The sequence below is a fragment of the Lentzea nigeriaca genome (genome assembly GCF_016907955.1).
Classification (GTDB): Bacteria; Actinomycetota; Actinomycetes; order Mycobacteriales; family Pseudonocardiaceae; genus Lentzea; species Lentzea nigeriaca.
In genome coordinates this window covers 115344-171141 of the sequence record NZ_JAFBCX010000012.1, presented here as the reverse complement: position 1 = coordinate 171141, position 55798 = coordinate 115344, and the positions used below count along the sequence as shown (strand labels likewise).

At 68.0% G+C, this 55798-nt stretch carries 56 protein-coding genes; 22 read left to right on the top strand and 34 right to left on the bottom strand.

The genetic code is table 11. The features are described from left to right. Positions 1-50: 50 nt before the first annotated feature. On the top strand, positions 51-500 hold the full coding sequence (locus tag JOD27_RS33400; protein ID WP_204766293.1) for a hypothetical protein: 450 nt from the start codon (positions 51-53) through the stop codon (positions 498-500). Here JOD27_RS33400 and JOD27_RS33395 read toward each other — a convergent pair. From JOD27_RS33395 to JOD27_RS33350, 10 genes are all read right to left on the bottom strand, one after another. After that, positions 454-1017, bottom strand: coding sequence for a Rossmann-fold NAD(P)-binding domain-containing protein (locus tag JOD27_RS33395; RefSeq protein WP_307830476.1), 564 nt, complete (start codon positions 1015-1017; stop codon positions 454-456). The genes JOD27_RS33400 and JOD27_RS33395 overlap by 47 nt on opposite strands. Next, positions 1014-1586 (bottom strand): P-loop NTPase family protein, encoded by a 573-nt coding sequence (locus JOD27_RS33390; RefSeq protein ID WP_204766292.1) that lies wholly within the window; start codon positions 1584-1586, stop codon positions 1014-1016. Before JOD27_RS33390 ends, JOD27_RS33395 begins: the two co-directional genes overlap by 4 nt. Positions 1587-1671: 85 nt before the next feature. Beyond that, entirely contained in the window at positions 1672-1875 is a 204-nt protein-coding gene (locus JOD27_RS33385; RefSeq protein WP_086665400.1) for a cold-shock protein, read from the bottom strand. A gap of 172 nt (positions 1876-2047) precedes the next feature. Then, positions 2048-2563 (bottom strand): hypothetical protein, encoded by a 516-nt coding sequence (locus JOD27_RS33380; RefSeq protein ID WP_204766291.1) that lies wholly within the window; start codon positions 2561-2563, stop codon positions 2048-2050. A gap of 37 nt (positions 2564-2600) precedes the next feature. Next, positions 2601-3647, bottom strand: coding sequence for a Gfo/Idh/MocA family protein (locus JOD27_RS33375; RefSeq protein ID WP_204766290.1), 1047 nt, complete (start codon positions 3645-3647; stop codon positions 2601-2603). Positions 3648-3652: 5 nt separating this feature from the next. Next, entirely contained in the window at positions 3653-4129 is a 477-nt protein-coding gene (locus JOD27_RS33370; protein WP_204766289.1) for a hypothetical protein, read from the bottom strand. Beyond that, positions 4126-4953, bottom strand: a complete 828-nt coding sequence (locus tag JOD27_RS33365) for a carbohydrate ABC transporter permease (protein WP_204766288.1) — start codon at positions 4951-4953, stop codon at positions 4126-4128. Before JOD27_RS33365 ends, JOD27_RS33370 begins: the two co-directional genes overlap by 4 nt. Then, positions 4950-5840, bottom strand: a complete 891-nt coding sequence (locus JOD27_RS33360) for a carbohydrate ABC transporter permease (protein WP_372441775.1) — start codon at positions 5838-5840, stop codon at positions 4950-4952. The genes JOD27_RS33365 and JOD27_RS33360 overlap by 4 nt, the downstream gene beginning before the upstream one ends. A gap of 2 nt (positions 5841-5842) precedes the next feature. Beyond that, a complete protein-coding gene (locus tag JOD27_RS33355; RefSeq protein WP_204766287.1) occupies positions 5843-7108 on the bottom strand; it encodes an ABC transporter substrate-binding protein in 1266 nt (421 codons plus the stop codon). Positions 7109-7118: 10 nt separating this feature from the next. Then, positions 7119-8384, bottom strand: coding sequence for a Gfo/Idh/MocA family oxidoreductase (locus tag JOD27_RS33350; RefSeq protein WP_204766286.1), 1266 nt, complete (start codon positions 8382-8384; stop codon positions 7119-7121). 115 nt (positions 8385-8499) lie between these two features. Between JOD27_RS33350 and JOD27_RS33345 the strand changes: the two genes are divergently transcribed. Next, complete coding sequence (locus tag JOD27_RS33345) at positions 8500-9405, top strand: nucleoside hydrolase (RefSeq protein ID WP_204766285.1); 906 nt, start codon at positions 8500-8502, stop codon at positions 9403-9405. 57 nt (positions 9406-9462) lie between these two features. After that, complete coding sequence (locus JOD27_RS33340; protein ID WP_204766284.1) at positions 9463-9975, top strand: hypothetical protein; 513 nt, start codon at positions 9463-9465, stop codon at positions 9973-9975. A gap of 57 nt (positions 9976-10032) precedes the next feature. Here the strand turns inward: JOD27_RS33340 and JOD27_RS33335 are convergent, their stop codons facing one another. The 4 genes from JOD27_RS33335 to JOD27_RS33320 all read right to left on the bottom strand — a co-directional run bounded on the left by JOD27_RS33335 (position 10033) and on the right by JOD27_RS33320 (position 12923). Continuing rightward, positions 10033-11499, bottom strand: coding sequence for a DUF8189 domain-containing protein (locus JOD27_RS33335; RefSeq protein ID WP_204766283.1), 1467 nt, complete (start codon positions 11497-11499; stop codon positions 10033-10035). Between the two features lie 109 nt (positions 11500-11608). After that, complete coding sequence (locus JOD27_RS33330) at positions 11609-11791, bottom strand: hypothetical protein (protein ID WP_204766282.1); 183 nt, start codon at positions 11789-11791, stop codon at positions 11609-11611. A gap of 130 nt (positions 11792-11921) precedes the next feature. Next, positions 11922-12386 carry an NlpC/P60 family protein gene (locus JOD27_RS33325; RefSeq protein ID WP_204766281.1) on the bottom strand — a complete coding sequence of 155 codons (465 nt, stop codon included), beginning with the start codon at positions 12384-12386 and terminating at the stop codon, positions 11922-11924. Positions 12387-12410: 24 nt separating this feature from the next. Beyond that, positions 12411-12923, bottom strand: coding sequence for a GNAT family N-acetyltransferase (locus JOD27_RS33320; RefSeq protein WP_204766280.1), 513 nt, complete (start codon positions 12921-12923; stop codon positions 12411-12413). A 77-nt stretch (positions 12924-13000) separates the two neighbouring features. Here JOD27_RS33320 and JOD27_RS33315 point away from each other — a divergent pair, with 77 nt between their 5' ends. After that, positions 13001-13447, top strand: coding sequence for a winged helix-turn-helix transcriptional regulator (locus JOD27_RS33315; RefSeq protein ID WP_204766279.1), 447 nt, complete (start codon positions 13001-13003; stop codon positions 13445-13447). Positions 13448-13504: 57 nt separating this feature from the next. On the opposite strand, the gene JOD27_RS33310 is transcribed toward JOD27_RS33315, so the two are convergent. Together JOD27_RS33310 and JOD27_RS33305 are read right to left on the bottom strand one after the other, a co-directional pair. Beyond that, complete coding sequence (locus JOD27_RS33310) at positions 13505-16507, bottom strand: AfsR/SARP family transcriptional regulator (RefSeq protein WP_204766278.1); 3003 nt, start codon at positions 16505-16507, stop codon at positions 13505-13507. Positions 16508-16541: 34 nt separating this feature from the next. After that, complete coding sequence (locus JOD27_RS33305) at positions 16542-17480, bottom strand: Lrp/AsnC family transcriptional regulator (RefSeq protein ID WP_307830475.1); 939 nt, start codon at positions 17478-17480, stop codon at positions 16542-16544. Positions 17481-17564: 84 nt separating this feature from the next. Between JOD27_RS33305 and JOD27_RS33300 the strand changes: the two genes are divergently transcribed. Then, a complete protein-coding gene (locus tag JOD27_RS33300; RefSeq protein WP_204766276.1) occupies positions 17565-18179 on the top strand; it encodes a class I SAM-dependent methyltransferase in 615 nt (204 codons plus the stop codon). Here JOD27_RS33300 and JOD27_RS46930 read toward each other — a convergent pair. Beyond that, positions 18136-18738 (bottom strand): TetR/AcrR family transcriptional regulator, encoded by a 603-nt coding sequence (locus JOD27_RS46930; RefSeq protein WP_307830474.1) that lies wholly within the window; start codon positions 18736-18738, stop codon positions 18136-18138. The genes JOD27_RS33300 and JOD27_RS46930 overlap by 44 nt on opposite strands. A gap of 63 nt (positions 18739-18801) precedes the next feature. Here JOD27_RS46930 and JOD27_RS33290 point away from each other — a divergent pair, with 63 nt between their 5' ends. Both JOD27_RS33290 and JOD27_RS33285 read left to right on the top strand, forming a co-directional pair. Further along, positions 18802-19272, top strand: coding sequence for a DUF1453 domain-containing protein (locus JOD27_RS33290; RefSeq protein ID WP_204766274.1), 471 nt, complete (start codon positions 18802-18804; stop codon positions 19270-19272). Next, a complete protein-coding gene (locus tag JOD27_RS33285) occupies positions 19259-20470 on the top strand; it encodes an aminotransferase class V-fold PLP-dependent enzyme (RefSeq protein WP_204766273.1) in 1212 nt (403 codons plus the stop codon). The genes JOD27_RS33290 and JOD27_RS33285 overlap by 14 nt, the downstream gene beginning before the upstream one ends. Here the strand turns inward: JOD27_RS33285 and JOD27_RS33280 are convergent. The 3 genes from JOD27_RS33280 to polA all read right to left on the bottom strand — a co-directional run bounded on the left by JOD27_RS33280 (position 20467) and on the right by polA (position 25543). After that, positions 20467-21507 carry an Hsp70 family protein gene (locus JOD27_RS33280; protein WP_204766272.1) on the bottom strand — a complete coding sequence of 347 codons (1041 nt, stop codon included), beginning with the start codon at positions 21505-21507 and terminating at the stop codon, positions 20467-20469. The two genes, JOD27_RS33285 and JOD27_RS33280, sit on opposite strands and share 4 nt — an antisense overlap. A 105-nt stretch (positions 21508-21612) precedes the next feature. Next, a complete protein-coding gene (locus JOD27_RS33275) occupies positions 21613-22785 on the bottom strand; it encodes a glycosyltransferase (RefSeq protein WP_204766271.1) in 1173 nt (390 codons plus the stop codon). Positions 22786-22915: 130 nt separating this feature from the next. Continuing rightward, entirely contained in the window at positions 22916-25543 is a 2628-nt protein-coding gene (gene polA / locus JOD27_RS33270) for a DNA polymerase I (RefSeq protein WP_239570100.1), read from the bottom strand. A gap of 154 nt (positions 25544-25697) precedes the next feature. Here polA and JOD27_RS33265 point away from each other — a divergent pair, with 154 nt between their 5' ends. Beyond that, on the top strand, positions 25698-26057 hold the full coding sequence (locus JOD27_RS33265; protein WP_204766335.1) for a hotdog fold thioesterase: 360 nt from the start codon (positions 25698-25700) through the stop codon (positions 26055-26057). Between the two features lie 76 nt (positions 26058-26133). Further along, on the top strand, positions 26134-27306 hold the full coding sequence (locus JOD27_RS33260) for an alpha/beta hydrolase (protein WP_204766270.1): 1173 nt from the start codon (positions 26134-26136) through the stop codon (positions 27304-27306). A 53-nt stretch (positions 27307-27359) separates the two neighbouring features. On the opposite strand, the gene JOD27_RS33255 is transcribed toward JOD27_RS33260, so the two are convergent. The 5 genes from JOD27_RS33255 to JOD27_RS33235 form a co-directional block, all read right to left on the bottom strand. Further along, on the bottom strand, positions 27360-28076 hold the full coding sequence (locus JOD27_RS33255; protein WP_204766269.1) for an ABC transporter ATP-binding protein: 717 nt from the start codon (positions 28074-28076) through the stop codon (positions 27360-27362). Beyond that, positions 28073-28894 (bottom strand): ABC transporter ATP-binding protein, encoded by an 822-nt coding sequence (locus JOD27_RS33250; RefSeq protein ID WP_204766268.1) that lies wholly within the window; start codon positions 28892-28894, stop codon positions 28073-28075. Before JOD27_RS33250 ends, JOD27_RS33255 begins: the two co-directional genes overlap by 4 nt. Further along, positions 28891-30627 carry a branched-chain amino acid ABC transporter permease gene (locus tag JOD27_RS33245; RefSeq protein WP_204766267.1) on the bottom strand — a complete coding sequence of 579 codons (1737 nt, stop codon included), beginning with the start codon at positions 30625-30627 and terminating at the stop codon, positions 28891-28893. The genes JOD27_RS33250 and JOD27_RS33245 overlap by 4 nt, the downstream gene beginning before the upstream one ends. Further along, positions 30624-31538: a branched-chain amino acid ABC transporter permease gene (locus JOD27_RS33240; RefSeq protein WP_204766266.1), complete on the bottom strand. Its 915-nt coding sequence runs from the start codon at positions 31536-31538 to the stop codon at positions 30624-30626. The genes JOD27_RS33245 and JOD27_RS33240 overlap by 4 nt, the downstream gene beginning before the upstream one ends. Positions 31539-31614: 76 nt before the next feature. Further along, positions 31615-32841, bottom strand: coding sequence for a branched-chain amino acid ABC transporter substrate-binding protein (locus JOD27_RS33235; RefSeq protein WP_307830472.1), 1227 nt, complete (start codon positions 32839-32841; stop codon positions 31615-31617). A 444-nt stretch (positions 32842-33285) separates the two neighbouring features. Here JOD27_RS33235 and JOD27_RS33230 point away from each other — a divergent pair, with 444 nt between their 5' ends. After that, on the top strand, positions 33286-34704 hold the full coding sequence (locus JOD27_RS33230; protein ID WP_204766265.1) for a hypothetical protein: 1419 nt from the start codon (positions 33286-33288) through the stop codon (positions 34702-34704). Here JOD27_RS33230 and JOD27_RS33225 read toward each other — a convergent pair. The 4 genes from JOD27_RS33225 to JOD27_RS33210 form a co-directional block, all read right to left on the bottom strand. Then, a complete protein-coding gene (locus JOD27_RS33225) occupies positions 34685-35296 on the bottom strand; it encodes an ANTAR domain-containing response regulator (protein WP_204766264.1) in 612 nt (203 codons plus the stop codon). The genes JOD27_RS33230 and JOD27_RS33225 overlap by 20 nt on opposite strands. Positions 35297-35338: 42 nt before the next feature. Then, entirely contained in the window at positions 35339-36157 is an 819-nt protein-coding gene (locus tag JOD27_RS33220) for a hypothetical protein (RefSeq protein WP_204766263.1), read from the bottom strand. Between the two features lie 486 nt (positions 36158-36643). After that, positions 36644-37186, bottom strand: coding sequence for a hypothetical protein (locus tag JOD27_RS33215; RefSeq protein WP_204766262.1), 543 nt, complete (start codon positions 37184-37186; stop codon positions 36644-36646). Positions 37187-37242: 56 nt separating this feature from the next. Next, entirely contained in the window at positions 37243-37599 is a 357-nt protein-coding gene (locus JOD27_RS33210; protein WP_204766261.1) for a PLDc N-terminal domain-containing protein, read from the bottom strand. 567 nt (positions 37600-38166) lie between these two features. Between JOD27_RS33210 and JOD27_RS33205 the strand changes: the two genes are divergently transcribed. From JOD27_RS33205 to JOD27_RS33195, 3 genes are read left to right on the top strand one after another with little or no spacing between them, the layout of a single operon-like run. Continuing rightward, positions 38167-39753, top strand: coding sequence for a thiamine pyrophosphate-binding protein (locus JOD27_RS33205; protein WP_204766260.1), 1587 nt, complete (start codon positions 38167-38169; stop codon positions 39751-39753). 28 nt (positions 39754-39781) lie between these two features. Then, a complete protein-coding gene (locus JOD27_RS33200; protein WP_204766259.1) occupies positions 39782-41161 on the top strand; it encodes an ArnT family glycosyltransferase in 1380 nt (459 codons plus the stop codon). A 19-nt stretch (positions 41162-41180) separates the two neighbouring features. Next, a complete protein-coding gene (locus JOD27_RS33195; protein ID WP_307830471.1) occupies positions 41181-41666 on the top strand; it encodes a mycothiol transferase in 486 nt (161 codons plus the stop codon). Between the two features lie 9 nt (positions 41667-41675). Here JOD27_RS33195 and JOD27_RS33190 read toward each other — a convergent pair whose 3' ends face one another. Then, the gene (locus JOD27_RS33190; RefSeq protein ID WP_204766258.1) at positions 41676-42404 is read right to left on the bottom strand and encodes a HEAT repeat domain-containing protein; all 729 of its coding nucleotides are present in this window, start codon (positions 42402-42404) and stop codon (positions 41676-41678) included. Between the two features lie 7 nt (positions 42405-42411). Then, a complete protein-coding gene (locus JOD27_RS33185) occupies positions 42412-43329 on the bottom strand; it encodes a LysR family transcriptional regulator (RefSeq protein WP_204766257.1) in 918 nt (305 codons plus the stop codon). A gap of 81 nt (positions 43330-43410) precedes the next feature. On the opposite strand from JOD27_RS33185, the gene JOD27_RS33180 reads away from it, so the two are divergent. The 6 genes from JOD27_RS33180 (at position 43411) to JOD27_RS33155 (ending at position 50146) form a co-directional block, all read left to right on the top strand. After that, positions 43411-44895 (top strand): aldehyde dehydrogenase family protein, encoded by a 1485-nt coding sequence (locus tag JOD27_RS33180; RefSeq protein ID WP_204766256.1) that lies wholly within the window; start codon positions 43411-43413, stop codon positions 44893-44895. Further along, on the top strand, positions 44876-46036 hold the full coding sequence (locus tag JOD27_RS33175) for an NAD(P)/FAD-dependent oxidoreductase (protein ID WP_204766255.1): 1161 nt from the start codon (positions 44876-44878) through the stop codon (positions 46034-46036). Before JOD27_RS33180 ends, JOD27_RS33175 begins: the two co-directional genes overlap by 20 nt. 8 nt (positions 46037-46044) lie before the next feature. Then, entirely contained in the window at positions 46045-47163 is a 1119-nt protein-coding gene (locus JOD27_RS33170) for a Glu/Leu/Phe/Val family dehydrogenase (protein WP_239570012.1), read from the top strand. Then, complete coding sequence (locus JOD27_RS33165) at positions 47160-48332, top strand: CaiB/BaiF CoA transferase family protein (RefSeq protein WP_204766253.1); 1173 nt, start codon at positions 47160-47162, stop codon at positions 48330-48332. Before JOD27_RS33170 ends, JOD27_RS33165 begins: the two co-directional genes overlap by 4 nt. A gap of 1 nt (position 48333) precedes the next feature. Further along, entirely contained in the window at positions 48334-49494 is a 1161-nt protein-coding gene (locus JOD27_RS33160) for an acyl-CoA dehydrogenase family protein (RefSeq protein WP_204766252.1), read from the top strand. 64 nt (positions 49495-49558) lie between these two features. Then, positions 49559-50146, top strand: coding sequence for a TetR/AcrR family transcriptional regulator (locus tag JOD27_RS33155; RefSeq protein WP_204766251.1), 588 nt, complete (start codon positions 49559-49561; stop codon positions 50144-50146). A 3-nt stretch (positions 50147-50149) separates the two neighbouring features. Here JOD27_RS33155 and JOD27_RS33150 read toward each other — a convergent pair whose 3' ends face one another. After that, a complete protein-coding gene (locus JOD27_RS33150) occupies positions 50150-50836 on the bottom strand; it encodes a peptidylprolyl isomerase (RefSeq protein WP_204766250.1) in 687 nt (228 codons plus the stop codon). A gap of 113 nt (positions 50837-50949) precedes the next feature. Beyond that, positions 50950-51138, bottom strand: a complete 189-nt coding sequence (locus JOD27_RS33145; protein WP_372441773.1) for a LuxR C-terminal-related transcriptional regulator — start codon at positions 51136-51138, stop codon at positions 50950-50952. A 265-nt stretch (positions 51139-51403) separates the two neighbouring features. On the opposite strand from JOD27_RS33145, the gene JOD27_RS33140 reads away from it, so the two are divergent. Next, positions 51404-51592: an antitoxin gene (locus tag JOD27_RS33140; protein WP_204766249.1), complete on the top strand. Its 189-nt coding sequence runs from the start codon at positions 51404-51406 to the stop codon at positions 51590-51592. A 309-nt stretch (positions 51593-51901) separates the two neighbouring features. Here JOD27_RS33140 and JOD27_RS47275 read toward each other — a convergent pair whose 3' ends face one another. Continuing rightward, positions 51902-52360 (bottom strand): hypothetical protein, encoded by a 459-nt coding sequence (locus JOD27_RS47275; RefSeq protein ID WP_372441772.1) that lies wholly within the window; start codon positions 52358-52360, stop codon positions 51902-51904. A 138-nt stretch (positions 52361-52498) separates the two neighbouring features. Here JOD27_RS47275 and JOD27_RS47270 point away from each other — a divergent pair, with 138 nt between their 5' ends. Both JOD27_RS47270 and JOD27_RS33130 read left to right on the top strand, forming a co-directional pair. Then, on the top strand, positions 52499-52795 hold the full coding sequence (locus JOD27_RS47270; RefSeq protein ID WP_372441771.1) for a carbohydrate-binding protein: 297 nt from the start codon (positions 52499-52501) through the stop codon (positions 52793-52795). Positions 52796-52870: 75 nt separating this feature from the next. Then, positions 52871-54886, top strand: a complete 2016-nt coding sequence (locus tag JOD27_RS33130) for an NACHT domain-containing protein (RefSeq protein WP_204766248.1) — start codon at positions 52871-52873, stop codon at positions 54884-54886. The last annotated feature ends 912 nt before the right edge of the window (positions 54887-55798 follow it).

The following is a 55798-nucleotide window of genomic DNA, read 5'->3' as shown; positions in this document are numbered from 1 at the left end:
CGACGCCATTGGTCGTGCGGGGCGAAAAGGCCGCCGGTACGAACGAAGTCATGTCGAAACCGCTACGCATCCTCGCCGCGCTCCTCGCCTGCCTCGCGCTCACGACATCCCCAGCACTCGCCGCCACGCCCGCGAAGGCCAGTGCCGACTTCGCGGAGAAGCTGTTCTCCCCCGTCGACGGCGTCCTCGGCTTCGAGGAGACGGCCGACGGCATCAAGGTCACCGGCGCGTTCGAGAAGGGCTTCGCCTCCGCCAAACCCGCCGACTACCAGCTGCTGATCCTCGACGGTGCCGAGACTGTCGTGGACTTCACCAAGGACTTCCAGAAGGTCGCGGAGATCGCACCGCCGAAGGTCGACCAGTTCACGTTCACCACGGCGACCAAGAAGAAGATCAACGACATCCGCAACGAGGACGCGGTGGTCCGCCAGCTGGTGGACGTGGCCGCGGGCATCAAGGTGCTGGCCGAGATCGGCCGCGCCAGGGTCCAGAAGGCCTAGCGGCTTCGTGGGCGTCTTCGTGGTGCAGCGAGGGCGCCCGCCCCTCCAACGCCCGTTCCACCGCCTCCAGCACGGCACGGCTGGTGCGTTGAGCGGCGTCGTGCGCGAAATGACCGAGCAGCACCTGCTGGGTCGGATGAGGCAGCACCGGGTCCGGCACCGGCGCGTGCGTGTGCACCTCCACCACCGGCGCGTCGTCGGCCAGAAGGTGCTGCACGGCCTTCAAGACACCCTCGCGATAGCTGTCGTGCACCCACGCGACGAGCAGGTTCACCGGTCGTCCCGCGAGCTCGTACTCGACCTCCGACGCGAGCTCCTGCGGCCGGGCCCAGTCGGCTTTGATCCACGTCGGACGGTGGCCGCGGGAGATCGTCGCCCGCGCTGCCCTGCCCGGCCCCTCGTCGGCCATCAGCGGCCTGGTCCGCGACGGCAGCACGACCTGCCACCCGCGTTCCACCAGCCGCGCCGCGCAGCCCGCCAACATCCCCGTCCCGCCGAGCACCAGTGCCGTTCTCACCGTGCACGCTCCTGTCCGACCGAGGCCAGCGGCCCTGCCAGCCACCGCTCTACCTGCCCCTGCCCGCGCAACCGCACGACCACGACCTCGTCGACCAGGGCGAGCACCCTGGCCCGGTTGCGCCGGTAGGTCTTCCAGCCCCACCGCAGTATGTGCTCGGAGTCCGTGAACGCCGACCACAGCGACGGTTCCTGGTTACCGTTCCACAGTTCCACGCGGCACGCCCGGCGTCGGACCGTGCGGCCGACCAGCCGTCCCATCACGGTCACGAACGGGTGATCGAGCCACACCATCGTGTCCGCGCGGTCGAGCAGCACCCGCCGCACTTCCTTGTACTGGAACTCGGTGACCCACGTGTCGTCGTCCGCGAAAGCCGCCACCTCGGCGGCGAACTCCGGTCTCGGCGTCCACTGTGGACCCCAGTAGAGGCTGTCGAGCTCGACCCGCCGCAGGTCGCGTCTCTCGGCGATGCGCACGCAGAGCGTCGACTTGCCGGAGCCTGCGTTTCCCGCGACGAGGATGCGCCGGGGCACGTGCGGCAGCGGATCAGCTGGTCCGAGCAACGGCATCAGGCCAGGCTAACGAAAACCGGATGATCGAAAAACGGCCGCAGGGCCCCCGGAACACCGGAGGCCCTGCGGAGGTGAAGCGACGTCAGAGAGCGGTGACGTTCGTCGCCTGCGGGCCCTTCTGGCCCTGCGTGACGTCGAACGAGACCTTCTGGTTCTCCTCGAGGCTGCGGTAGCCGCCGCCGTTGAGGGCCGAGTAGTGGACGAAGACGTCAGCGCCGCCGTCCTCGGGGGCGATGAAGCCGAAGCCCTTTTCGGCGTTGAACCACTTGACGGTGCCGTTTGCCATGTACTGCTGCTCCTTCAATGCTGAAGAACGATCCGCACTGTGCGGCCGCTCCGTGGTTGGTCGAGAGCCGACCCGCCCCAACCGCTAAGAAGGAGAAGCGCTCGCAACTGAAGTTCGGCGAGCGTGAAATGACACGAACACAAAACTGCAACCGAGAACCAGTATAGCGGACCTATCGCCGTTTGCGCGGAGGCACCGCGAACCGCTGCTGCATCGCCGAGATGCGCCAGATCACGAAGCACCCGAGCCCGGCCGCGGCCACCGCGCACACCGTGGACAGCGTCGAGAACACCACGTAGAGGGGCGTGTCGAGGAGCAGCGACTCGAGCACGTCGCCCAGCACCATCGCGAGGAACGCGTACTGCCACGGTTTGATCAACGGGCTGGCCACGCGCTGGTCGAACGGCACGTCGCGCTGCTCGGGATCGCTCGCTTTCCACACCTGCGAGACCATGCGCACGCCGTGCAGGGCGATCGCCTCGGCGTTGTGGGTGGCGTTGCGGAACCACAGGATGAACGCCACGGCCGCGGGGAGGATCAGCACGATGGCGAGGAAGCTCCACGAGGACGAGCCGCCCTGCCAGTCGTTGACCGTGCCCCAGACGGACTCGGCCGCGACCAGCACGATCAGCGCCTGGCTGACGTACCCGGTCAGCCGGACGTCCCTCAAGTCGATGTAGGTGTCCACGCACAACTCCCCGAACACTGACGGACCCGGCGGGAGACTACCTCCCGAAACCGCAGCCCAGCTCGGTGAAAGTCGCGATCTTCTCCGCGGCGCGCACGACGACCTCGTCGATGCCGTCGAGCACCGCCCTGTCACCGACGCGGCGCGCGGGCACCAGCGGCACGTTCGCCTTGCCGCACGCCTCGACGACCGACGTGAACGCCCGCGCGGCGGCCAGCGGTGCGACGAGGGGTTCGCCGGTCTGCCGGTGCCGGATCAGGTTCTCCAGCAGGTCCACGGCGGGTGGCACGGCCATCTTGTGATCGTTGACCGTCAGCCTGTCGTCGTCGTACCACCACACGGCCTGCCCCAGCGATCCGTGCACGAGCACCACCGGTGGCAACGATGCGGACGCGCACAGCGTCGCCGCGACCACGACCGGTGGCGCGCCATCGGCCGTGACACGCACGCACGAGGTGTCGTCTGCGGTGATCGTGTCGCGGCAGCGGAACAGTTCCAGCTCCACGGCGATGTCCGTGCGTTCCTCGACGTCGGCCAGCAGGAGGACGTTCTGCAGGGCGTGCGCGAACGGGTTCACCAGCGTCCCGTCCTCGCCCTGCCGCCCGGCCCACGCGGCACGTTCGTAGTAGGAGTCCGTGCGCACCCAACGCCCGGCGGCGCCGATGCCGGAGATGTCTCCGAGCGCACCCGAGCCGATCAACGAGCAGAGCCGCCGATACGAGCCGGTCCCCTGCGACTGGAACCCGACCTGGCACACCAGCCCGCGGGCGGCGGCTGCCGAGGAGATCTCGTCGAAGTCGGCCACCGACAGCAGCGCCGGCTTCTCCACCAGCACGTCGCAGCCCAGCGCGAACGCGGACAGCACCAGGTCGCGGTGGGTCGACGGCGGCGACGAGATCACCACGATCTCGGGGTGCAGCTCGGCGGCCAGCGACGGCAGGTCGGGGTAGGACGGCACCGGCACGTCGACGTCCGCGACGTCCACCACGCCCACGAAGGTCGCGACCCCGTCGTGGCCGAGCCGGAGCAGGTTCTCCACGTGCCGTGCCCCGTGCCCACGCGCCCCGACCAGCGCAACACGCATCGTCCTCACCCTTCTCGGGTGGACTCCGCAGCCAGCGCCAGGGGTCCGGCGATCACCAGCGCCAGCGGAGGCAGGGCCCACACCAGCACTCCGGCGACCACCAACGCGGCCATCAGCATGGGCCGAGGTGCCTTCAGTTTCAATGCGCCGCGCCAACCGAGACGTGCGTGCTCAAGAAGAAGCGCGCCTGATGCCGCCGAAGCGAGCAGAACCGCGCCCCGAACGGGTAACGGTGCCGGTAACACTGTGACCACGAGGATCACGTCCACCACGAGCACCGTCCCCAGCACGCCGAACACCACGCCGGGCACCCAGCGGACCCGCAGCGTCGTCCAGAACCGCCGCACCGGAAGTCCGCCTCGCAGTACGGCACACCCTGCGCCGAATGCGGCGTGCGCCGTCACGACCGGAAGCGAGGCGACGAAGACGAACACCCCGACCAGCAGGGCGTCGGCGAGCGTCTCCAGCCGTTCGCGGGTCATCCCTTCAGCCCCGTCGTCGCGACACCGGCGACCAGGAACCGCTGGAACGCCAGGAAGAACAGCCCGATCGGCACCAGCGACAGCACCGACATCGCGAACATCGGCCCGTACGAGGACGACGACGTCTGGTCGATGAACAACCGCAACCCCATCGGGATCGTGTAGTTCTCCGTCGACGACAGGTAGATCAGCTGCGAGAAGAAGTCGTTCCACGTCCAGATGAACGTGAAGATCGCCGTTGTGACCATGGCCGGGCGCGACAGCGGCAGCACCACGTACCGGTAGGTGCGGATCGGCCCGCAGCCGTCGATCTTGGCTGCCTCGTCCAGCTCGTGCGGAATCCCGCGCATGAACTGGACCATCAGGAACACGAAGAACGCGTCGGTCGCCAGCAGCTTCGGCAGGATCAGCGGCACGAACGTGTCGATCATCTCCAGCTGCTGGAACACCACGTACTGCGGGATCAGCGTGACGTGCGCGGGCAGCATGATCGTGACCAGCGCGAACGCGAACAGCGGCCCGCTGAGCCGAAAACGCAGCCGTGCGAACGCGTACGCCGCCAGTGAGCACGACACGACGTTGCCGATCACCGCGCCTGACGCGACGATCGTGGAGTTGCCGAGGAACGTCCAGAACGACTCGCCGCCCGCACCCTCCAGCGCGCCCGCGTACCCGTCGGCCGTGATCCTGCCGGGGAACAACGACCGCAGGTTCGCGACGAGGTCCTCGACCGGGGTGAGCGACGCCGAGACCAACCACATGATCGGGTACAGCACCAAACCCAGTCCCGCCACGCACAGCACGAAGACGGCAGTCCGCTTCATCGCTCGTCTCCGTAGAACACCCAGTACCTCGAAGTGCGGAACAGCACCGCGGTGATCAGCGCGATCGCGACCAGCAGCACCCACGCCATCGCCGACGCGTAACCCATGCGGAACTCCGTGAAGCCACGCTCGTACAGGTAGAGCGTGTAGAACAACGTCGAGTCGGCGGGCCCGCCGCGGCCCCCGCTCACCACGAACGCCTGCGTGAACGCCTGGAACGCGTGGATCGTCTCCAGCACGAGGTTGAAGAACAGCACCGGCGAGAGCATCGGCAGCGTGATCGACCACAACCGCCGCCACCAGCCGGCGCCGTCGACGGCCGCCGCGTCGAAGAGGTCGCGCGGAATCTGTTGCAGCCCAGCCAGGAAGATGACCATCGGCGCACCGAACTGCCACGCGGACAACAGCACGATGGTGATCAACGCGTGGTCCGGCGTGTCGACCCAGGTGTCGAAGATCGCCCGCCACGCCAGCGCCAGCCCGACCGAGGCACCGAGCAACGATGGCGCGTAGAAGGCCGAACGGAAGAACGCCTGCCCCTTGCCGCGCAACGAGTTCAGCAGCAAAGCGACGGCCAGCGCCAGCACGAGCTTCATCGGCACCGACCACGCGACGTACCGCAGGGTCACGCCGACCGACTGCAGGTAGCGCGGGTCGTCACCGAAGAGCTTCAGGTAGTTGTCGAGCCCGATCCACCGCGGGGAGTTGAACAGGTCGTAGTCGGTGAACGACAGGTACAGCGACACGACCATGGGCGCGACCGTCAGGCCGATCGCCCCGAGCAGCCACGGACCGAGGAACAAGTACGCGACGTTCCTCGGCCGCCGAGGGGGCGCGCCCTCGGCGACCGGCTTCACCGGTGCGGGATGCACCCGCTCGGCGAGCACCACTACTTCAACGCTTCTTCAGCGTCACGCCAGAACTCCTCCACCGCCTGGTCGATCGTCTTCCTGCCGAAGACGATCTCCTCGTGCTTGCGCTGCATCAGCTTGTAGATCGCGCCGTCACCTTTGGGCGGTGCGGCGGGTGCGTCGCCGAGCTTCGCGTCGACCGACTTCTGGTACTCGAAGACGACTTTGTCGGCACCGCTGAGGTTCTGCGCCACTGCCTCGCGGATCTTCAGGTTCGCCGGCAACCCGCGGTTCGCACCGAGGATCTTGCCCGCGTCCGGGTCGTTGAGCAGGAAGTCGATCAGCTTGACCGCCGCCTCCTTGTTCTTGGTGCGGGCGGAGGCGCTGATCAGCTGCGACGGTTTACGGTAGGAGCCGAGGACCTTGCTGTCGCTGGGATACGGGCCGAGCTTGAGCTCGTCCGGGCGGACCGTGTTGTAGCCGCCGTAGAGGCTGTCGTAGCTGTGTTCGGACGCCGAGAGCTTCTTGCCCATCGGGGTCTGCTCGGCGCCGGCGTTCAACGTGGTCACCAGTTCCGCGGGCGTGGTCGCCTTCGCGTCGCGGAAGTCCTTGGACAGCTGCCAGAACGCCTTCAGGTCGTCCCTGGTGTAACCGGGCTTGCCGTCGTCGGTGTAGAGGGTCTTGCCACGCTGCCGGAGCCAGGTCTCGAAGACGTCCTCGGTGCCGCCGAAGTCCGTGGAGCCCGCGATCTTCCCCCCGGTGCCGGCCTGGATCCTCGCGGCGGTCTCCTTGTAGTCGGCCCAGGTCCAGCCGATCTCCGGCGCCTTGACCCCGGCCGCCTCGAACAGCTTCGGGTCGTAGACGATGGTGGTGGAGTTCTGCGCCAACGGCATGGCGACCTGCTTGCCCCTGAGCTTGCCGCTGCCGATGAACCCCTGGTCCCAGTCGGCCGTGCGGATTTCCTTGCCCACGTACGGGGTGAGGTCGAGCAGCACGTTGCGGCCCGCGTACTCGTTGAGGTAGCGGTAGTCCATCTGGATGACGTCCGGGGCGTTGCCGCCGGCGATCTCGGTGGAGAGCTTCTCGAAGTAGTTCTGGAAGTTCTGGAACGACGTCGAGACCTTGATGTCCGTGTTGCGGCTCTCGAACAGCCGCACCGCCTCGTTGGTCACCTTGGCGCGATTGTCGTTGCCCCACCAGATGAACCGGATCTCGGTCTGACCGCCGCTCGCCGATCCGCCGCCGCAACCGGACGCGAGGAACACCGCGCCCAGCACCAAGCCCACAACCTTGTGCGCTTTCACAGGTTTCCTCTCATCGCAGATCGATGACGTCGACGACGCGGACCGGTTCCCCGGTCTCGAAGCTGCGGTTGGCGGCGAAACCGGTCAGCAGCGAGAGCGTGCCGTCGTAGTGCGTTGCCTTGCGTCCCAACGGGTCGTCCTGTCCAGGTGGGCCGTACAGTGCGTCGACCATGCGTTGGTCGGCGCCACCGTGACCGTCCCGGTCGTACTCCAGCGGGATCTCCTCCCGTTGCTCGAACAGCCGTTGCACGGAGAGCTTCGCCCATCCCTCCTCCGGGTTGGCGTTGACGCCGTGCACCGCCGGGTTCTGGCTCGACACCCAGGAGTTCTCGACGACCTCCAGTTCGAGCCTTCCCTTGCTGCCGTTGACCATCAGCCGATAGCCCTCCCACGGCGAATAGGCCGTGAGGTGGTAGGTCAGGTTCACACCGCCGACGTAGCGGACGATCACCGACATGTCGTCCTCAATGGACACACCGGGGTCGAACGGGTTCTGGTCGCGGCGGTAACCGTCCTCGTGCTGCGCGTCGCGGTAGAGCTTCCTGAGCCAGTCGTTCTGCTCCAGTTTCATCGTGAACCGGTCGTCTGCGGAGTAGCCGTGGCGTTTGCCGTTCTCGTCGCCGTAGAAGAACAACCGGCCATGCGCGTAAACCGTCTCGGGAACGCTGCCGACCCACCAGTTGAGCAGGTCGAAGTGGTGCGTCGCCTTGTGCACCATGAGCCCGCCGGAGTTGGCCTTGTCGCGGTGCCAGCGGCGGAAGTAGTCGGCGCCGTGCCGGGTGTCGAGCAACCACTCGAAGTGCACGGACCCGATCTCGCCGACGGCGCCGTCCGCGAGCAGCTCGCGGACCTTCTCGTGGATGGGGTTGTAGCGGTAGTTGAACGTGACGGTGACGTCGCCGTCGTTGCGCTGCACCGCATCGAGGATCTTGCGTGCCGACGGGACGTCCGTCGTCATCGGCTTCTCCGTCACGACGTCGCGGCCGGCGTCCAGTGCCTCCACGACGTACGTGACGTGGTGCCGGTCGACCGTCGTCACGACGACCACGTCGACCCGCTGTTCGTCAAGCATCGTGAGGAAGTCGCCCGCGTCGTACGTGGGAACCGGCTCGACCCCCTGTGCCACGAGCCGGTCGTTGTGGACGCCCATCCGGGTGTGGTTCACGTCGGCGAACGCGACGAGCTGACAGGTGTCCGCGTGCTCGACCGCGATGGCGTGGACGTGCCGCTCGGCCCGTGCTCCGGTGCCGACGACGGCGTAGCGCCTGCGGACCATGCGAACCTCCCCGGTAAGCGGTTTCCACACGCTAGCCGCACCGGCCCTGACCTCGTCAAGAGTCGGCGTAAACGTTTTCGGTTGTTTCATGCACATGAACACGGATGATGGCCTCATGCCCATCCCCGTAGTGCTCGACTGCGATCCCGGCCACGACGACGCGATCGCGATCCTGCTCGCGGCCGGAGCGCCCGAGATCGACCTGCGTGCGATCACGACCGTCGCCGGCAACCAGACGCTGGACAAGGTCACTCTGAACGCCCAGCGGATCTGCTCGGCCGCCGGAATTTCGGTGCCGATCGCACGCGGCTGCGCACGACCGCTGGTGCGGCCGTTGTACGTGGCGGAGGACATCCACGGTGAGTCCGGAATGGACGGACCGGCGTTCGGCTCGGTTTCCGTTGGTGTGGTCGAGGACCACGCGATCGACGTGATGAGCGCGGCGATGCCGGCGACTTTGGTCGCGACAGGTGCGTTGACGAACGTGGCCCTGTACTTGCAGCGCTACGGAACGGCCGCGGTGCGCGAGATCGTGCTCATGGGCGGGTCGACCGAGCGCGGCAACACGACGCCATACGCGGAGTTCAACATCTACGTCGACCCCGAGGCCGCGGAGATCGTCTTCTCCAGCGGCGTGCCGGTCACCATGATCGGGTTGAACGTGACGCACCAGGCGTTGGTCACGCCCGCGGTTGTGGCGCGGTTGAACGCTTTGGGGCCACTCGGACGGATCTGCGGCGACCTGATGACGTTCTTCGCCGCGACCTACCGCGAGGTGTTCGGGTTCGCGGCACCGCCGTTGCACGACCCGGTGGCGGTCGCGCGGGTGATCGATCCGACGCTGGTGACGTGCGTCGAGGCGTTCGTGGGCATCGAGACCGCCGGGGCGCTCACGCGGGGCGCGACCGTCGTCGACCTGCACGGGCGGCTGGGGCGGGAGCCGAACGCGCGGGTCGCGGTAGAGCTGGACGTGGACCGGTTCTTCGACCGGGTCGTCGACGCGGTGAGGCAGCTCACGTAACGGCTTTGACGGCACGGCGATGATAGCCGCAAGGGGGCCGATTCTTGGGGGGAAGTCATGACCCATCCTGTTTCCGATCCGCAGCAGCCTGCGGACAGCACGGTGCAGCCGGGGATCACGCCGGCCGGGCCGGAGTTCGAGGTGTACACGCCTCCCGCATTCGTGCCGCCGCAGCAGCAGCCCGTCGCGGAGGCTCCGGTCGCACCGAAGCCGAGGAAGACCGGCGTCATCGTGCTGACGGTTCTTCTCGTCCTGCTGTTCGGCGCCACCGGCGCCCTCGGAGTGCTCTTCGCCCAGGAGACCGACCGCACCGCCGATCTGTCCAAGCAGGTCGAGGGCAAGGACCGCGAGATCGCGGACCTCAACCGGAAGGTCAAGGAGAGCAAGGAAGACGCCACGCGTGCCGCCGACCTGCAGAAGCAGGCCGAAGCGGCGCAGAAGAAGGCGGAGAACGATGCGGTGAGCGCGCAGAAGTGCAGGGAAGCTGCCAAGTCGCTGACCGAGTCCCTGGTCGCCAACGACCGGGGCAAGGGCGAGGCGGCCATCGGACAGCTGCTGATCCAGTGCTGACTGCGGAACGAGAAGGGCCGCGACTCGGGTTCGAGTCGCGGCCCTGTCGTCGTCAGGTCAACTGATCGCGCGGTCGCTGAGCAGAGCCCACTGGCTCCAGCCCGCCTTCTCCTTGTAGAAGCGGCGAACCAGCTTGCCGTCGTCGGTGCGGGCGAAGACCTCGATGGTCTTGGTCTGCGCGTGGTACATCGCGTTCGCCTCGGTCACCTTGGTGTTGCCGAGCTTGGCCCACGTGGTGAAGCCGTTGGCGGTGGCGCGGGAGTGCTCGACGATGCCGCCCTCACCGAGCTGCACGACGTCGATCGAGCCGGTGGTCGTGTTGAACACCGCCGACGGCGCGCCGGTGCCCTTGCCGCCCAGCGACTTCCAGACGCCCGCCGCGTACTGCTCGACGCTGCCGGACGCGGTGCGCACGAAGACCTGGTCGACCGCGACGCTCGGGTCGCTCACGACCTTCGTGTCGCCCTGGTCCTGCCACTTCTCGCCGTCCCACTTGACGAGCTTGTCGTCGGCGGAACGGGCGTAGACGTCCTTGTCGGCCACGGCCGGGTTGCCCTGGAGCTTGCGGTCGCCCAGCGGGTTCCACTTGTCCGTGAAGCGCAGCAGCACGCCGTCGGCGCCGCGCGCGAGGACCTCGACAGCCTTGGTCCTGTCGTTCCACTGCAGCACCGGGTCGCCGGCCACGGCCGTGTCGCCGAGCGCGACCCACTTGCCGTCGACGCGGCGGTAGATCTTGTCGTCGGTGCCGCGGGCGAACACCTCGACGATCTTCGTCTGGGGGTTCATCAGCGCGACCGGGTCGCCCGCGAAGAGCTCAGGGCCGAGCTGCTGCCAGCCGTTCCAGCGGCTCGTCTTGTGGAAGTTCGTGATGATCGTGCCGTCCGCGGTGCGCGCGTAGATCTCCAGCTGCTGCTGACCGGTGTTGGAGATCTGCGGGCCGGAGTTGACGACCGGCTTGTCCGTCACCGGCGTCTCGCTGGTGGTCTCGCTGCCGCCGGACTCTACGAGGCCGTTGTAGCGCAACGGCACGTACTGGCGCGCGGTGCCGGCGCTCCAGACCCGCTGGACCGGCCTGCTGCCGTCCGGGCCCGCCTGCTCGCGCACGATCGGCCGGGTCTTGGCCGCGTCGGCCCAGCCGACGAACAGCGCGACGTGGCTCTCGCGGTCGTTCAGCGCGTCGCCGGGACGGAGGTCCTCCCAGTCGATGCGGTGCGCGACCTGCTCGAGGATGTGGGTCGTGTAGGAGATGCGCAGTCCCCAGGCCATCGAGATGAAGCCGGAGCAGTCGGTCCGGTAGGCGCCGTACTTGTTGCCGAAGCAGTCGCTCTGGCTGTAGGGCACGCGGGCGCTGATCCACGTGCGCGAGCGCGCCAGGATCTCGCTCCGGGTGATCTTGGAGTTCGCCGCGTACGTCCCGCAGCTCACCCCGCCCTCGGCAGCGGCGACCGCGACGTCCGGCATGGCCAGCGTCGAGCCGAACGTGATGGCCGCCGCGGCGACCGCCAACATCCCCCACGATCTCATGCCGGTCACCGTAGCAAGGCGATGTGAAGTTTTGGTCCAGTCGAACGGCCCTAGTTCGACCCCGGCGCCCGGTCGGGTGATGATCTTCGACCTGCGGTGAGCAGGCCGGTCAAGGCCTGTGGGCGGCTTCCAGCCGGTCAACCGTGAAAGGCCGGCAGAACCCGCGGGCAGCGAACTCCGCCCGTGCGGCCGCCGCGATCTCGCCCGCGCGGGCGGCGTCGCCTTCCTGCGCGGCCGACGCCACCGTCACCGGTTGCCCAGCGAGCCACGTCAGGTCCTCCTCGTCGCTCACCGCACAAGCTCGTGGTCTCCGGGCACGAGGGTCGGCAGGGCAGGTACAGCCGTCCCCGGCCGCGTGGTCCGAGCTGGCGGACGACAAGGCGTGATCTGGTCGGAGAACGGCAAGACCGGCGACCACTCGTTCACGGTTCGAGCACGCTGACGTAGCGGCGAGGCGTGTACAGCTCGGCCCCGGTCTCGTACGGGTAGACGACTGAGCGCAGGCGGGTGCGTTGACCACCCGCCTGTTCGTACGCCCAGTAGTGGCCGGGTTCCTCCGCCCACGCCGCGAAGATGACGACGTGCCTGGTCCGGTTGGTGCCGTCGGCGCGGATGACCACGTCGCCCGCCTTCAGCTCCTCCGGCCGGATCAGGCCGCTCATGAGGACCAGGCCGCGGGTGTCCAGCCCGCCGTGCCGTTGCTCCGGTTTGCCCGGCAGGCCCCACGCCATCGACACGAACCCCGAGCAGTCGGCGCGGTAGATGCCGTGCTCGTTCTGGTGGAACTTGGTCTGGCTGTACGGAACCGAGTCGCGCAACCACGAACAGGCCCGCTCCACGATCTCGGAACGGCTGATCAGACGGCCGGCGGCACGTGCGATGGTCACGCGGTCATCGTCGGAGCACGACCTCTAAATCTCCTGCAAGCTGTCTATAAGGTCCGCGTCGGTGATCTCGGCGGTCACCCAGGCGAGCGGATAGCTCAGCTGGATCGTGTCGACTTCCCTGGTCAGCCGCACACCGGGCAGCACCTTGCGTACCAGCGCGAGCATCCCCTCGTTGTCGGGGAGCACGTCGCCGTGGAGTTCGGCGACACCCATCCTGGCCGCGATCGAGGTCAGTTCCTCCAGCAGCCGCCTGCCGATGCCGCGGCGTTGCCACAGGTCGACGACGGCGACCGCGATCTCCGCCCCGCACTCGCCGGTTTTGATGACCCTGGCGATGCCGACGGGGTCGCCGCCGATCCGGGCGCAGACGGCCGCGTGCCGCTCGCCGTCCACGTCGACGAGCACCCGCCGGGCGGACGCGGTCAGCCGCGGCGTCGGACTGTGAAACCGCAGGTAGCGGCTTCGCGCGGACAGCCCCGCGAACACCGCGTCGACAGCTTCCGGCGCGGTGTCGCGGTTGAGCTCGGTGACGCGCATGAGGATCGACCCCCTGAGTTCGGAATCCGAACTGTAGCTGAGTCTGGATTCCGAACTCAAGGAGTATTCTGAGAACCATGCCGTACGCGAGTTACGCCAGCATGCCCTGCGCCCTGGGCCGTCCCGCGGCGTTGCTGGGCGAGCGCTGGACGTTGTTGCTGCTCCGCCAGATCTTCCTGGGAACCCGCCGCTTCGAGGACTTCCAGGCGACGATGGAGATCTCGCGCAGCGTGCTGACAGACCGCCTCAACGTGCTGCTGCAGGAGGGCGTGCTCAAGCGCGTGCCCTATCACGAAGACGGCCGCACACGGCACGAGTACCGCCTCACCGAGAAGGGCCGTGACCTCTACCCGGTGCTGATGGCGCTGCGCACGTGGGGCGAGAAGTGGATGGCTCCCGAAGAAGAGGAGTCGTTCCACCTGCACCACCGCGACTGCGGCGGCGGCGTGCGCGCGAAGGTCGAGTGCACGGACTGCGGAGCCGAACTGACCGCGCGCGACGTGCAGGTGACGGCGCGCTCGTGAACTTGTACTGACAAGTGTGCTTGTCAGTACAAGATCCGCTCCTGTCGTGACACCTGATCAGAGGGCTGAGCGCCAAGCTTCCGCGCCCAGCCCTTCCAGTTCTCCTGCCTCACGTGCACCGAGCTGCGCGAACAAGTCCTTGGCCTGCGACCACATCTCGTCGTCACCGGTGGCGGCGGCGAGATCGCGCATCGTGCGGGCCTGCCAGATCGGCAATCCCAGCGCGGCCCACTGCTTCAACGCGTCCTCGAGCAGCACCGCGGCGTCGTCGTCGCGCCGCTGCGCCAGCGCGACCTCGCCCAGCGTCCTGGTCATCAACGCGATGCCGAACCGGTCGCGCTGACGCGTGCAGACCTCCAGGCACTCGGCCAGGAGGTCGTCGACGCCGTCGAGTTCTCCCGCCCGCAGCAACGCTTTCGCGAGCGACTGACCTGCATACGTGGCGCCGAGCTCGTCCCCGGCCTCACGCAGGATCTGCTCCGCGTCCCGACTCAGTGCGACAGCCTCGCCGACCGTTCCCGCGGCCCGATGGCACAGGCTGAGCCCGCGCAACGCCAGCCCTTCACCGCGCTGGTCGTCCTGCTCGCGGTAGAGCTCCACGCAGCGTTCGAACGCCCGCGTCGCCTCGGCCAGATCGCCGTGGTCGCGGTGGATCGCGCCGGCGCCGTAGCTCGCCGCGGCCACAACCCCGTTGTCCCCCAACGCGATCGCCTTGTCGAGCAGCTCCCGCGCCCGTTCGAACTCGGCCAGGTCGCGGTACACCGTGCCCATGCCGACGTACGCGACGGCCAGCGTCTCGGCCTCGTCGATCCCGGCCGCGATCTCCGCCGCCTGCTGGAAGTTCGTCAGCGCCGCCGCGAAGTCGTCCTGCTCGTACCGCAGCTGCCCGAGCCCGGCCAGCAACACCGCCTCGGCACGCCGGTTGCCGCGTTCCCTGGCCGACCGCAGCGCGACCTCGTGGGTGCGCTGCCAGTTGGCGAACTCGTTGCGTGCCGCGAAAGGCGACGACAGCAGGGACGTGATGACGGTCGTGGTCAGCTCGTCGACACCGAGGTCGTGGGCGCGTTCGACGGCTCGCACCACCGCGCCCGTCTCGGAGTGCAGCCACCCGGTCGGATCTTCCTCGACGTCGTCCCGCAGCCTCGGGTCCACCTCGATCTCGGTGTGCAACCGAGGCCTCAGTCCCAGCGTCACGCGAGGCAGTTTCTTCACACCGGTTTCCACCAACGCAAGCCACGTCGAGAGAGTGCGGGTGACGGCCTCGGTGACTTCCTCCCCAGGTTCGTCCGCGGCCTGCTCGGCACCGAAGAGCTGCACCAGATCGTGGAACCGGTAGCGCACCCTGCCGATCTGGTCGACGCCCGCGACATCCACCAGCCGCAGGTCCACGAGGTGCTCGACGACGTCTTCCGCGTCGTACGGCGAGATGTCCAGCAACGGCGCCGCGATCCAGGCGCCGAAGTCCGGCAGGTCGAGCAACGCCAGCAGGTGAAAAGCCTTGCGGGGTTGCGCGTCGAGCTCGGAGTAGTTGAGCTTCAACGACGACCGGATCGCGAGGTCGCCCGTCTCCAGCTCGTCCAGGCGTCTTCGCTCGTCCGACAGCCGCTTGGCGAGCGTCCTCAACGGCCAGTGCGGCCGCGCCAGCAGCTTCGCCCCCGCCGCCCTGAGCGCGAGCGGCACACCGCCGCACAGCTCCGCGATCCGTTGTGCCGCTTCGGGTTCCGAGCCGATCCGGTCGGCACCGACGACCCGGCTGAGCATCTCCTCGCTGACCGCGGAGTCGAAGAACCCCAGCTCGATCGGCTCGGCACCCTCCAGTCCGGTGAGCCTGCTGCGGCTGGTGATGATCACGAAGCAGTTCGCGTTGCCCGGCAGCAGCGGCCGGACCTGGGCCTCGCTGCGAGCGTTGTCGAGCACGATCACCAGCCGCCGATCGGACACCGTGCGCCGGTACAGCTCGACGCGCTCGTCCGGTGCGGCAGGCTGGTCCTGGCCGGGAATGCCGAGTAGGTCGAGAAACCGCCCGATCACCTCCTGCGGCTCCAGATCCCGTCCGGCGCCGCGCAGATCCGCGAACAGCTGCCCGTCCGGGTACGACTTCCGCAGCAGGTGGGCGGCGTGCACGGCCAACGCCGACTTGCCGGCGCCACCGAAGCCCGAGACGACCACGGTCGGCGTCGCGGTGCGGTCGTCGTGCCCCTCGGCGAGGCTCAGAACCTGCTTCAGCGCCTCCTCGCGGCCGATGAAGTCGCTGATGTCGGGCGGCAGGTGGTGCGGGACGACCTGCTGCGTCGTCACGACCGGCGGTGCCGGCGCCACCACCAGCGTCCTGCGCGGGGTGGCCTCCAGCGTGCCGTTGAGAATCGCCGTCTGCAGCTCCCGCAGCTTCTCGCCCGGTTCGATGCCCAGCTCGTCGAGCAGGTACTCGCGGGCGTCGCGGTAGACGTTGAGCGCGTCCGCCTGCCGGCCGGCGCGGTGGAACGCCCGCATGAGCAGCTCACGCGTGTCCTCACGGGCCGGGTGGGCGTTGGCCAACGCCGACAGCCGCGTGATGGCGTCCTCGACCCGGTTCTGCGCGAGCTCGCAGCGGCCGAGCCCCTCCTCGGCGCTCAGCCTGGACTCCTCGAGTCCCAACGCGTGCCCGCGGGCGAACTGCGCGTCGACGCCGTGCAGCGCCGGACCGCGCCACAACGCGAGCCCGTGCTGGTAGTGCGTGATCGCGGTGGCCGGATCTTCGGCGCGTTCCGCCTGCCGAGCCGTGGTCAGATGTTTGTTGAACTGCTCCACGTCGCTGTCGACGTCCAGCAGATATCCCGGCGCCCTGGTGACGAGCGCCTTGCCCACCGCGCGGCGCAACGAGGACACGTACGTGTGGACCAGCGCACCCGCTGTCTGCGGCGGTGACTCGTCCCAGATGAGATCGATCAACCGCTCCACCGATACCACCTGCCGCGGTTGCAGCAGCAACGCGGCGAGCAACGTTCTCGGCTTCGGCCCACCGAGACCCACCTGTCTGTCGCCGACCCACACCTCGACCGGCCCAAGCACGAGCGCTCGCACGCTCACACCCCCATCCCCCAGATCCCCCAAGTGCCTACGAGAATGCCTCATCCGCGCTCGTTGCGACACGCTTCAGTGTGCGCATCACCGGTGCGGACTCCGATTCCCGCACACCTTCCAGACTTCCGACGCCTTCGGTCAGGAACCGGTAGAGATCACCGCTGCTGCGACAGGTGACGCTGGCGACCAGGTTCGCCGGTCCCGTGGTGACGGCCGCGAAGTACACCTCGGGGTGCGTGGCGAGGGCCGCGCCGACCTCGGCCAGATGCCGGGGTTCCACGCGCATCCACAGCCTGGCCTGGGTGTGAAACCCGAACCGCGCCGGGTCCGCGTCCAGCTGCAGCTCCAGAACTCCCGTTGTCCTGAGGTGTTCGACGCGGCGGCGGGCGGTCGACTCGGACGTTCCGGCTTTCGCGGCCAGTTCCGCATATCCCGCGCGGCCGTCGGTTTCCAGGATTTTCAGCAGTGCCTCGTCGAGAGGCGTGAGTTCGGCCGGCGGTTCCGGTTCGAGTTCCGGTTGCAGGGCAACGATTTCCTCGTCGGTGAGGCAGGCAAGGCCGCGCCACGTGCCGGGCGAGACGAAGCCGCGGAGGATGTTGTGCGCGCTCACGTCCACCAGACGCCTGGGGAGGCGGTCGAGCAGCAGTTCGTCCGGGCTCCGCACCTGTTGCAGGCAGGAGATCTCGGTGCCGCCGGACATCAGGTGCACCCAGAAGGTGTCGTCGCGTTTCGCCAGCGCGCGGGCGAGGACGGGTCCGGCGTCCGGGGTGCAGCGGAGCCGGAGCGTCCAGGCGTGGTGGCCGAGGCGGAACCGGTTGAGCGCGCCCCGCACCCTGATGCCGTGTTCCTTGAGCCGTTGGTAGCGGCGCGCGGCGGTGTGTTCGGAGATCTTCAGGACGTCGGCGATCTTCGCGAACGGTGCGCGGCCGTCGATCTGCAGCGCGTGAGCCAGTCTTTGGTCGATGGATTCCACCACGCTGACGCTAGTTGGTGATAGATTCCGCCGCATTTTCGCTTACGGCCGACAGATTGACGCCGTGCTCGCGAAGCTCGCCGCATGGTTGATTTCGAAGGGTTCTACCGGGGCGGCGAGCTGGTCGAAGGGGTGCCTCACGACGGCGTGCCGTGGGACATCGGTGCACCGCAGCCGGTCGTCGTGGCGTGGGAGCGTGCTGGGCGGTTTCGCGGGCACGTACTTGACGCCGGGTGCGGCACGGGTGACAACGCGCTTTTCCTGGCAGAGCGCGGATTCCGGGTGACCGCGGTCGACATCGCGCCGACGGCGATCGAGACGGCGCGCACACGTGGTGATGGCGTCGAGTGGATCGTCGGTGATGCCGCGGCGCTCACCGGTCAGTTCGACACGGTGCTGGCGAGTGCGTTGTTCCACTGCCTGCCACCGGATCAGCGGCCGGGACTGGTGGCCGCGTTGCGAAAGGCGGCCGTGGACGGCGCGTTGCTGAACCTGACGTCGCTCGCGGTCGAGGGCACCCCGTTCGACGTGAGCGAGCCGGAACTGCGGACGGCACTGGACGACGCGGGCTGGGAGGTCACCCGGTTCGCGCGGGACGTCATCGCGGTGGCCGGTGTCGACGGGCTGCCCGAGCTGCCGGTGTGGATCGTGGAAGCTACCGCAGCGAGTCGAGGTGCCTGCGCAGCAACGACACCGTGAGCTCCGGAGTCATCCGGTCGGGGTGCAGCACGCCGTCCACGGTGAGACCGTTCAGCAGCGACGCCAGCCGCTCCGACTCCAGCTCGACGTCGAGTCCGGACGCGACGGTGCCGGACGCGGCCATCACGGTCAGCGCGCGGTGGCAGAGCCGGCGCAGGCCGTCGTAGAGCCGCTCGGCGTGCGGCCGCAATGACGGACGGGTCCTGGCTGCGGTCACGAAGGCCAGCCACAGCACGGCTTCGTCGCGCCGTCGTTCGTCGAGCGGCAGGACCTCCGCCAGCACGCGCTCGGCGGGGCGACGCAGGTCCGTGCGGTCCGCGAGCGACCGCACGTGGCCCATGACGCGCTGGTCGATCGAGTGGATCAGGGCCTCGACGGCGAAGATGATCATGTCGTCGTGGCTGTCGAAGTAGTGCCGGATGGAGCCGATGGCCAAGCCTGCCTCCACCGCCACATTGCGCAGCGAGGCCTGCTCGACACCGTCCCGCACGACCACGCGGAACACCGCCTCGGCGACGGCTTGGCGACGGGCGACGGGATCGACGACTCGCGGTGACACCTCCCTTTTGTAGCATGACCCTGCTAGTTTAAGTAGCAGGGTCATGCTACTAAGGGGGAGAATATGACATATGCACTGATAGCGGCCGGTGTGCTGTACGTGCTCGTGCGCCGGTTCATGGGTGAGCCGCTCAACGCGAGGGACCTGCTGGCACCACCCGCGTTCCTGTTGTTCTTCGGCATCCGCGCGGTGGAGGAGTTCCACCTGATCTACGTGCTCCCACTCGCGGTCGGCTTCGCGTTCGGCGCGCTGCGGGGCATGACGATCAAGCTGTTCGAACGCGACGGGCACCTGTGGCAGCGCTACACCCCGTGGACGTTGCTCGTGTGGGTGACGTCGCTCGGCGCGAGCCTCGGACTCGGCCTGCTCATCGGCGGGCACGCCCCGACGCAGCTGTCCATCGGCGTGGGCATGCTCGGCGAGCTGTGCACGATCGGCGCGAAGGCGCTCAACACCGGAGTTCCCTTCGCTTCTGACCAAAAGGTGCCGAGCCGGGCGCAGGAGCGGTTCCATGGGAGGCATGGAGCGTCGTGACTTCCTCGTGGGCACCGGGCTTCTCGCCGTCGCGCCGACCGCAGCGTCGGCCGCCCCGGCGCTCGACTGGGGCGCAGTGCGCCGCGAGTTCCGGCTCGATCCCACGCTGACCAACCTGGGTCTGTTCTACCTGGCGTCGAACCCACGCGAGGTGCGGACAGCGGTCGAGGACTTCAAGCGAAAACTCGACGCCAACTCGCACGACCTGATGCCCGAGCAGGCGCAGGAGGTCGCCGGCGCGCTCGGGCAGTACGTCGGCGGCGCCGCGGACGACATCGCGCTCGTCCCCAACACGACGGTCGGGCTCTCGATCGTCTACGGCGGCCTGAAACTCCGGCAGGACCAGGAGTTGCTGCTCAACGACCAGGACCACGCGTGGCACCTGCAGGCAGCCCAGCTCGCGGCGAGGCGGGCAGGAGCGAAGGTCAGGATCGGCACGCTGTACGAGAACTCGGCCCGCGTCACCGAGGACGAGGTCGCCACCCGGCTACGGAACTCGATCACGCCGCAGACCCGTGCCGTCGGCATCACGTGGGTCCAGTCGAGCACAGGCGTGAAGATGCCGGTGCGGGCGTGCGCGCAGGTCGTCGCGGAAGCCAACAAGGACCGCAAACAGGAAGACCGCTGCCTCCTCGTCGTCGATGGCGTGCACGGACTCGCGGCCGTCGACGACGACGCGGCACGCCTGGGTGCGGACGTTTTCGTCGCGGGAACGCACAAATGGCTGTTCGGGCCGCGCGGCACCGGCATGGTGTGGGTCAATCCCCAGGTGGGCAACCAGATCGTGCCGCTGCTGCCGAGCCTGACCAGCCGCAGCGAGACGGCGGCGCTCGGTCCCGGCGGCTTCCACGCGTTCGAGCACTTCTACGGGGTGAAGGCGGCAGTGCAGTTCCACCAACGCCTCGGCCGCACCCGCGTGGCGGCCCGGATCGCGGAGCTGGCAACGAGGTTCAAGGACGGCCTCGCGGAAATCCCCGGCGTCGTCATCCACACGCCGCGCGATCCCGCCATGTCCGCGGGCATGGTGTGCTTCGACGTGAACGGCAAGACCGGCGACCAAGTCGTGGCTTTGCTGGAACAGAAGCACATCCAGATCACCACGGCCGCCTACCGCATCCCGTACGCACGGGTCGGCACGGCAATCCTCAACACCCCACAGGAAATCGACCGCACGTTGAAGGAGATCCGCGCGCTCTAGAAGTGCGGCAGCACAGCGGTTCCCGGTGGTGCCAGCTGCACGCTCGTCGTCTCCACCTTCTGCTGGTTCATGGCGTCGTGCGCGGCCCACCCACCACCGATGACGAGCACGAACAGTCCCGCGGCGATGAACGGCGTGGTCGGAGTCCGCCGCTTCGGCTCGGCTTCCTCGCGCGGCACCGGCAACCACACCTCCGGTTCGCCGGCCGGTTCGGGTTCCAGCTGCCGTGCCTCGAGAAACGCCCCCGTCGCGGCCGCGCCGTCGGGAGCCCGTAACGCCGGGATCGACAGCCGTGCCGAGATCTCCTCGACCACCAACGGAATCCGCGCCGATCCGCCCACGAGCAGGATGACGTCCGGCTGGCACAACCCCGCGCTTCTGACGACACGTTCGAGGGCCGCGACGGCCAGCTCGACGGACGGCCGGATGATCGCCTCGAACTCCAACCGGCTCAGCCTGACCTCGCGCACCTCGTTCGACATGACCGGAATCCGCACCTCGGGATAACTCCCGAGCAGCTCCTTCGCCTCGACACAGCTCTGCAGGAGCTCGGGGCCGCGCATCCCGATCTTCGCGACGACGTGCTCCACGACCAGGTCGTCGAGGTCGAACCCGCCGATGTCGACCCGCTCCGGCCGCCCGGCCAACAGGAACACACCTTGCTTGCGCAGCAACGTGATGTCCGCGGCGGTGGCCCCGAAGTCGAACACGGCAACCGTGCTGTGCTCGGGCATCCGCCCGTCAGCGTCGAACGCGATCGCCGCGGCGTGCGGTGCCGGCACGAACAACACGTCCGCACGCCCCTCCTCGATCAGGTCCTGCCGCAGCTGTTCGAGGTACTCGTGCGGTCGGCTCAACGAATGCGTCATCGCCACCCGGCTCGGCGCTTCCCCGTGCCAGGCGGCGAGGTCGTCGAGGACCCGCGCGATCTCCCCGGCCGGGGCGTCCCGGCCACGGCGGTTGATGGTCGTGACGCCCCACTCGGTGGCGACCTTGGTGCCTGCGGATCCGAGATCGAGCCCAACCTGGTACGACATGTGCGGGTCACCCCTTACGCGCGGACACCCACAACACGTACGTCTCAGTTGGCCCGGTTCACCCTTCCACCGATGCGCAACCAAGGCAGCGCCGCGTCCAGAGAATCAGCTCGCCCGGTGCCGCGCAGACTGCAGGCGTTCCGCAGCGACCCTCGCGCCGTCCGTGCGCACCTGCGTGCCCACCTTGGTGGCTTCCTCGTTCAGTTCAAGGGCTTCGGCGAGGACCTCGGTGGTCATTGCGGTCGCCGAACGACCGATGTTCAGCCGCTCGACCTGGCTGCCCCAGTAGTACTGGTCGTACATGTGGGGCAGCACGATCTGCGGCTTGCCCGCCGCCGCGGCCGTCGTGGTGGTACCCGCGCCGCCGTGGTGCACGATCGCGGCGACGCGGCGGAACAGCGCCTGCTGGTTCACCTCACCGATCGCGATGCAGTCCGGGGCGTCGTCGGCGAGCCGCAGACCGGCCCAGCCCTGCTGCAGGACCACCCGCCTGCCCAGTTCGCGGGCGGCCGCGATGGCGTGGTGCGCCGTGTCCTGAGCGCCGCGCATGCTGCCCAGGCCGAAGTAGACCGGCGGTTCGCCGTCGGCCAGGAACGCTTCGAGCTCCGGCGTGAGCGGGCGTTGGTCGTCGGTCAGCCACGCACCGGTCTGCACGAGCTCGCCAGGCCCCGGCCACGGACCGAGCACCGGGTCGGCGGCGAGCCACGGGTCGTCGCCGAAGATGTGGTCGCGGACGTCGTCGATCGGGTCGAGGCCGAGCTTGGCGCGCTCGGCGTTCAGAGTGTCGCGGGAGCTCGCGAACAGCCGGCGGTGCTGCTCCCACTGCGCGAGGTTTTCCTCCGGTGTTCCGTTCACCGGAACGCGGCCCAACATCGCGGGCGGGGCGTGGTGCGGCGACGGCAACGTGTTCGCACAGAAGCTCGCGTACACGTAGTGCGCGTCGACGCTTTCCGCCACCGAACGCGTGGCGTGCTGCAACGCACCGCCCGCCACCAGGACGTCCGCCCCCTGCGCCGCCTCGCTCACGACCCGGAACTGCTCCCGCACCGACTCCTCGGCCAGCCGGCCCAGGTCCTCCGGCTTCAGCTTCACGGCGGTGACGGTGCGCAGGACGGGTCCGACCGGCGTGAAGTCGATTCCGTTGCCCGTCACCAGGTCCTCGAAGTCCGGCGGCGCGACGACCCGCACGTCGTTACCCAGCTCTTTCAGCTGCACAGCCAGTGCGGTGACCGGCTGCGCCTCTCCCCGCGAGCCGATCGTGGACAGCAGAAACCGCATGTGAAATCCCCTCAATCCCCTGGTCAGGCCACGAATTGTGCTGCTGACCCAGGGTCTTGCGGCAAGTCCCTGGGTGCGTTATACGTTCCAATGGGGGACATTCCACGACGGCGATTTCGCCAATGCCGCACTAATGCGCGGCGTCGTCCCACGAGCGGCCCACGCCCACCGAGACCTCCAACGGCACCCGGAGCTGGTAGGCGTTGCCCATCTGGTCGCGGACCAGGGCCTCCACCGCCTCGCGCTCGCCTTCGGCGACCTCCAGCACCAGTTCGTCGTGAACCTGCAGGAGCATGCGCGAGCGCAGGCCCGACTGCTCCAGCGCGCGGAACACGCCCAGCATGGCCACCTTGATGATGTCGGCGGCGCTGCCCTGGATCGGGGCGTTGAGAGCCATGCGTTCGGCCATCTCGCGGCGCTGGCGGTTGTCCGACGTCAGGTCCGGCAGGTAGCGGCGGCGGCCCAGGACGGTTTCGGTGTAGCCGTCCTTGCGGGCCTTCTCGACGATCTCGTTGAGGTAGTCGCGCACGCCGCCGAAGCGGGAGAAGTAGGCCTCCATCTGCTCGCGGGCCTCTTCGGTCGGGATGCGCAGCTGCTGCGAGAGACCGAACACGCTCAGGCCGTACGCGAGACCGTAGGACATCGCCTTGATGCGGCGGCGCATCTCGCCCGTCACCTCGGAGGTGGGGATCGAGAACGCCTGCGACGCCACGTAGGTGTGCAGGTCCTCGCCGCTGTTGAACGCCGCGATCAGGCCCTCGTCGCCGGACAGCGTGGCCATGATGCGCATCTCGATCTGGCTGTAGTCCGCGGTCATCAGCTCCGCGTAGCCGTCGCCGACGACGAAGGCCTGGCGGATGCGGCGGCCCTCGTCGGTGCGGATAGGGATGTTCTGCAGGTTCGGGTCGGTCGACGACAGGCGGCCCGTGGCGGCGATGGTCTGGTGGAACGTCGTGTGGATGCGGCCGTCGTCGGCGACCGACTTCAGCAGACCGTCCACAGTGGACTTCAGGCGCGTGACGTCCCGGTGGGACAACAGGTGCTGCAGGAACGGGTGCTCGGTCTGCTCGAACAGGTTCTGCAGCGCGTCGGCGTCGGTGGTGTAGCCCGTCTTGGTCTTCTTCGTCTTCGGCATGTTCAGCTCGTCGAAGAGGACCGTCTGCAGCTGCTTCGGGCTGCCGAGGTTGATCTCCTTGCCGATCACCGAGTAGGCGTCCTGCGCCGCCTGCTTCACGCCCGCCGCGAAGTGCGCCTCCAGCGACGACAGGTGCTCGACGTCGATCGCGATACCGACGGCCTCGACCTCGTCGAGCACGTTCATCAGCGGCAGTTCGAGATCGGCCAGCAGGCCGGCGCCGCCGATGGTCACGAGCTCGGTGTCGAGCCGGTCGGCGAGCTCGGCCACGGCACGCGCGCGCAGGATCGCGCCGGTGGCGACCTTCTGCGCCTCCTCCGACTCGTCGGCCAGCAGCGACAGCTGGCCGTCGCCCGACTCCTCCGCGCGCAGCTCCCGCTTGAGGTAGCGCAGCGCCAGGTCGTCGAGCGCGAACGAACGCTGGCCGGGACGCACCAGGTACGCGGCCAGGGCCGTGTCCGAGGTCAGGCCGCGCAGCTTCCAGCCGCGGGCGCGGATCTGGCGCAACGGCAGCTTCAGGTCGTGGCCTGCCTTGGCGACGCTCTCGTCCGCCAGCCAGGCGGCGAGCGCGTTCTCGTCGGCGGAGTTCAGCTGCGTGACGTCGACGTAGCCGCCCTCGCCCGAAGCCGCGGACAGCGCGATGCCCTCGATGTCGGTGCCCGCGACGCGCAACGCGATGCCGACGCGGTTCGCGCGGGCGTGCTTGTCGAGCCACTGGGCGAGCGTGCCGGCCGGGATCGCCCCGCCGGAAACCTCGAAGCCCTCCTCCGCCTCGGGCTCCGCGGTCGTGAGCGTCTGGAAGAGACGGTCACGCAGGACGCGGAACTCCAGCTCGTCGAACAGCCGGTGCACGGCGTCGCGGTCCCACTGCCGCACCGCGAGACCGTCCACCTGGTACGGCAGCTCCAGGTCCTTCACCAGCTCCGTGAGCTGGCGGTTCATGATGATGTTCGCCAGGTTGCCGCGCAGCGCCTCGCCGACCTTGCCCGGCACCTCGTCGATACGGTCGACCAGCTCGTTCAGCCCGCCGAACTGGTTGAGCAGCTTGATGATCGTCTTCGGGCCCACGCCCGGCGTGTTCGGCAGGTTGTCGGACGAGTCGCCGCGCACCGCCGCGTAGTCCGCGTACTGCTCGGGCCGCACGCCGTGCTTCTCCTCGACGTACGCCGGGGTGAACCGGCCCATCTCGGACACGCCCTTGACCGGGTACAGCACCGTGACCTTGTCGTTGACCAGCTGGAACGCGTCCCGGTCGCCGGTGACGATCTCGACCTCGAAGCCCTGCTCCACCGCCTGCGTGGTCAGCGTGGCGATGATGTCGTCGGCCTCGTAGCCCTCCTTCTCCATCTTGCAGATCTGGAGCGCGTCGAGGACCTCGCCGATCAGCGAGACCTGGCTGCGGAACTCGTCCGGCGTCTTGGAGCGACCGGCCTTGTACTCCGGGTACTGCTCGGAGCGGAAGGTCTTGCGCGACACGTCGAACGCCACGGCGACGTGCGTCGGCTTCTCGTCCCGCAGGATGTTGATCAGCATGGACGTGAACCCGTACACGGCGTTCGTGACCTGGCCCGTCGCCGTCTGGAAGTTCTCGGCGGGCAGGGCGTAGAACGCTCGGTAGGCCATCGAGTGACCGTCGATGAGCAGGAGCCGCTTCACGTCTGAGGGAGTCACGAGGCCGAGTCTAGGGTGGGGGTCTGACACTTTCGCTTGACCCCTTGGAGCACGTGTGATCCCCGACCTGCCGGTGGACTTCGCCGACGAACAGCTGCACGTCCGCATGGGCATCGAAATCACCCAATGGGATGTCCAGGAGATGACGGGCACCATGCCGGTCAAGGGCAACCGCCAGCCGTTCGGCCTGCTGCACGGCGGCGCGAACGCCGTGCTCGCCGAGCAGCTGGGTTCCCTCGCGTCCGCGATGCACGCGGCACAGTTCGGCTCCATCGCGGTCGGGCTGGAGCTGTCCTGCACCCACCACCGCGCGGCGCTCGACGGCGTCGTCACGGGCGTCGCCCGCCCCATCCACCTCGGCCGGAGCACGACGACGTACGAGATCGTCGTGACGGACGAGGAGGGCAAGCGCACCTGCACCGCCCGCCTCACGTGTCTCCTGCGCCCGAAGCCGCCGGGAGCCTGAACACTGCGGTCAACCCCACCTCGACACTGCGGTCAGCACCACTGACTCCCCAAGATCATCCCGCCATCGTGGTGCCATGACCTTCTCGACTCGACTGACAGCAGCAGTCCTGTGCGGCGCGGTGGTCGCGGCATCCGTCCCGGCCACCGCCTCCGCCCGCACCGGCCGCGGCGAACTCCTCGACGTCGTCCCCGTGTCCACGATGGACACCAACCAGTTGGTCAGCTACCTGGGGGACCACGCCCTGGACGCCACCCGCGTCCGATTCGGTGTGGACACGAAGCGCATCGTGTACCGCACCGTCGACCCGACCGGAAAACCGACAACGGCGAGCGCCCTGATCGCCCTGCCCCGCAACACCGACTCCTCGCCGCGCCAGGTGACCTGGCTGCACGGCACCACCGGCTACCGCGGCTCGGTCGCCTCGGTCTCCGACGGCAACGACAGAGCAGCGGCCCTGCTGTTCGCCTCGGCCGGCTACCTCACCACGGCCCCGGACTACCTGGGTCTCGGCACCGGTCCCGGCTTCCACCCGTACGCGGATGCCCCGTCCACGGTGACGGCCTCGGTGGACGCCTTACGCGCGACCAGGCAGTACGCCGCCATGTCGGGCCTCCACCCCGACCCCCGGATCATGATCACCGGCCACTCGCAGGGTGGCCACGCGGCGATGGCACTGGGCCGAGCCCTGCAGCGCGGCGCCGACCCGCACCTGAAGCTGGGCGGACTCGCCCCGATCAGCGGCCCCTTGAAGCCGAGCGTGCTGGTCGCCAAGGCGATGAACGACGAGATCGCCAACGGCGTCGCGTACATGGCGTACTGGACGGTCGCGTGGAACCGCGTCCACCACCTCTACGACAACCCCGCCGAGGCCTTCAACGATCCGTCGGTCGAAGCGCTCTTCGACGGCGACCACCGCAACGAGGAGATCTTCCAGCACCTGCCCGCGACCATGCGGGAACTGCTGACCGAGCCCTACCTGAACCGCGTCAAGCACCCGGCAGGCGTGCTGCGGGCGAAGTTGCGTGAAGCGGACGGCTACTGCGACTGGCGGCCGCAGGTCCCGGTGACGATCTACTCGTCCGCCGGAGACAAGGACACTCTGCTCGAAACCTCCGCCTACTGCGACCAACGCCTGAAGAAGCACCACGCCCGAAGCACGCTGATCGACCTCGGCGCGGACGTGAACCACGGCAAGGCGGCCAAGCTGGCCCTGCCGCGAGTCCTCGCCGACTTCGACCGCGGGTGAACGAAAGGCGGGGCGGAGGAAACCCTCCGCCCCGCCTCACACGATCACGTGCCTCAGTGCGCCTCACCCAGGTACGCGTCACGCACGCGCTGGTCAGCCAGCAGCGCGTGACCCGTGTCGGACAGGGTGGTGCGGCCGAGGTCGATCACGTAGCCGTAGTCCGACAACGCCAGAGCCGCGAGAGCGTTCTGCTCCACCAGGAGAATGGTGGTGCCGAGCGACTGCAGTTCCTTGATGGTGTCGAAGATCCGCTGCGTCATGATCGGCGAGAGACCCATCGAGGGCTCGTCGAGCATCAGCAGGCGGGGCTTGGACATCATGGCGCGGCCGATGGCGAGCATCTGCTGTTCACCACCGGAGAAGAGCCCGGCCTTGTTGTGCCGCCGCTCGCCGAGGACGGGGAACAGCTCGTAGACCCGGTCCATGTCGGCCTGCACGCCGTCGTCCTTGCGGACGTAGGCGCCGAGCTGGAGGTTCTCCTCCACGGTCATCCGCGGGAAGAGCCGCCTGCCCTCCGGGCAGTGGGCGATGCCCTCACCGAGGATCGCGTGCGCCGGGTCGTTGTGGATCGGCTTGCCCTGGAACAGGATCTCGCCGGACGTCGGGCGCAGCAGACCCGAGATGGTGCGCAGGGTCGTGGTCTTGCCAGCACCGTTCGAGCCGATCAACGACACGATCTGGCCGGCCTCGACGGTGAACGAGATGTCGCGGACGGCCTCGATCGCACCGTAGGAGACCGAGAGGTTGCGGACTTCGAGCAGCGCGGTCATGCCTGCTCCTCCTCAGCAGAAGCAGCGGCGGCCTCGACCTCGTGCTGGACTTCCTCCGGCGGCTTGCCGAGGTAGGCCTCGACGACCCGCGGGTCCGCCCGCACGGTTTCGGGGCTGCCTTCGACGAGCAGCTCGCCCTGCACGAGCACGGAAACCGAGTCGCACAGCCCGAAGATGAACTTGATGTCGTGCTCGATGACGACGACGGACACGCCCGTCTCGCGGATGCGGAAGATCAGCTGCTGCGTAGCTTCCGTCTCCTGCGGGTTCATACCCGCGGTGGGCTCGTCCAGCAGCAGCACCGCTGGATCCGTCGCCAACGCGCGCGCGATCTCCAGACGGCGCTGGTCGCCGTACGGGAGGTTGCGCGACAGCTCGTCGTCCAGGTTCTTCAGGCCGACGAACGCGAGCAGCTCCCGCGACCGTTCGCGGGCAGCCCGCTCACCGCGCTGGTAGGCGGGGCCGTGGAACAGCGAGGCCAGCGGGCCCTGCTTCATCCGGACGTGACGGCCGACCATCACGTTCTCCAGCACGGTCATGCTGGGGAACAGGCGGATGTTCTGGAACGTGCGGGCGACGCCCGCGTCCGTCACGTGCGCCGGGTCGCCTGGCAGCTCCGTGCCCTTGAGCAGCACCTGTCCCGTCGTCGGCGTGTACAGGCCCGTGAGGCAGTTGAAGAACGTCGTCTTCCCCGCGCCGTTCGGGCCGATCAGGCCGACGATCTTGCCTTCGTCGAGCGTCAGGGTGACGCCCTTCAACGCCTTGAGGCCACCGAAGACCATCGAGACGTCACGCGCTTCCAAAACCGGCGTGCTCATGCCTTCTTCGCCTCCACGTGCGCCTCTTCGGCGTTCTCATCGGCGCGCTCGATCATCTCAGCGCGCCTGTGCGCATCGGGGATCAGGCCGACCGGCCGGAACCGCATGATCAGGATCAGCGCGAGGCCGAAGATCATGAGGCGGTAGTCCTCGAAGTCGCGCAGCTTCTCGGGCAGCACGAACAGCAGCGCCGCACCGAGCACGGCGCCCGGGATGGAGCCCATGCCGCCGAGGATGACCGCCGCGAGGAGCGTGACCGACTCGAGGAACTTGAACGACTCGTAGGACACCGTGCCGTTCTTGTGCGCGAACACCGCACCCGCGAGGCCCGCGAGCGTGGCACCGATGAGGAACGCGAGGATCTTCACCTTGCCGGTGCGGATACCCATCGCACGGGCCGCGTCCTCGTCCTCGCGGATCGCGATCCAGGCCCGGCCGATGCGGCTGAACTTGAGGTTCGCGAACACCGTCATGACCGCGGCCACGAGCAGCACGATCAGGACGTAGTAGAGGACACCGGCGGGCAGCTTCACCGCGCCGATCGAGAACGACTTGTTGAACTCCGCGCCGAACAGCGACAGCGGCGGGATGCCGGGGATCGCGTTGGAGCCGTTGGTCAGGCCACCGATGTTGTTCTGCGCGGAACGGGTGAAGATCTCACCGAACGCGAGCGTCACGATCGCGAGGTAGTCACCGCGGACCCGCAGCGTCGGCGAACCGACGATGGCGCCGAAGATGCCGGCCACGACGGCGGACACCACCGCGGCGACCGGGAACGGCAGCGTGATGCCGAAGTTCGCGGCGGCGGCACCGGAGAAGTTCGCCGCCATCACGGCACCGATGCCCATGAACGCCACGTACCCGAGGTCGAGCAGACCCGCGAGACCGACGACGATGTTCAGGCCGATCGCGGTGGCGGCGTAGATGCCGATGTTCGCCGCGACCGTCATCCAGTACTCGTTGCCGGCGTCGGTGAACGGCAGCGCCAGCGCGCAGACCAGCAGCACGATCACGCTGAAGACGCGGTGCTGTTCGGACAGCGCCGAGATCCAGCGCACGTACCCGACACCGCTCAGCGCGGCCAGGACGCCACCCGCGAACCCGAGGAACGACAGGAAGATCGCGCCCGCATAGGGGTTCGAGGAACCGACACCACCGGTGGTGAGCATCGCGGCGACGGCGTACAGCACCGCCGCGAACGACACCAGCAGCACCAGGTAGGCGACCGGCGTGGACACCTTGGTCTTCCACACGCCGACCGGCGCGATGCCGATGCCGTAGCCCGCGAGGATCGCCAGCACACCGCCGACAAGGCCGACGATGCTGCCGAACGCGAAGTCACCGTCGATAGCCGTGATGGCACCGAGGCCACCGCCCTTGACCGTGATGTACGCGCCGTTGATGAACGACACGACGGCAAGACCCCAGCCGAGCGCCCGCACGACGCGGCCCTTGGACGGGACCGGCGCGAAGGCTGCGACCAGGATGAAGACACCGAGCAACAGGACGTGCCAGCGGAAGCCGGTGAGGGAGAACGGAGCGTCGAAGAACTGCAGCGTCGACTTGTCCGGCCAGTTGCCGTCCTTGAGGGCGAACGTGACCCACGGCAGGAGAGCCGCGACGATGCCCAGGACGCCACCGACGGCCGCGAACGGCTTGCCCAGCGGAGCGAGGGTGGAGCGCTGCTCGGCGGACGAGGAGACAGAAGGAGTGGACACAGTGCTCGTGCTCATGCGCGCACCCTTTCCGGCTCACCGAACAGACCCTGCGGGCGGAAGACGAGCACGAGGATCAGTACGACGAAGATCCACACGTAGTCGTACTGGGTGCCGCCCGGCATGTACTGACCGGCCAGGGTCTTGATCAGACCGATGATGAACGCGCCGATGACCGCACCGCGGATGCTGCCGACGCCACCCAGGACGGCCGCCGTGAAGGCGAAGATGCCGTTCTGGAAGCCCATGTCGATGTTGATGTTGTTCAGGTACCCGCCGAACATGACGCCCGCCACGCCGGCGAGCGCGGCACCGATGATGAACGTCAGCACGATCACGCGGTCCGGGTTCACACCCATCAGCTTCGCGGTGTCCGGGTCCTGCGCGGTCGCGCGCATCGCCCGGCCCATCCGAGACTGGTTGATGTAGGTCTGCAGGATGACCGACAGACCGACCGAGAGCACCACGAGCAGGACGCCGGTCCACGGGACGTTGATCGGTCCGAGCGACAGGCTGCCTTCGGGGAAGACCTTCGGATACGGCAGGTTCGACGTGGCGTTCGGGTACCACACGCGCACGGCTTCCTGCAGGAACACGGACACGCCGAGCGCCGTGATGAGCGGCGCGAGCCGGGGCGCGTTGCGCAGCGGCCGGTAGGCGAACCGTTCCATGATCACCGCGACGATGACCGCGATGACGATGCCGCCGAGGAACATGAGCGGCAGGGCCACGGCAGGCGACTTCTTGAGGTCGTCAGGAAGAAGCGTGAACGTGGCGAGTCCTCCGTACGAGGACACCATGAAGACCTCGCCATGGGCGAAGTTGATCAGCTGGATGATGCCGTACACCATCGTGTACCCGAGGGCGATCAGGGCGATCAACGCACCCTGCACGACCCCGTTGGCCAGCTGTTGAAGCAGGACTGACACGACTACCTCCGTAGACGGCGGGGGCGAGCAAACAACGCCCGCCCCCGCCGTAGCTTCAATCAGTTATCAGTAGTCGTCAGCCGGAGAACGTGCCGGTCTGAACGTCCTTCCACTTGCCAGAGGTGACCTGGTAGACGGTCAGCACCTTGTTCGTGCTGTCGCCGTACTGGTCGAACTTGACCTCACCCGTGGCGCCGGAGCCGCTGTACTTGCCGACGTTGGTCAGCATGTCCTCTCGCTTGCCCTCGGCCCAGTCACCACCGTTGAGGGTGGCGGCCAGCGCACCGATGATCGCGTTGGCGGCGTCGTAGGAGAACGCACCGTACGCGGCGTAGTCCTCCTTGCCGAACTTCGCCTTGTACGCGTCGACGAAGGCCTTGGCGGTGGCCAGGGACTCGGTCGGGGCACCGACGGAGGTGGCGAGGTCGCCTTCCTTGCCGCCGAGCTCGATGAACTTGCCGTCGAAGATGCCGTCGCCGCCCATCAGCGGAACGTTCAGGCCCGCGCTCGCCATCTGCTTCGACAGCGGGCCGGCGACCGGGTACTCACCGCCGTAGTAGACGGCCTCCGGGGCCAGCGCCTTGATCTTGGAGATGACACCGGAGAAGTCGGTGTCCTTCTCGCCGACCTTCTCGGAGCCGACGATCGTGCCGCCCTTCTTGGCGACCTGCTTCGACAGCTCGGCGGCGAGGCCCTCACCGTAGGTCTTGCCGTCGGTGATGATGGCGATCTTCTTCTTGCCGGCCTTCTCGACGAGGTAGTTGGCCGCGTACGGGCCCTGCAGGTCGTCGGTGGTGCAGACGCGGAAGTAGTTGTCGAACTGGCGCTTCGGGGCGGTGAGGAAGTCGTTGCCCCTGGTCAGCGTCGGGTTCGTGTTGGCAGGCGACACCTGGGGGATCTTCTTGTCCCGCAGGATCGGCTGGACCGTCTGGGCAACCGACGAGTTCAACGTGCCGACGACGCCGATGACGTTCGGGTCGGTCGACAGCTTGGTGGCGGCCTGGGCACCCTTGGCGGGGTTGGCCTCGTCGTCCTGAGCGGACACGGTCAGCTTGTAGCCCTTGACCGTGCACTTCTTGTTCGCCTCGTCCACCGCGAGCTCGGCGGACTGCTTGATGCCGATGCCGAGAGCGGACAGGTTCCCGGACAGCGGGGCGACAACACCGACGGTCAGAGTGCCCTTCGACGTGTCGCAGCTGCCCCCGTTGTTGCCGCTCGACTCATTCTTGTTCGAGCCACAGGCTGCAAGAACAAGCAGCGCTGCGCCGACAATCGCTGCGGACTTCACAGAGTGCTTACGCACGTGATGTCCCTCCTCTATCCCTGCTCCCGGCGACGCGAGTTCTCCGCGCACCGCTCCATGACCCTCTCCTGAGGGATGGCCGGAACCTAGGCGATGACTGTGACCGCAGTCATCAACGCCAATGGGCTCGTGACCATAACGCAACGCGGCGTTATGTTTTCCTTAAGGGATCTTACATACCGTAACCTTCGTTCACTCTTTGGACGCCTGTCATAGCGTGGACGTATGACTCCGCGTCATCGGGTGATCGCTTCGGTAGGTATGGCCGCCGTGCTCGTCGCAGCGGTCCTGGCACTGCGCCAGACCGATGACGCTGCCAAGAAGCCCAGCTCAGAGGTAGTTCGACTGACACGTTACGCGGCGGATTCCGTCAAGTTACCGGCTCAACCGGCGGCACCTCTTCCGCCGTCCTCCGTCTGGAGCAGTGACGGCAGACTCCAATGGGTGCCAGTGGACGGCGCGTCCGGGTACGAGGTGTTCGGCAGGCTTGTGGCATCGCCCGAGATCAGCGGGTCCGGACGTGCCGACGTGCGGGCCGTGGACGCGTTCGGCCAGCGCTCGCTGCCGGCCCGGGCCGAGGAACGCCCTGGTGACGACACGTGGCGCAGAGCTTTCGTCGGGTGGATGGACGAATTCGACGACACGTTCCTGAACCGGCGGTATCACCTGAGTGGGCGCCCCGGATGTGTGAACCCCGGCTCCGGATCCAGTGGCCGGCTCGTGATCGACATGCCGTGCGGGAACGACACGGCCGTGTTGCGCGCACGGCCGCTGCTGCAGCTGACCGAGTCGGACGAGCTCGGCCGGGTGGCCGTGGTGACGGACGCCGCGGGGCCACGCGGAAAGCTCGTGCTGGATCTGGTGCCGGGAACTCCCGACCGGGTCGGGCCCATTCCTCCCGCTGATGCGATTCGAGTGGTGGTGGACGACTCCGTCTCACCTGGCACCCGCGGCGCGGGCGTTCTGCATCGATTCGAAGTGGTGCTGACACGATCGGGTGTGCGCGTGTTGCAGGACGGCACGCAAATCGCGACCTCACCTGCCGTGCCGCAGTGGCGCGAGGCGAGCGTGCTGATCGGACTCACACCTCCGCCCAGTTATCCCGGACGGGTGGAACTCGACATGGTCGGCATGAGCGCGTCTCTGCCGCCGCCGACCGGTGTGACCGAGACACCGCTGGTAGCGGGGACGTTGCGCGTGCTGGAACCCGATGAGGAGGCGCCGGGCATTGGCGTGGCGCGCGCTCCGTTGCGTGGAGCCGCATCAGCCCGATTGCGGGCCACGGTGCGATTGGGCGACGGCGGCGACGTGAACGGCTTGGTCGCCCAGCTCGGTTCGGAGCGGGTGCCGTTGCGGCCGGTGGTGAGCGGCTGGTCGGGAGCGCAGGACAACGAGCTGACCGTCGCCGGCGACCTGCCCGCGTCGTTGCTGGACCGGTCCGGCCCCGACTCGCTGACGCCGTTCGTGCTGCGGATGCCCGGCGCGTCGCAGGCCCAGGTGCTGGAGAGCTACCTGGAGGTGCCGGGCGAGTCGGAGGAGAAGCTGCCGGACATGCCCGACGAACCGGCGCCGGTCCTGCCCGTGATGACCGCCGAGTTCGTCGCTGTGACCCCGACCGAGGCGACGCTGGTGGTGACGCTGGACGCCGCGACCGCGCGATCGGTTGCGCCGATAGCAGGTTTCGAGGTGTACCTCGACAGCGGCCACGTCGCGACCGTGCCGATGCCCGGCGGGATCGGGGGCAGGCACGAGCTCCAGCTCTCGCTGAAGGGCAACCACAGCGTCGAAGTCCGCCTGCGGCCCGAGAACCCGGACGCGCAGACGGACTCCGTGTGGCTCGAACTCAGCCGAAGTTCTCGATGACGGCCTCTGCGACGGCCTTCATCGTCGTGCGGCGGTCCATGGCGGTGCGCTGCACCCACCTGAACGCCTCCGGCTCGCTCAGACCCTGCTTGGTCATGAGAATGCCCTTGGCCCGTTCCACGACCTTGCGGGTCTCGAGGCGCTCGGTCAGCCCGGCGACCTCCTGCTCTAGGGCCGCGAGCTCGCTGAACCGGCTCATCGCGAGCTCGATCGCGGGAACCAGGTCCCGCTTCGCGAACGGCTTGACCAGGTAGGCCATCGCACCTGCGTCCCTCGCCCGTTCGACCAGGTCTCGCTGGCTGAACGCGGTGAGGATCACGACCGGCGCGATCCGGTTGCCCGCGATGTGCTGAGCCGCCTCGATCCCGTCGACCTTGGGCATCTTGACGTCCAGGATCACCAGGTCGGGGTTGAGCTCGGTCGCGAGTTTGATGGCCTCTTCACCATCTGCGGCCTCACCCGCCACCTCGTAGCCCTCTTCGCGCAGCATCTCGACGAGGTCGAGACGGATCAACGCCTCGTCCTCGGCGACCAGTACGCGAGGAGCCTTGCGCGTGGCTTCGGACTGGGCCTCGGCAGCCTGCTGGGTCACCGGGGTCCTCCTGACGATCGTTCCTGCGGGCGAAAGCGCAGTCTACCGGCGTGCAGGCCCCTGATCAGGCTCACCAGCCGTGACGGCAGACACGAACTCCTCAGGCCACGGATAGGTCCGCATGGCCTCGTCGACGTCCCGAGCGGGCGGTTCGGTGCGACGCAGCGTGATGTCGAGGGTGGTGCCGAACTGCGGGTGGGCGAGCTTCGCCCTGATCTCGTCCTCGGCCGGTCCGCCCGGCCACTCGACGAACCACCCCGCGCCCATGGGAAGTGCTCGCAACCAGCTCGCGTCATGCCATAGGTGTACCCGGCGCAGGAGAGCGCTCCCAGTGGCCGCTTCGGCAACGGCTTCATCAGTGCCACCGCCGTCGACGTACTCGACCCCGCGGAACTCGTGCATCCAGCGCACGTACCGCATGCCCAGGTCCCAAGCCCCTTCGTCCACACCGGCGAGCACCACCGCCGCGTCCGGAGTCGCCAGCTCGGCCGAACGCCGGTACTGCCGGTGCGTCAGACCCGCGACACCCATGCCGTAACCGGCCTCGGTCCGCGGCAGCAGCTCGAACAGCAACGGCCCCAGCGCCCGGTCACCGAGGTGCAGCCTCGGGATCTCCCCCGGCTCCACTGTCCGGAACGCGTGAGCGGGCCGGATGATGCTCGCCGGCGGCATCAACTGGAGCGTGCTGGCCGCGGTGCAGCCCGCCAGCAGCACCTTGGCCTCCAGCTGCCGTTGCGCCTCGGTGGTCGCGTCGGGCAGCAGCTCCCCGTCGCGCACGGCGGGCACCGCCTGGGACAGGTTCTCGCCCGTGTAGGCGCGCCGCAGATCGGCGAGCTGGTCCGTGATGGACAGACGTGCCATGACAGCAGTCCTCGTTTCCGCCGCCCGGCTCGGCACGACAAGGACGCATGTGTCACGCGTCTACGTGGTCGGTTCGCTTCGGTGAGCAGGAGTTGCTGAACACTGCGGCGGAGTTCGCCGCTCACTGCCGGGGAGCGGCTCCAGCCTCACGTCTGCTCGGACGCCGACGACCACGTTACCGGACCAGCACAGCGTTTTTCCCCAAGCGGCTGGCCCTAGTAGCGAGTCGCAGCTATCTCTTGGGATGTGGCAGTGAGAGTGATGCCGGCAGGCAGCCGCGCTTCGATCATGAAGATCGCGCTCTCATGGCTGCCAACTGCACGGTGGGCAGCAGTTGGGGTGATCAGCAAACGTTTGCGTCAGCATTTCTCTACCGCCAACTCGGCAGCGACGTGCATGAGAGCGCGACCATCCGGGCTTTCGGAGACGAGCACCAGACCGCCTCCTGCCCGACTCAACGGAGCACAACCAAGCCGCGACGCTCTACTAGTCCGCACCCACGATCAGCTTGTACTTGACGTCGACCTCTTTGCCGCCCGCCGAACCGCGGATGACCAGCTCGTACTCACCGGACGCGGGCGGGTTGATCCACGCGTACAGGCCGCAGCCGACCGAGTTGACCCTGCCCGCCTGGGCACCGAACGGGTTGCCCGCACGCGCCTCGTAGGTGAAGGGCGTCGCGGACACCCTCGTCAACGCCTGCGTGGAGCCGTCCAGGAGCACCTCGCCCTGGGCGCCCTTCATGAATCTCTCGCACTCGGCCACGTCGCTCGCGAGGTTCACGGCCGGAGCGAGCAACGGCTTGGAGGCCGGGACCCGGCACTGCCGCTCGACCGGTCCCTCGCCGAGCGACCCTGCGAGCAGCCAGACCTCGACGGGCTGGTCGCGCATGCAGAACCGGCCGGAGGTGTCGGACACGGGGTTGCTGTTGACGGGCTGGGAAGCCCACGTCCACCAGCGCGCCTGGAACTCGCCCGGCGCCAGCTTGTCCGATGTGGACGTTTGCGGTGCTGTCTGTGGGGCCGCCATCTGCGCATTGCCTCCGCAACCGGCGAGCAGAACAACTAAGAACAGCAGGACTTTCCTCACTGGTTCTCGCGTCCCTTGCGTCGTTGTTCCTCCGCGCGCTCACGGCAGCGGCGCAGGAACTCCTCGTCGTCGTCAGGATTGGTGGCCGCGAACCGCCCCGGCCGGTTGTACTCGGGAAAGTCGGCGGCATCGCGCTCGTACGCCCCGAGCCGCGCACGTCCGGTCCCCACCACCGGACGACCCGCCACGAGCCACGCGATCGAACCCACCAACGGGAACAGCAGGACCAGGAGAAGCCAGAGCATCTTCGGCAGATTGCGCACCGAACCTTCGTCGGTCGTGATGACATCCACGACAGCGAAGATCGTCAGCAGCAACGTCACCACTCCGAACAGCCCACCGAAGTACAGCATCTCCTACCCCCAGGTCGTGCGGTCGCGCACATCGTGGCACAAGGGGCCACTCCGTGAACATGGTTGGCCCTTCAATCACCCCGGCCCATTCCGGTAGTGGTGAACCTTCCCGAAACAAAACCCGTTACTCCGCGCTAACACGGCCCCCTTTTCCGCCATTGGAGACTGGGGTGGGCCCAGACCGTCCCAGCAGGTCGGAGCGGGACCCTCGTTGGTCGCGCCACTCCGCCGACAGGTCCATCGCCGTGGTCCGACCTGCCCAACGAAATCACTCTCCAGGGTGAAGCGCTCGCCGACGAGACCGAATTTTCCGAGCTTCCCCGGATTCCGTTCAGGTCGATTCGCAGGTGCTTTCCGAGCCACTCCTCAGCCTCGTTGTCTCCATGCGCCGAACCGGTATCCGCACCGGGTTGCGGAATTCGCAACCTCTCCGCCTGGCCGAACAATGGACACGTTCCGGTCACGACGCCCAGGTCGGTCAACCCGCAGTGACGTGTTCTGACGCTGAGCACCAGACCTGCTGCACACCTGTTGCCCAGGCCGTAAGCAGGCCTTAGCGTCGGCCGCATGCCCAAGGGTGCCGAGAGCTTGCTGGACGTGCTGGCCGCGCACGAGGTGGAGGTCGTGTTCGGCCTGCCCGGCGTGCACAACCTCGCCATCTGGGAGGCGCTCGAGAAGCACAAGAGCATCCGCATGATCGGGGTGCGCCACGAACAGACGGCCGTCTACGCGGCTGATGGCTACGCACGGGCGACGGGCAAGCTCGGCGTGGCGATCGTGACGACCGGGCCTGGTGCGGCGAACACGCTCGGCGCGACCGGTGAGGCGTGGGCGTCGGGCAGTCCTGTGCTCGTCGTCGCCACGAACATCCCGTCGACGCTTCGGCAGCCCGGCGTGTACCGGGGTGTGCTGCACGAGACGCGGGACCAGAAGGCAATGTTCGGACCGGTCACCAAGGCGGCGTTCGACGTGCCGGACGCGCAGGAAGTGGGCGCGTACACCGACAAGGCCGTTCAGGCGGCCGCGCAGAGCCCGCACGGGCCGGTTTATCTCGGTGTGCCAACGGATTTCCTGTCGGCCGAGGTGCCACACCACACGCCGGCGAAGGCCGAGCGGTCCCACGTCGTTCCCGACCTCGCCGAGGCAGAAGAGCTCATCGCTCGGGCACAACGGCCGTTGATCTGGGCGGGCGGCGGTGCGGCGCGGTCCGGGGCCGGTGCCGCGGTAGGAGCCTTGGCTGACAAGCTCAGTGCGCCGATCATCACCACGTACGGGGCTCGGGGGTTGACGGACAGCCGGTACGTCGTGAAGGGGCCCGTGCACGCGCCACCGGTCGGGAGGTTGTGGGACGAGGCTGATCTGGTGATCGCGATCGGCACGGACTTCGACGGCATGATGACGCAGAACTGGTTGCAGCCCAAGCCACCCACGTTGCTGGCGATCAACGTCGACAAGGCCGAGGCGAACAAGAACTACCCCGCGGACGTCACGATCGAAGGCGACGCGGCGGCGGTCACCGAGGCACTCGCGGCCAAGGTGGTCGACAAGGAAGCTGTCGTCGACGTCGAAGCCGTCAACGCGGAAGTCCGGGCTTTCGCCGAGGCGGACTCCCCCGAGGCCGTGAAACTGTTGCAGGCACTCGAAGGCGAGACAGCCACGATCGTCGCCGACATGTGCATCCCCGGCTACTGGATCGGCGGCTTCCACCACGTCACCAAACCCCGCGGGCTGGCGTACCCGGTCGGGTGGGGAACGCTCGGCTTCGGCTTTCCGGCGGCGATCGGGGCCGCGTTCGCGGGACGGACGATCGCGGTGGTCGGCGACGGCGGGTTCCTGTTCGCGTGCGGGGACCTGGCGACGTTGAGGCAGGAGAACCTGCCGCTGACGATCGTGCTCGTCGACGACGGTGGGTACGGCATGCTCCGGTACGACCAGCAGATCGCCGGTCACGCCATCAGCGGAGTGGATCTCACGCGGCCCGACTTCGCGAAGCTCGCGGAGAGCTTCGGGATTCCGGCGGTCACGCTCGACGGCTTCGACGGGCTGCGGGAGGCGTTGGACAACGCCAACGGTCCCACCATGATCGTGGTCAACGCGGGCCTCACGCCGCCCGTCAGCACGTCACCTCGCTGGTATCGCAAAAAGACCACTTGATCAAAGGGTGTCTCGGTACGGTCCCGCCATGAGACGTGGGCTGGGGATCGTGCTCGCTGTGCAGGCAGTGGTGCTGACCGCGTTGTCGGGACGGTACGGGTTCCACCGGGACGAGCTGTACTTCGTCGCGGCGGGGAAACGGCCCGACTGGGGCTATGTCGACCAGCCGCCGATCACGCCGATCCTCGCCCGTGTCGGCACGGAGGTGTTCGGCGAGACGCCGGTCGGGCTTCGGGTGATCGCCACGCTGCTCGCGCTCGCCATCACGGTCGTGGTCGCGTTGATCGCGGAGGAGTTGGGCGGTGGCGCGGTGTTCGCCGCCGCGGCATCGGCGACGTCGACGTTCGTGCTCGCGGTCAGCCACATGTTGTCCACGGCCACCGTCGACCTGTTGATCTGGGTGCTCCTCGGGTACTTCGCGATCAGGCTGCTGAAGACGCGCGACGGACGTTGGTGGCTCGCGCTCGGCGCGGCCGCCGGCATCGGCCTGGCGAACAAGTGGCTGGTGCTCCTGCTGCTGGCCGCGCTGGCGATGGCGTTGCTCGTCACCGGCCCGAGGGACGTGTTCCGCACCTGGTGGCTGCCCGCCGGGCTGGCGGTGTGCGCGGTGATCGCCGCCCCGGTCGTGGTGTGGCAGGCGCGGCACGGCTTCCCGTTGCTCACGGTCGCACGCGGCATCAGCGAGGACGACGGCGCCGAGAACCGCATCATGTTCGTTCCCATGCAGTTCCTTTTGCTGGCACCGTTCCTCGTCCCGGTGTGGGTGGTCGGGTTCCGGAACCTGTGGCGCGACAAGACGTTCCGTTCGCTGGCCTTGGCCTACCCGATCCTCTGCGCGCTGACGCTCATCACAGGCGGCAAGCCCTACTACGCGATACCGCTGTTGCTGGTGCTGATGGCGGCGGGTGCACGCCAGGCGCAGGAATGGTTGTCGCGCCGCAAGGTGATCGGCGGTGTGCTCGTGGTGCTGAGCGTGGTTCCCGCGGTGATCGGATCGCTGCCGGTCCTGCCGCCGAGCGCGCTCGGTCCCGTCCTCGCGATCAACCCGGAACAGGGCGAGCAGGTCGGCTGGCGCGAGTTCGCCGCCACCGTCCAGCAGGCGTGGCTGCAGAACGACCGCCCCGTCGTGATCACGAGCAACTACGGCCAGGCCGGCGCGGTCGAGGCGTACACCCAGATCCCTGTCTACTCCGGACACATGTCCTTCTACGACTGGGGACCCCCGGAGACGACCAGCAAGAAGGTGCTGCTCGTCGGGTTCACCCACCCTTCGTTCACGGGCTGCAAGCGTGTCGCCCAGCACCGCAACGTCGTGGAGAACGAAGAAGACGGCACGGAGATGTGGGCGTGCAACGCGCCCACGCAATCATGGAACGACATCTGGCCGAAGCTCCGCCATTACTACTGAGGGCTGACAGAATCGCCCGGTGACCCGAACCTGGCCCGCGAACCTCGCGACCGACGAAGGCGTGCTCGCCTGGGAGTTCCTCGACTTCCTCCGCAAGACCGCGGTGATGAAGGTCGACGGGCTGACCCGCGACCTGGCAGCGGCCGCGCCGATCGCGACGTCGCCGAGGCTCACCGCGCTCGGCGTGCTCAAGCACCTGGTCGCGGTGGAGCGGTACTGGCTGTGCATCGCGGGTGCGGGTCTGGACCTGCCGTCGCTGTGGAAGGGCGATCCGGATCCGTCGTGGGACCTCACCGACGACGACACGCCTGAGTCGCTGATCCAGGCGTACCGCGCCGAGTGGGTCAACGCTGAGGCGTTGAAGCAGCGCGCCCCCGCCGACAGCGCGGCCGACGAAGGGTTCACCGTCCGCTGGATCCTCGCCCACGTGACACAGGAGACCGCACGACACGTCGGCCATCTCGATCTGCTGCGCGAGCTCGCGGACGGGCAGACCGGCGAATAGCCGCCCGCGTCACTCCTCGCCGGGCCAGAGCGGGACCAGCGGTGCGACCACGCCGTCGAGGGCGTTGTCGACGATCGCCCCGGCCAGCGGCATGAGCGTGGCGCGGGAACACCGCAGGCGCTCGCGCAGTGCCGGGAGCGCCAGCGCGGCGGCGGCCTGCTCGATCACCTCCTGACGGTCGTGTTGCAGGCACCTCGCCAACGCCTCGGCTGCCGAGCCGATCTCGACGCCGGACTTCGCGAGCCGCCGGACCGCGGCCGCCGCTTCGGTGCGGATCCACCACTTCGGGTCGCGCAGGCGGCCGATGACCGGCGGCAGGGCGGCCGGGTCCGCCGTGTCACCCAGCGCCGTGACGGCGATCTGCCGGCGCGTCGCCAGCCAGTGCGTGGCGTCCGGCGTGATGTGGTCGACCGGATTCGCGTTGCGCAGCCTGGTGATGCCGTAGAGCCACACCCACGGACTCCGGTACACCTCGTGGCCGAGCCGGCGGCGGATCGGCCCGTCGGCCGCCTCGTAGAAGTGGCGGAGTGCGTAGTCCGGGTCGCGGTCCGGATCGCGCTCCGCCAGCACCCGGCAGAGCAGCGGGCGCGCCGGGCCCGCGTCGGCGAGGCTGTCGAGGATGATTTCCTCGACGCCCGGTTCGGTGCTGTCGATCAGAATTCTGATGTGCGCACGAAGATCCGGCGAATCCGAGTCCCGGATCCCAGCCAGCGCCCCATCGCTGCCGAGTTCCCCCATTTCCCCATCATGGCTGATTTATGTAGCCGCCCACAGCGTTTTGGCAAACTTCTTGGAGAGCGTTTACCGCATCGCGCAGCAACGGGTTCGTATTCGCGGTGCGGTGGACGACGTGCACGTGCCTGCGCAACGGCTTGTGACGCAACGGCATTGCGTGCGTGCCCGGTAGCGCTTTGTAGCCGAGCGCGGGCACCAGCGCGACGCCGACCCCGGCCGCCACGAGCGACTGGACGACCTCATAGTCGTTGCTTCGGAAAGCAATTCTCGGGGCGAACCCCGAAGCCGCGCACAGACGCGTGAGACAAGTGGCACCGGAGGTTCCGTCGCGCGACGCGATCCAGCGTTCGTCTTTGAGATCTTCGATTTTGACGTTGTTCTTCGCCGCCGGATGATCGACCGGAACCATCACCAGCAGCGACTCGTCCAGCAACGGCAGCACCGTGAGTTCTTCCGGCCAGGTCTGCGGGACGAGGTCGTACGCGTACACCAGCGCCAGGTCCAGCTCGCCGGTCAGCACGAGCGGCAGCACGTCCTCCGGCTCGGCCTCGTCCAGGAGGATCTCGGCGTCCGGCAGGTCGGCGGAGAGCTTGGCGAGCGCCTTCGGCACGAGCCTCGAGCTGGCCGTGGGGAACGTGCCGACGCGCAGGCGGCCACTCAGGCCCTGCACCATCGCCTTGACCTCGTGCTCGAACCCGTCGAACGCGGCGAGCAGTTCGCCGCCGCGGTCGGCGATCAGCAGAGCCGCGCTGGCGGGCCTGATCGAGTGCGCCTCGCGTTCGAAGAGCGTCACGCCGACAGCCCGCTCGAACGCCGAGATCTGCTGCGAGACCGCCGACGACGTGTAGCCGAGACGGCGGGCCGCCTCGGCGAACGAACCCGTCTTCACGACCTCGACGAGCGTGCGGAGATGTACCGGGTTGAGCACCAGGACAGCTTATGCTCGACGTCGGGAGGTTTCATTCTGCAACCCCTGGCGGAACGACCCTGCACCTACCAGGGTGGGGTCATGCCCTATGTCTCCACGAACCCGTCGAACACCTCCGACGTGGTCACCGAGATCGAGCTCGGGACCAGCCGCACCTTCGTCGACGCAGCAGAGCGGGCGAAGGCGGCACAGCGCGCGTGGGCGCGCGTGCCCGCGCCCGTGCGTGGACAGGTCATCGGCAACATCGGCAGGCTCGTCGAGGCGAACTTCGAGCCACTCGCCCAGCTGGTGACCCGCGAGATCGGCAAGCCGATCGCGGAGGCACGCGGCGAGGTGCAGGAGATCGTGGACACCTGCAACTTCTTCGTCGGCGAGGGCAGGCGCCTCTACGGGCACACCGTGCCGTCGGAGATGGCGGACAAGCAGCTCTTCACCTTCCGCAACCCGGTCGGCGTCGCGGCCATCATCACCGCCGGCAACTTCCCCGTCGCCGTGCCGTCCTGGTACATCGTGCCCGCGCTGCTGTGCGGCAACTCGGTCGTGTGGAAGCCCGCCGAGTACTCCGCCGCCTCCGCCCAGGCCTTCTACGACGTCTTCCAGGCCGCCGGCATCCCGGACGGCGTGTTCGAGATCGTCTTCGCCGAGGGGTCGGAGACGTTCAACGGCCTGGAGCAGGCGCTGCAGCGAGGTCTGGTCGACAAGGTCGGCTTCACCGGCTCCAGCGAGGTCGGTGTGCGGATCGGCGAGCTCTGCGGACGCCACCTCCAGACGCCGTGCCTGGAGCTGGGCGGCAAAAACCCCATGGTCGTCACCGAGGACGCCGACCTCGACCTGGCCGTGCAGGGCGCGCTGTTCGCCGGCTTCGGTTCCGCGGGCCAGCGGTGCACCTCGCTCGGCACGGCCATCGTGCACGAGTCGGTGTACGACGAGTTCCTGTCCCGGTTCGTCGAAGCCGTGTCCGGCGCCACCGTGGGCGACCCGACCGGCGATGTCCTCTATGGACCGTTGCTGGACGAGAAGTTCGCTCTGGCGTACGAGAAGTACCTCGGCTGGATCGGCGAGCACCACACGGTGCACGGCCCGACCGGCCGCATCACGGCTGCCAGCCCTCGCAACGGCTTCACTGGTGAGAACGGCTTCTTCTACCACCCCGCAATCGTTTCCGGTGTGCGCGCCGACGACGAACTGTTCCTGCAGGAGACGTTCGGCCCGATCGTCGGCGTCATGAAGTACTCGGACCTGGACGAGGCGATCGAGCTCGGCAACAAGCCGGGCTACGGCCTGTCGTGCTCGATCTACACCACGGACCCGAACAAGGCCTTCCGGTTCCGCGCCGGCATCTCCGCCGGCATGGTGAGCGTCAACAACTCGACGTCCGGGGCCGAAGCGCACCTGCCGTTCGGCGGCAACGGCAAGAGCGGCAACGGCTCCCGGCAGTCGGGCGTGTGGGTGCTCGATCAGTTCACCCGCTGGCAGTCCATGAACTGGGACTACTCCGGGAAGCTGCAGAAGGCGCAGATGGACACGCTCGCGATCGAGGCGAACCTTGACTTCCGCCTCGCCTGAGCTGCCTTCTCAGGCCGAGGTCGTCGTCATCGGCGGCGGGGTGATCGGCACATCCATTGCCTTTCACCTCGCCGAGGCAGGCGTCCGGGATGTCGTTGTCGTGGAGCGGGATGAGCTGGGGTCCGGCTCCACCTGCAAGGCAGCGGGTGGAGTGCGCGCCCAGTTCTCCGACGAACTGAACATCAGGCTCGGCGCCCGATCACTCGAAGCGTTCCAGCGCTTTGGGCAGCGGCCCGGGCAGGAGATCGATCTGCACCAGGTCGGCTATCTGTTCCTCCTTTCTTCTCGCGAACACGTCACGGCGTTCGAGCGCAACGTCGACCTCCAGAACTCCCTCGGCGTACGCAGTCGCATGCTGACTGTCGAGGAAGCTCGGCGGATGTCTCCGCTGATCGAAACGGACGGCCTGCTCGCGGCGACCTTCTCGCCGGACGACGGACACTGCACTCCTGAGTCCGTGGTCCTCGGCTATGCCACCGCGGCCCGCCGATTCGGTGTCCGTTTCCACACCAGAACCACCGTGAGATCGATCGTAGGGACGGGGTCTGACACTTTTCGCGTCCAGACCGACCGCGGCGAGGTTTCGACGGGGAATCTGGTCTGCGCGGCGGGCGCGTGGTCGCGGTCGATCGGCGAGATGGTGGGCGTTGACCTGCCGGTTTCTCCCCTGCGGCGACAGATCATGTTCACCGAACCCATGCCCGAGCTACACGATCGGGTGACGCCCTTCACCATCGACTTCGACAGCACCTTCTACTTCCACCGCGAGGGCCGCGGGTTGCTGTTCGGCATGTCCGACCCGGACGAGACGCCGGGCTTCAAGCTGGACGTGTCCGACGCGTGGCTGCCGCGTCTGACGTCCGCGATCTCCCGGCGGGCGCCACGGTTGCTGGACGTGGGCGTGCGCAACGGCTGGGCGGGGCTGTACGAGGTGACGCCCGACCACAACGCGCTGATCGGTTCGGCCGGCCGTTTCTTCTACGCCACCGGATTCTCCGGACACGGCTTCCTGCAGGGCCCCGCGGTCGGCGAGGTCGTGCGCGACCTCGTGCTCGGCCGCGAGCCCTTCGTCGACGTGTCCAGTTTGGACGCCTCCCGGTTCGCCGCCGACCAGGCGCGGCCGGAACTCAACTGCGTGTGAGGATGCTGATGGACGTTCTCCAGCTCATGGACGAGTGGGGGCCTGAGAAGGTCGTCTGCGTGTCCGACCGGCGCACGGGCATGAAGGGTGTGCTCGTCATCGACAACACCGCGCGCGGCATGGGCAAGGGCGGCACGCGGATGAGCCCCGGCGTGACCGTCGCGGAGATCGCCCGCCTCGCGCGCGTGATGACGTGGAAGTGGGCCGGGGTCGACCTGTTCTTCGGCGGGGCGAAGGCGGGGATCGTGTTCGATCCTTCTTCTCCCGACAAGGAAGCGGCGCTGCGGGCGTTCGCGCGCAAGCTCTCCAACGAGGTGCCGCGCGAGTACGTGCTCGGCCTCGACATGGGCCTCACCGAACGGGACGCCGCGATCGTCCAGGACGAACTGTCGGACCGCGGCGCTATGATGGGCGCACCGGCTCAACTCGGCGGGCTTCCGTACGACGAGCTGGGCGTCACCGGGTTTGGCGTGGCCGAGGTGGCGGACGAACTGATGCCGTTGCACGGCAAGCGTGTCGCGATTCAAGGGTTCGGCGCGGTCGGTGCCGCGGCGGCCCGACGCTTCACCGAACTCGGTGCTGTTGTCGTCGCCGTGTCGTCGGTGCACGGCGCGTTGGTCGATCCCGACGGCCTGGATGTGGCACGGCTGCTGGACTTGCGGGCGTCGTCCGGTGATCTCGCGGTCAAGGAGTACGGCCCGGTTCAGGCGCTGGGCGCCGAACTCCGGGTGCCCTGCGACGTGCTGGTGCCTGCCGCGCTGCAGGACGTGATCGACGCGGACCTCGCCGGAGAACTCGACACCACTCTGGTGGTCGAGGGAGCGAACCTGCCGACTTCCGCTGCGGCGCAAGAGGTGCTGGCGGCGCGCGGGGTCACGGTCGTGCCGGACTTCATCGCGAACGCCGGCGGCGTGGTCGCGGCGGCGTTCGGCATGGACGCGCGGTACTCACCGTTCCCGGTGAATCCCGCGACGGTGCTGGACGCGGTGTCGCAGAAGCTGAGGGCGAACGCTGCCCACATCGTCGTGGAAGCCCGAAACCGCGGCACCACAACACATGTGGCCGCGCGCGAGCTGGCGCAGGAACGCGTGCTGGCCGCGATGAAGCTGCGGGGACGCGTCGCATGAGCCCGCTCGACGGCGTCGCGAACAAGGCGGCCCAGGCACAGGAAGGCGTGGCAGGTGAGGCGGAACAGCCTGCGCCCAGTCGCGCAAGCTCGCTCGACGGCGTGGTGATCGCGGACTTCAGCCGCGTGCTGGCCGCACCGTACGCCACGATGATGCTGGGCGACCTCGGCGCCGAGGTGATCAAGGTCGAGCAGCCCGGCCGTGGCGACGAGACCCGCACGTGGGGGCCGCCGCACTTCGAGGGCGAGGCGACGTACTTCCTGTCCGTCAACAGGAACAAGACGTCCGTGCAGATCGACCTGTCCACGCAGGCGGGCCGGGTGCAGGCGCGCGAGCTCATCGCGCGTGCGGACGTGGTGGTGGAGAACTTCAAACCGGGCACCATGAAGAAGTTCGGGCTGGACTACGAGTCGTTGGGGCGTGACGACCTGGTCTACTGCTCGATCTCGGGGTTCGGCTCGGGCAAGGGCGCGGACCTGCCCGGCTACGACCTGCTCGCGCAGGCCGTGGGCGGCCTGATGAGCGTGACCGGGCCTGGACCGTATGAGCCGGTGAAAACCGGTGTGGCACTGGTCGACGTGCTCACCGGGTTACACGCGTGCGTCGGCATCCTGGCGGCGTTGCGGCACCGGGACGCGACCGGGCTGGGGCAGCTCGTCGAGCTGGACCTGCTGTCGGTGTTGTTGTCCAGCATGGTGAACCAGAGCGCGGGCTTCACGCTGGCGGGCTCGATCCCGAAGCCGATGGGCAACCGGCACCCGTCGATCGCGCCGTACGAGGTGTTCCAGACGGCCGACCAGCCGATCGTGCTCGCAGTGGGCAACGACCGGCAGTTCCGCCGGCTGTGCTCGGTGCTGGACGTGCCGGAGCTGGCCACGGACGAGCGGTTCGCGACGAACTCCGCGAGGGTCGAACACGTCGACGAGCTGTTCGAGGCGCTGTCGACGCAGCTGCGGGCGCGTCCGGCGCAGCACTGGTTCGAAACCCTGACGCCGCTGGGCGTTCCGTGCGGTCCGGTGAACGACATCGCGCACGCGTTCGCGCTGGCGGAGTCGCTGGATCTCAACCCCACCGCGACGATCGGCGACATGACGCTCGTCGCGAACCCCATCCGCCTGTCGCGCACGCCGGTAAGCTACCGGCTGCGCCCGCCGAAGCTGGAGCAGTGAAGTGCAGGACCCGTTGCAGTTGCTGGACATCCCGTCGTTGCTGAGCGACGAGGAGCGCGACATCCAGGCCACCGTCGCGGCGTACCTGTCCGATCACGTGCGGCCGCACGTCGCCACGTGGTTCGAGGAAGGCGTGTTGCCACGCGAGCTTGGCAGGGAGCTCGGCAAGCTCGGTGTGCTGGGCATGCACCTGGAGGGGTACGGGTGTGCGGGCACGTCGGCGTTGGCGTACGGGCTCGCGTGCCTGGAACTGGAGGCCGTGGACAGCGGCATCCGGAGTTTCGTGTCGGTGCAGGGGTCGCTGTCGATGTTCTCGATCTGGAAGTACGGGTCGGAGGAGCAGAAGCAGGAGTGGCTGCCGCGGCTGGCGGCCGGTGAGGCGATCGGGTGCTTCGGGCTGACCGAGCCGGACTTCGGCTCCAACCCGTCCGGCATGCGCACGCGGGCGGTGCGCGACGGTGGGGACTGGGTGCTGAACGGTACCAAGATGTGGATCACCAACGGTGGCCTCGCGGATGTGGCGACGGTGTGGGCGCAGACCGAGGAGGGAATCCGGGGATTCCTCGTTCCCCGCGGCACGCCCGGATTCTCGACCAGGGACATCAAGCACAAGCTGTCGATGCGAGCGTCCGTCACCTCCGAGCTGATCCTGGAGGACGTGCGGTTGCCGGACAGCGCGCGGCTGCCGCTCGCGACATCGTTGCGTGCTCCGCTCTCGTGCCTGAACGAGGCGCGGTTCGGCATCGTGTTCGGTGCCGTCGGCGCCGCGCGGGACTCGTTGCAGGCGGCGCTCGACTACTCCGGCACGCGCATCCAGTTCGACAAGCCGATCGCCGCGTTCCAGCTGACGCAGCGCAAGCTCGCGAGCATGTCCGTGCAGGTCAACAACGCGATGCTGCTGGCGTTGCACCTCGCGAGGCTCAAGGAGGCCGGCACGCTGAAGCCTGAACAGATCAGCATGGGCAAGTACAACAACGTCGAGGCGGCCATCGCGATCGCGCGCGAGAGCAGGACGATCCTCGGGGCCAACGGCATCTCGCTGGAGTACTCGCCGTTGCGCCACGCGAACAACCTGGAGTCCGTGCTGACCTACGAGGGGACCTCGGACATCCACCTGCTATCCATCGGCCATGCGTTGACCGGAATCGCCTCATTCCGATGATCCTTCGCCCTATCCTGCAACCCGCAACGGGATCGTGGGGTGGGAGGACGTTCTGCCGGAGGAGATGAGCAGCCGCAGCGACGCGCGCCGCAACCGCAAGCGTTTGCTGGACGCGGCCACGCACGTGCTGCGAACTGAACCAGCAACGGCGACGATGCAGTCCATCGCGCGCAAGGCGGCGCTTTCGCAGGCGACGGCGTACCGGCACTTCCCGTCCGTGGAAGCGCTTGTGTCGGCGTACCACGAGGACGTCATCACGTCGTTGGTCGAACACGGTGAACGGTCCCGCAAGACTGGCAAGGAGCTGTTCGAGCACCAGGCCACGCGCTGGGTGAAGCTGCAGAACGTGCACGGTCCGGCGATCGTGCGGTTCTGGTCCCAGCGCGGCTTTCTGGATCGGCTGCACTCCGCTGACGTCCTCACCACGCTGTCGGCCAAGGCGTGGGACCGGGCGCTGCGCGGAGTGCTGATCGAACTGGCGCTGCCGGACGCCTTGCTGTCCGTCGCGCGGTTCCTGCACAACGCATTGTTCGACCCGCGAGAGATCATCGATCTGACGAAAACCGCCGGACTACCTGACGAGCAGGTGGTCCGGCGGCTCTCGGACGCGTTCTACGGCGCGCTGCGCGGCTGGGCGAACTCAGGAGCCTGAGGCTCAGCACACCCTGAGGCGCTGGAGCTCCGACTTGAGGTTCGGCCGGCCGTCCAGCGGGTTCTCCCCCGCGATGCCGCCCGCGGCGATCTTGTCGAGCGTCTTCAGGCCCTCCGGCAGGATCGTGCCGAAGACCGTGTAGTTCGGGCGCAGAATCGAGTCGGTCTGCACCAGGAAGAACTGCGAGCCGTTCGTGTCTGGCCCTGCGTTGGCCATCGCGAGCGTGCCGCGCGGGTAGATGCGGCGCTGGCCGGTAGGGTCGTTCGGCGCGGGCTTCAGGTCCGTCGGCAGCTCGTCCTTGTACTTGTAGCCGGGACCGCCCTCACCGGTGTTGGACGGGTCGCCGCACTGCAGCACCTTCAGCGTCGGGTATGCGGTGAGACGGTGGCACTCTGTCTTGTCGTAGAAGCGGTGCTGCGCGAGGTGGACGAAGCTGTGCACCGTGCACGGGGCCTTGGCGCGGTCGAGCAGCAGCGGGATGTCGCCCTGGTTCGTCTTCACCTTCACCAGGACCTTGCCCTTGGTGAACCACGGGTTGTGCGGAATCGACACCGGACGAGCGGGAGGTTCCTCCGGCGTCGCGGTGTAGCCGCAGTCGGGCCGTGCTTCTGGCTGCGCGGAAGCGGTTCCGGTGGTGATGAGTCCAACGGCCAATGCCGCCACTGCCAGACCAGCTGCGATTCGCCTCATGCGCGATTCCTAGTGGAGCAGACGGTGACCGGGCAAGGTTTAACGGATCACTCAGTTGTCGGTGTCCTCGGCCGAGCGCGTTGGCCAGGATCCCGCGGTTCTCCACCGGCAGGTCAACGGTTTCCGTGTACGACTGACCGCCTGGGACGCTGACGGACCGCGGCTTCACCGGCGCCCGCGGCGCGGTGGCGAGCGTCCAATGTGGCCTGAACGCTCACCAGGTGCGTTTTGACCATACCAACCGAGATGAACAGTTCCCGCGCGATCTCGGCGTTCGTCCTGCCGATGGCGGCGAGCTTCACGACGTCGAGCTCGCACCGTTGGCGAGCGCGCCGGCCGTGTCGCGGCAGAAGCCCAGATCGACGTCAACGGCGAGCAGATGACGGTGGCGGCCACGGTGTTCGGAGGTGTTCCGCTCGGTAGCGCCTTGTTACACCCGTCCGATGTGGAGGGTGATCCGTAGCGCACCGAACGCCAGCGAGTCCGGTGGCCGGGCTTCACTCGATCCAGTGAGGTGTGCCGGATACCAGACCGGGTACTCGAACTGCATCGGGAGGTGATGCAGTCATGGGCTTCGACGAGATGAAGAACAAGGCGAAGGACCTGATCGGCCAGCACGGCGACAAGGTCGACCAGGGCGTCGAGCGTGCAGGACAGTTCGCCGACGAGAAGACCGGCGGCAAGCACACTGAGCACATCGACAAGGGTGAGGACAAGCTCAAGGAAGGCCTCCGGAACTTCGGCGACCAGCAGTGATCGCACGAAACCGGTACCGCGAGAAGTGATGCCTCCGCACCGTTGACAAACCTGCCACCATCGTCCGGCGGGAGCGCTCTCACGCGCTCGTTCGGAGGGTTGGCAATGAGGCTCACTCGACAACGAACATCCACCGCCTTGCAGCGGCCGGCGTGCTCACCGCGAGTGCGCTGGTCGCTGTCGCTCAGCAGACCAACGCCACGCTTCCACCTCCTCCTGCCGGCTGGACGCAGGTGTTCGGCGACGAGTTCACCGGTCCAGCGAACTCGTTGCCCAACACGGGAACTGGCGGTTCTCACTCGGCCACGGCTATCCGGGCGGACCGGCGAACTGGGGCACCGGCGAGATCGCCGCGCACACCGGCACTCCCGCCACCGTGTCGCTCGACCGCGGTGGGAACCTGCGCATCACGCCGCGTCGTGACGGCGCGGGCAACTGGACGTCCGCGCGCATCGAGACGAACGCGCGGAACTTCAAGGCACCGGCCGGTGGCGTGCTGAGAATGGAAGCATGGATCCAGATGCCGAACGTCTCCGGTGTCGGCGAGTTCGACATCATGGAGAACGTCAACGGCGTCAACCGCGTGTGGGGCGTGCTGCATTGCGGCGTCTCGCCAGGCGGGCCGTGCAGCGAGAAGAACGGCATCTCGAACAGTCGGCCGTGCCCGGTGCGTCGTGCCAGGGCGGCTTCCACCCGTACCTGTTCGAGTGGGACGCTTCCACGTCGCCGCAGCAGCTGCGGTGGTACGTGGACGGCGAACTGTTCCACCAGGTCACCAGAACCAGCTGCCCACGAACACGTGGACCCAGATGACCGGGCACGCCAGGTACGGACGGGTGTACTCGATTCAGCTATCCGACAACGACAGCACGTGGCGCGAGGCCTATTCCACGTTGACCTGCTCAGGTGGAGTGGAGGACATCGACGTTTCCGGTTCCGCGCTACGTCAGGTTCAACGGCACTCAGCGAGCGACCGTGTGCGGGTTCTCGTTCTGGAAGCTCGAAGTGTTCGGGGCCTGTGAACCACCACAACGATGGAACCTCCCGGGCGGCGGCATCTACCCAGCGTGGGCGCCTGGGACTGCTTATGCGGTTGGTTCGCCTGTGAGTTACGCCGGATTGGACTATCCGTGCCTGCAGGCGCACACGTCGATCGTGAGGTGGGAACCGCCGAACGCGGCGTCCGTCTGGCAGCGCCTCTGAGTCACTTCCGCGATCCCGGCGGCCCGGTTACCGTCGTTCGCCGGGGTCGCGGAGGTGAAGGTGGATCCAAGCGGGGTGACAAGAGCTGCACGGCTGACTGCGTTAGCCGCGTTGTGCCTGGTCACCGTCGTTTTGCTGCTTCCGGCGGCCATCAGCGTGAGCACCGGCGGAGCCGTGCCGGGGTTCCTCGGCGAGTTCGGCCGGTGGCTCTGGCCGACCGTCGCCGTGATGGTGCTGGTCGCGATAGCTCTCGCGATCTGGGAACGTGTACGCGGTCACGAGACGAGCAACCGCACCGCCGCTCTCGGCCGTGTCGAGGCGCGCGTGAAGGCGTTGCTCGCCTCGTCACTGGCCGCCCAGACGCAGATCAAACTCGGCGTGCTGCGGCAGCCGAAGCTCTCGGTTCGTGTCGAGGACGAGGAAGTCTCCTCGTCGGACCTGGAAGCCGTCTACGACCGGCTCGGCCACACCATGGTCCTCGTAGGACCTGTCGGCAGCGGACGGTCCACGTTGCTGCGCGAACTCTGTCTGGTGTTGGTCGAACGTGCGCGCAACGACCCGCAAGCGCCCATTCCCGTCGTCGTGGATTTGGCGACGTGGCGTGCCTATGGCAGCCGCAAGCCGACTGAGTTCACCGCGTGGCTGCTGCGCGAGATGAACCGCCGCTACGGCATCAGCCGCTCAGCGGGCACGATCTGGTTGCGCCGCGAGCGGGTGGCCGTGCTCATCGACGGCCTCGACGAGGTACCACACTTCGACCGCGCGCACTGCGAGTCCGAGCTCGCGCCGTTCGCGTCGGTGGTGTGCTCGACCGAACCGATCGAAAACCTGCCGTCCGTGTACGTCGAGCCGTTGTCACGTGGACAGGTGCTCGAGTACATCGCGTCCGTCAGCCCTCGTCTCGACAGCCTGGAATCCGCCCTGACGCCGGAAATCTGGGACCGGCTGGATTCACCGCTGGCGCTGAACCTGTTGGCCCTGACGCACCTTGATCGTCAGGTCGACACGATCGGCACCGACTTCGTCGGCTCTTTCGTCGTGGAAAGGCTCTCCGCCCAACGTGCCGCGGGCCCGACCATCCGTGCGTTGAAGTTCCTCGCGAGGTTGGACAGACCGGACCTCGGTGCGCCCGTGCACATGCCTCACCGCCGTGCGTGGCTCCCGCTGCTGCCGACGCGTCCGTTGTGGTTGCTGTTCATACGCGCCGTGCCTGCCGCATATGCCGGTGGTGTGTGCGCTGTGGCGTTTCTGACGGGCCTGCAGCTCGGATTGTGGCCCGCGTTGGTGTTCGTGGTGGCGGCTTCTGGGTTGCTCGTCTTGGTGAACAAACTGCCGCACGTCTTTCACCCGCCGGGGCGCGCGCACGGCCTGCTGACCGCCGCGCTGGGATTCTTGGCCGGCGTGGTCGCCGGTTTGCTGGTCGGGCTCGTCGGTTTGTGGCTCGGCGGCATCGGCGCGCCGTGGCCTTACGCCGTGGCATACGTGTTCGTCGTGGTGGCTGCGTTTTTCCTGGCGTTGGGCTTCGTGCCGGGTGACGCGCCCGTGCCGTGGTCCGTGCTGATCGCCGCCGCACCAGGTGTGTCCATGATCTGGACCGGTCCGTACGTGGTGCTGGCCGGGATGGGAATCGGCTTCTCCGCGGGTGTGGCGGGCGGCGTGTTCGCTGCGGCCGTGGGACGTGTGTGGCGTACGGTGCGTCCGGGGCAACAGCAACGCATGAGGCTCGGGCGTCCGTGGTGGATTCAGCCGGCGGTGCCTGTGCTCGGACTGGCCGGTGCGCTCGGAGGGCTCGGCGACTTGGGATCCTGGGGCACCGCACTGGGCGTGGCGCTCGGGTTGCTGGTGACGCCGACCGCGGCCCGTGACTACATCTGGCCGTTCGACGCGCTCGCCGAAGTGACGGCGGAGGGTCTCACCCGTCCGCTGTCACTGGGCGAGTTGTCGTTCCGCCGCAAGGCTTTGCTGCACCTCGCGCAGGACCGGCTGCTGCTCACCCGCGTGGACGGCGAGTACCGGTTCGCGCACGTCGCACTGCGAGATCACCTGGCTTCGTGTGACCCAACCGCGCTGGTTCGAGCCACCCGTCGTTGAACCTTCCCCATCTGCGAGCCGTACGGCCTGGCAGAAAGGTCGGGTGGTTGCGTGCGCTGGTCGAAGGGCTGGATAGCGGTTGCCGGGGCGGTCTCGGTGGTCGCGGCGATCGGGGGTGCTGCCTTCGCCCTTGCGGGAGCTGGGCTTCCTGCTTCGCAGTCCGGGGTGGCCGGGAAGGAGGTTTGCGCTGGGCAGCCGGTGAAGGTGGTGGATGTTGGTGGGGCGGCCGGGGTCCTGTCGGATTCGTTTCCGGTGGGGACGTCCTTGCGCATCACCAACCTGGCCAACGGGCGGGCTGTGACGGCTGCGGTTGCGGAGAGTTCTGCTCGTGCCCTTGCCGGAGTGCGCACCGGGTCGGGGGCCGGGGTATCTACCGGGTGTGCCGCGGTCAACACTGCCGCGTTTGAGTTGTTGCGGTCGGCGGATTCTGGACGGGGTGGGGCGGAAAGCGTTCTCCGGCGGGTTCGGGTGGAGATCATCGGGAATGCTCCTGCGCCGGTCCATCCGTCTACTCGGGCTTCTGCGTCTCGGGTTCGGGGGGCTGTGGGGTCTGTCGTTTGTGACGGAGCGGTTGTCGGGTTGTCCGCTGTGGGGGGCGGGCCTGGGGCGTTCTCTTCCTCGTTGCCTGTGGGGACTTTGGTTCGGGTTACCAACTTGGACAACGGGAAGCAGGCCGCGGTTCGGGTTGTCGGGGTTGGGAGTGGCTGTTTGGTGCTGAACAGTGCTGCGTTTGATGTGGTTGGGGAGGCTGGGAAGAGTTCGATTGCTCGGGCTCAGATTGAGAAGGTGGTATGAGGGGGCACCTGGCGGTGGGATTCCGGAAGTTACCGCTTCCCAGCGCGGCATAGGTCTGTCCGGCTCGCTTCGCATCGCGGTTTCTGGGTGCCCCTCGGCTTCGCCGTTGGTTCGGTG

What these genes read in the sequence shown, in the direction of transcription:
- JOD27_RS33190 (WP_204766258.1), bottom strand. Translation starts at nt 42,404, where the DNA reads ATGGGGGAACTCGGCAGCGATGGGGCGCTGGCTGGGATCCGGGACTCG.
- JOD27_RS33385 (WP_086665400.1), bottom strand. Translation starts at nt 1,875, where the DNA reads ATGGCAAACGGCACCGTCAAGTGGTTCAACGCCGAAAAGGGCTTCGGC.
- JOD27_RS33215 (WP_204766262.1), bottom strand. Translation starts at nt 37,186, where the DNA reads ATGGCGGCCCCACAGACAGCACCGCAAACGTCCACATCGGACAAGCTG.
- JOD27_RS33400 (WP_204766293.1), top strand. Translation starts at nt 51, where the DNA reads ATGTCGAAACCGCTACGCATCCTCGCCGCGCTCCTCGCCTGCCTCGCG.
- polA (WP_239570100.1), bottom strand. Translation starts at nt 25,543, where the DNA reads ATGGCCTACCGAGCGTTCTACGCCCTGCCCGCCGAGAACTTCCAGACG.
- JOD27_RS33335 (WP_204766283.1), bottom strand. Translation starts at nt 11,499, where the DNA reads ATGAGATCGTGGGGGATGTTGGCGGTCGCCGCGGCGGCCATCACGTTC.
- JOD27_RS33375 (WP_204766290.1), bottom strand. Translation starts at nt 3,647, where the DNA reads ATGCGTGTTGCGCTGGTCGGGGCGCGTGGGCACGGGGCACGGCACGTG.
- JOD27_RS33265 (WP_204766335.1), top strand. Translation starts at nt 25,698, where the DNA reads ATGGGCATCGAAATCACCCAATGGGATGTCCAGGAGATGACGGGCACC.
- JOD27_RS33245 (WP_204766267.1), bottom strand. Translation starts at nt 30,627, where the DNA reads ATGAGCACGAGCACTGTGTCCACTCCTTCTGTCTCCTCGTCCGCCGAG.
- JOD27_RS33250 (WP_204766268.1), bottom strand. Translation starts at nt 28,894, where the DNA reads ATGAGCACGCCGGTTTTGGAAGCGCGTGACGTCTCGATGGTCTTCGGT.
- JOD27_RS33280 (WP_204766272.1), bottom strand. Translation starts at nt 21,507, where the DNA reads ATGTCGTACCAGGTTGGGCTCGATCTCGGATCCGCAGGCACCAAGGTC.
- JOD27_RS33340 (WP_204766284.1), top strand. Translation starts at nt 9,463, where the DNA reads ATGACCCATCCTGTTTCCGATCCGCAGCAGCCTGCGGACAGCACGGTG.
- JOD27_RS33365 (WP_204766288.1), bottom strand. Translation starts at nt 4,953, where the DNA reads ATGAAGCGGACTGCCGTCTTCGTGCTGTGCGTGGCGGGACTGGGTTTG.
- JOD27_RS33200 (WP_204766259.1), top strand. Translation starts at nt 39,782, where the DNA reads ATGAGACGTGGGCTGGGGATCGTGCTCGCTGTGCAGGCAGTGGTGCTG.
- JOD27_RS33320 (WP_204766280.1), bottom strand. Translation starts at nt 12,923, where the DNA reads ATGCGCGTCACCGAGCTCAACCGCGACACCGCGCCGGAAGCTGTCGAC.
- JOD27_RS33220 (WP_204766263.1), bottom strand. Translation starts at nt 36,157, where the DNA reads ATGGCACGTCTGTCCATCACGGACCAGCTCGCCGATCTGCGGCGCGCC.
- JOD27_RS33140 (WP_204766249.1), top strand. Translation starts at nt 51,404, where the DNA reads ATGGGCTTCGACGAGATGAAGAACAAGGCGAAGGACCTGATCGGCCAG.
- JOD27_RS33255 (WP_204766269.1), bottom strand. Translation starts at nt 28,076, where the DNA reads ATGACCGCGCTGCTCGAAGTCCGCAACCTCTCGGTCTCCTACGGTGCG.
- JOD27_RS33150 (WP_204766250.1), bottom strand. Translation starts at nt 50,836, where the DNA reads ATGAGGCGAATCGCAGCTGGTCTGGCAGTGGCGGCATTGGCCGTTGGA.
- JOD27_RS33275 (WP_204766271.1), bottom strand. Translation starts at nt 22,785, where the DNA reads ATGCGGTTTCTGCTGTCCACGATCGGCTCGCGGGGAGAGGCGCAGCCG.
- JOD27_RS33165 (WP_204766253.1), top strand. Translation starts at nt 47,160, where the DNA reads ATGAGCCCGCTCGACGGCGTCGCGAACAAGGCGGCCCAGGCACAGGAA.
- JOD27_RS33210 (WP_204766261.1), bottom strand. Translation starts at nt 37,599, where the DNA reads ATGCTGTACTTCGGTGGGCTGTTCGGAGTGGTGACGTTGCTGCTGACG.
- JOD27_RS33345 (WP_204766285.1), top strand. Translation starts at nt 8,500, where the DNA reads ATGCCCATCCCCGTAGTGCTCGACTGCGATCCCGGCCACGACGACGCG.
- JOD27_RS33300 (WP_204766276.1), top strand. Translation starts at nt 17,565, where the DNA reads ATGGTTGATTTCGAAGGGTTCTACCGGGGCGGCGAGCTGGTCGAAGGG.
- JOD27_RS33290 (WP_204766274.1), top strand. Translation starts at nt 18,802, where the DNA reads ATGACATATGCACTGATAGCGGCCGGTGTGCTGTACGTGCTCGTGCGC.
- JOD27_RS33260 (WP_204766270.1), top strand. Translation starts at nt 26,134, where the DNA reads ATGACCTTCTCGACTCGACTGACAGCAGCAGTCCTGTGCGGCGCGGTG.
- JOD27_RS33170 (WP_239570012.1), top strand. Translation starts at nt 46,045, where the DNA reads ATGGACGTTCTCCAGCTCATGGACGAGTGGGGGCCTGAGAAGGTCGTC.
- JOD27_RS33370 (WP_204766289.1), bottom strand. Translation starts at nt 4,129, where the DNA reads ATGACCCGCGAACGGCTGGAGACGCTCGCCGACGCCCTGCTGGTCGGG.
- JOD27_RS33180 (WP_204766256.1), top strand. Translation starts at nt 43,411, where the DNA reads ATGCCCTATGTCTCCACGAACCCGTCGAACACCTCCGACGTGGTCACC.
- JOD27_RS33315 (WP_204766279.1), top strand. Translation starts at nt 13,001, where the DNA reads ATGCCGTACGCGAGTTACGCCAGCATGCCCTGCGCCCTGGGCCGTCCC.
- JOD27_RS33285 (WP_204766273.1), top strand. Translation starts at nt 19,259, where the DNA reads ATGGAGCGTCGTGACTTCCTCGTGGGCACCGGGCTTCTCGCCGTCGCG.
- JOD27_RS33350 (WP_204766286.1), bottom strand. Translation starts at nt 8,384, where the DNA reads ATGGTCCGCAGGCGCTACGCCGTCGTCGGCACCGGAGCACGGGCCGAG.
- JOD27_RS33155 (WP_204766251.1), top strand. Translation starts at nt 49,559, where the DNA reads ATGAGCAGCCGCAGCGACGCGCGCCGCAACCGCAAGCGTTTGCTGGAC.
- JOD27_RS33205 (WP_204766260.1), top strand. Translation starts at nt 38,167, where the DNA reads ATGCCCAAGGGTGCCGAGAGCTTGCTGGACGTGCTGGCCGCGCACGAG.
- JOD27_RS33390 (WP_204766292.1), bottom strand. Translation starts at nt 1,586, where the DNA reads ATGCCGTTGCTCGGACCAGCTGATCCGCTGCCGCACGTGCCCCGGCGC.